General features: G+C 58.1%; 53 protein-coding genes and 1 pseudogene (2 of these 54 only partly in view). 22 read left to right on the top strand and 32 right to left on the bottom strand.

Going from position 1 to position 56,969, the window contains the following annotated elements; translation table 11 throughout:
• Nucleotides 1-284 carry the start of a GT-B fold glycosyltransferase domain-containing protein gene (locus ABWV79_RS15895; protein ID WP_353393129.1) on the bottom strand. 712 nt of this gene lie to the left of the window's left edge, so 284 of the gene's 996 nt are visible here — the first part of the coding sequence; it begins with the start codon at nt 282-284; its stop codon lies off the left edge, out of view.
• A gap of 152 nt (nt 285-436) precedes the next feature.
• Here ABWV79_RS15895 and ABWV79_RS15890 point away from each other — a divergent pair, with 152 nt between their 5' ends.
• The 3 genes from ABWV79_RS15890 to preA all read left to right on the top strand — a co-directional run bounded on the left by ABWV79_RS15890 (nt 437) and on the right by preA (nt 3,913).
• Nucleotides 437-1,069, top strand: a complete 633-nt coding sequence (locus ABWV79_RS15890; RefSeq protein WP_353393127.1) for a cupin domain-containing protein — start codon at nt 437-439, stop codon at nt 1,067-1,069.
• 160 nt (nt 1,070-1,229) lie between these two features.
• Nucleotides 1,230-2,564, top strand: a complete 1,335-nt coding sequence (locus ABWV79_RS15885) for an NAD(P)-dependent oxidoreductase (protein ID WP_353393125.1) — start codon at nt 1,230-1,232, stop codon at nt 2,562-2,564.
• Between the two features lie 44 nt (nt 2,565-2,608).
• The gene (preA, locus tag ABWV79_RS15880) at nt 2,609-3,913 is read left to right on the top strand and encodes an NAD-dependent dihydropyrimidine dehydrogenase subunit PreA (RefSeq protein ID WP_353393123.1); all 1,305 of its coding nucleotides are present in this window, start codon (nt 2,609-2,611) and stop codon (nt 3,911-3,913) included.
• Nucleotides 3,914-3,948: 35 nt separating this feature from the next.
• Here the strand turns inward: preA and ABWV79_RS15875 are convergent, their stop codons facing one another.
• Nucleotides 3,949-4,557, bottom strand: a complete 609-nt coding sequence (locus ABWV79_RS15875) for a TetR family transcriptional regulator C-terminal domain-containing protein (protein ID WP_353393121.1) — start codon at nt 4,555-4,557, stop codon at nt 3,949-3,951.
• 171 nt (nt 4,558-4,728) lie between these two features.
• Between ABWV79_RS15875 and ABWV79_RS15870 the strand changes: the two genes are divergently transcribed.
• From ABWV79_RS15870 to ABWV79_RS15830, 9 genes are all read left to right on the top strand, one after another.
• Nucleotides 4,729-5,979: a Zn-dependent hydrolase gene (locus ABWV79_RS15870; RefSeq protein WP_353393119.1), complete on the top strand. Its 1,251-nt coding sequence runs from the start codon at nt 4,729-4,731 to the stop codon at nt 5,977-5,979.
• A gap of 93 nt (nt 5,980-6,072) precedes the next feature.
• Nucleotides 6,073-7,527, top strand: coding sequence for a dihydropyrimidinase (gene hydA / locus ABWV79_RS15865; protein ID WP_170352863.1), 1,455 nt, complete (start codon nt 6,073-6,075; stop codon nt 7,525-7,527).
• Nucleotides 7,528-7,989: 462 nt separating this feature from the next.
• Nucleotides 7,990-8,787 (top strand): ABC transporter ATP-binding protein, encoded by a 798-nt coding sequence (locus tag ABWV79_RS15860; protein ID WP_353393117.1) that lies wholly within the window; start codon nt 7,990-7,992, stop codon nt 8,785-8,787.
• A gap of 4 nt (nt 8,788-8,791) precedes the next feature.
• Nucleotides 8,792-9,709 (top strand): ABC transporter permease, encoded by a 918-nt coding sequence (locus ABWV79_RS15855; RefSeq protein WP_170353150.1) that lies wholly within the window; start codon nt 8,792-8,794, stop codon nt 9,707-9,709.
• On the top strand, nt 9,706-10,551 hold the full coding sequence (locus ABWV79_RS15850; RefSeq protein ID WP_353393116.1) for an ABC transporter permease: 846 nt from the start codon (nt 9,706-9,708) through the stop codon (nt 10,549-10,551). The genes ABWV79_RS15855 and ABWV79_RS15850 overlap by 4 nt, the downstream gene beginning before the upstream one ends.
• A 53-nt stretch (nt 10,552-10,604) precedes the next feature.
• Complete coding sequence (locus tag ABWV79_RS15845) at nt 10,605-11,594, top strand: ABC transporter substrate-binding protein (protein ID WP_170724175.1); 990 nt, start codon at nt 10,605-10,607, stop codon at nt 11,592-11,594.
• Nucleotides 11,595-11,746: 152 nt separating this feature from the next.
• Nucleotides 11,747-12,460 (top strand): ABC transporter permease, encoded by a 714-nt coding sequence (locus tag ABWV79_RS15840; protein WP_170352871.1) that lies wholly within the window; start codon nt 11,747-11,749, stop codon nt 12,458-12,460.
• Nucleotides 12,453-13,187: an ATP-binding cassette domain-containing protein gene (locus ABWV79_RS15835; protein WP_353393113.1), complete on the top strand. Its 735-nt coding sequence runs from the start codon at nt 12,453-12,455 to the stop codon at nt 13,185-13,187. Before ABWV79_RS15840 ends, ABWV79_RS15835 begins: the two co-directional genes overlap by 8 nt.
• Nucleotides 13,188-13,207: 20 nt before the next feature.
• Nucleotides 13,208-14,026 carry an ABC transporter substrate-binding protein gene (locus tag ABWV79_RS15830; protein ID WP_353393111.1) on the top strand — a complete coding sequence of 273 codons (819 nt, stop codon included), beginning with the start codon at nt 13,208-13,210 and terminating at the stop codon, nt 14,024-14,026.
• Here ABWV79_RS15830 and ABWV79_RS15825 read toward each other — a convergent pair.
• The 11 genes and pseudogenes from ABWV79_RS15825 to ABWV79_RS15775 form a co-directional block, all read right to left on the bottom strand.
• Nucleotides 14,023-14,895 carry a substrate-binding domain-containing protein gene (locus tag ABWV79_RS15825; protein ID WP_353393109.1) on the bottom strand — a complete coding sequence of 291 codons (873 nt, stop codon included), beginning with the start codon at nt 14,893-14,895 and terminating at the stop codon, nt 14,023-14,025. The genes ABWV79_RS15830 and ABWV79_RS15825 overlap by 4 nt on opposite strands.
• Nucleotides 14,896-15,021 carry a hypothetical protein gene (locus tag ABWV79_RS15820; protein ID WP_269149587.1) on the bottom strand — a complete coding sequence of 42 codons (126 nt, stop codon included), beginning with the start codon at nt 15,019-15,021 and terminating at the stop codon, nt 14,896-14,898.
• Between the two features lie 17 nt (nt 15,022-15,038).
• Nucleotides 15,039-16,298: a c-type cytochrome gene (locus ABWV79_RS15815; protein WP_353393107.1), complete on the bottom strand. Its 1,260-nt coding sequence runs from the start codon at nt 16,296-16,298 to the stop codon at nt 15,039-15,041.
• Complete coding sequence (locus ABWV79_RS15810; protein ID WP_353393105.1) at nt 16,299-17,495, bottom strand: formate dehydrogenase subunit gamma; 1,197 nt, start codon at nt 17,493-17,495, stop codon at nt 16,299-16,301.
• Between the two features lie 26 nt (nt 17,496-17,521).
• Complete coding sequence (locus tag ABWV79_RS15805) at nt 17,522-17,872, bottom strand: putative quinol monooxygenase (protein WP_353393103.1); 351 nt, start codon at nt 17,870-17,872, stop codon at nt 17,522-17,524.
• A gap of 106 nt (nt 17,873-17,978) precedes the next feature.
• Nucleotides 17,979-18,572, bottom strand: a complete 594-nt coding sequence (fdh3B, locus tag ABWV79_RS15800; protein WP_037307340.1) for a formate dehydrogenase FDH3 subunit beta — start codon at nt 18,570-18,572, stop codon at nt 17,979-17,981.
• A gap of 12 nt (nt 18,573-18,584) precedes the next feature.
• Nucleotides 18,585-21,479: a formate dehydrogenase subunit alpha gene (locus ABWV79_RS15795; RefSeq protein WP_353393101.1), complete on the bottom strand. Its 2,895-nt coding sequence runs from the start codon at nt 21,477-21,479 to the stop codon at nt 18,585-18,587.
• Between the two features lie 106 nt (nt 21,480-21,585).
• The gene (locus tag ABWV79_RS15790) at nt 21,586-21,774 is read right to left on the bottom strand and encodes a ubiquinol-cytochrome c reductase iron-sulfur subunit N-terminal domain-containing protein (RefSeq protein ID WP_353393099.1); all 189 of its coding nucleotides are present in this window, start codon (nt 21,772-21,774) and stop codon (nt 21,586-21,588) included.
• 63 nt (nt 21,775-21,837) lie between these two features.
• Nucleotides 21,838-22,449, bottom strand: a complete 612-nt coding sequence (locus ABWV79_RS15785) for a TorD/DmsD family molecular chaperone (RefSeq protein ID WP_353393097.1) — start codon at nt 22,447-22,449, stop codon at nt 21,838-21,840.
• Nucleotides 22,450-22,453: 4 nt separating this feature from the next.
• Nucleotides 22,454-23,047 (bottom strand): annotated as a pseudogene (locus tag ABWV79_RS15780) (DUF3306 domain-containing protein); the annotation flags it as partial.
• Complete coding sequence (locus tag ABWV79_RS15775; protein WP_170352885.1) at nt 23,035-23,589, bottom strand: DUF3305 domain-containing protein; 555 nt, start codon at nt 23,587-23,589, stop codon at nt 23,035-23,037. The gene ABWV79_RS15775 and the pseudogene ABWV79_RS15780, both read right to left, overlap by 13 nt.
• Nucleotides 23,590-23,852: 263 nt before the next feature.
• On the opposite strand from ABWV79_RS15775, the gene ABWV79_RS15770 reads away from it, so the two are divergent.
• Nucleotides 23,853-25,805, top strand: coding sequence for a 4Fe-4S binding protein (locus ABWV79_RS15770; RefSeq protein WP_353393093.1), 1,953 nt, complete (start codon nt 23,853-23,855; stop codon nt 25,803-25,805).
• Here the strand turns inward: ABWV79_RS15770 and ABWV79_RS15765 are convergent.
• Nucleotides 25,799-26,527 (bottom strand): hypothetical protein, encoded by a 729-nt coding sequence (locus tag ABWV79_RS15765; RefSeq protein WP_170352887.1) that lies wholly within the window; start codon nt 26,525-26,527, stop codon nt 25,799-25,801. The genes ABWV79_RS15770 and ABWV79_RS15765 overlap by 7 nt on opposite strands.
• 109 nt (nt 26,528-26,636) lie before the next feature.
• Between ABWV79_RS15765 and ABWV79_RS15760 the strand changes: the two genes are divergently transcribed.
• Genes ABWV79_RS15760 through ABWV79_RS15750 form a run of 3 tightly spaced genes read left to right on the top strand, consistent with a single transcriptional unit; the run spans nt 26,637 to nt 28,866 of the window.
• Nucleotides 26,637-27,698, top strand: coding sequence for an Mrp/NBP35 family ATP-binding protein (locus tag ABWV79_RS15760; protein ID WP_353393091.1), 1,062 nt, complete (start codon nt 26,637-26,639; stop codon nt 27,696-27,698).
• Nucleotides 27,695-28,384 carry a biotin/lipoate--protein ligase family protein gene (locus tag ABWV79_RS15755; protein ID WP_170352889.1) on the top strand — a complete coding sequence of 230 codons (690 nt, stop codon included), beginning with the start codon at nt 27,695-27,697 and terminating at the stop codon, nt 28,382-28,384. Before ABWV79_RS15760 ends, ABWV79_RS15755 begins: the two co-directional genes overlap by 4 nt.
• A 2-nt stretch (nt 28,385-28,386) precedes the next feature.
• On the top strand, nt 28,387-28,866 hold the full coding sequence (locus ABWV79_RS15750) for a DUF6505 family protein (protein ID WP_170750768.1): 480 nt from the start codon (nt 28,387-28,389) through the stop codon (nt 28,864-28,866).
• Here the strand turns inward: ABWV79_RS15750 and ABWV79_RS15745 are convergent, their stop codons facing one another.
• The 9 genes from ABWV79_RS15745 to acs form a co-directional block, all read right to left on the bottom strand.
• Nucleotides 28,867-29,568, bottom strand: coding sequence for a sulfotransferase family 2 domain-containing protein (locus ABWV79_RS15745; protein ID WP_353393088.1), 702 nt, complete (start codon nt 29,566-29,568; stop codon nt 28,867-28,869).
• A gap of 54 nt (nt 29,569-29,622) precedes the next feature.
• Nucleotides 29,623-30,123: a flavin reductase family protein gene (locus ABWV79_RS15740; protein WP_209196525.1), complete on the bottom strand. Its 501-nt coding sequence runs from the start codon at nt 30,121-30,123 to the stop codon at nt 29,623-29,625.
• An 89-nt stretch (nt 30,124-30,212) separates the two neighbouring features.
• Nucleotides 30,213-31,625, bottom strand: a complete 1,413-nt coding sequence (locus ABWV79_RS15735) for a 3'-5' exonuclease (protein WP_353393086.1) — start codon at nt 31,623-31,625, stop codon at nt 30,213-30,215.
• A gap of 1 nt (nt 31,626) precedes the next feature.
• Entirely contained in the window at nt 31,627-32,145 is a 519-nt protein-coding gene (locus ABWV79_RS15730) for a hypothetical protein (RefSeq protein ID WP_170352898.1), read from the bottom strand.
• Between the two features lie 25 nt (nt 32,146-32,170).
• A complete protein-coding gene (locus ABWV79_RS15725) occupies nt 32,171-33,994 on the bottom strand; it encodes a DUF294 nucleotidyltransferase-like domain-containing protein (protein WP_353393084.1) in 1,824 nt (607 codons plus the stop codon).
• 110 nt (nt 33,995-34,104) lie between these two features.
• A complete protein-coding gene (locus ABWV79_RS15720) occupies nt 34,105-35,889 on the bottom strand; it encodes a sodium:solute symporter family protein (protein ID WP_170352907.1) in 1,785 nt (594 codons plus the stop codon).
• A gap of 4 nt (nt 35,890-35,893) precedes the next feature.
• Nucleotides 35,894-36,178 carry a DUF4212 domain-containing protein gene (locus tag ABWV79_RS15715; protein ID WP_170352909.1) on the bottom strand — a complete coding sequence of 95 codons (285 nt, stop codon included), beginning with the start codon at nt 36,176-36,178 and terminating at the stop codon, nt 35,894-35,896.
• Nucleotides 36,179-36,359: 181 nt separating this feature from the next.
• Entirely contained in the window at nt 36,360-37,043 is a 684-nt protein-coding gene (locus ABWV79_RS15710; protein WP_170750782.1) for an adenylate kinase, read from the bottom strand.
• A gap of 7 nt (nt 37,044-37,050) precedes the next feature.
• Nucleotides 37,051-39,015 (bottom strand): acetate--CoA ligase, encoded by a 1,965-nt coding sequence (gene acs, locus ABWV79_RS15705; protein ID WP_353393081.1) that lies wholly within the window; start codon nt 39,013-39,015, stop codon nt 37,051-37,053.
• A 428-nt stretch (nt 39,016-39,443) separates the two neighbouring features.
• On the opposite strand from acs, the gene dctP reads away from it, so the two are divergent.
• The 3 genes from dctP (at nt 39,444) to ABWV79_RS15690 (ending at nt 42,557) form a co-directional block, all read left to right on the top strand.
• On the top strand, nt 39,444-40,460 hold the full coding sequence (gene dctP, locus ABWV79_RS15700) for a TRAP transporter substrate-binding protein DctP (protein ID WP_353393079.1): 1,017 nt from the start codon (nt 39,444-39,446) through the stop codon (nt 40,458-40,460).
• Between the two features lie 63 nt (nt 40,461-40,523).
• Nucleotides 40,524-41,153, top strand: coding sequence for a TRAP transporter small permease (locus tag ABWV79_RS15695; RefSeq protein ID WP_170352917.1), 630 nt, complete (start codon nt 40,524-40,526; stop codon nt 41,151-41,153).
• Nucleotides 41,154-42,557 (top strand): TRAP transporter large permease, encoded by a 1,404-nt coding sequence (locus ABWV79_RS15690; RefSeq protein WP_353393077.1) that lies wholly within the window; start codon nt 41,154-41,156, stop codon nt 42,555-42,557.
• Nucleotides 42,558-42,689: 132 nt separating this feature from the next.
• On the opposite strand, the gene ocd is transcribed toward ABWV79_RS15690, so the two are convergent.
• Both ocd and rocF read right to left on the bottom strand, forming a co-directional pair.
• Entirely contained in the window at nt 42,690-43,733 is a 1,044-nt protein-coding gene (ocd, locus tag ABWV79_RS15685) for an ornithine cyclodeaminase (RefSeq protein ID WP_170352920.1), read from the bottom strand.
• Nucleotides 43,733-44,653, bottom strand: a complete 921-nt coding sequence (rocF, locus tag ABWV79_RS15680; RefSeq protein WP_170750790.1) for an arginase — start codon at nt 44,651-44,653, stop codon at nt 43,733-43,735. Before rocF ends, ocd begins: the two co-directional genes overlap by 1 nt.
• A gap of 86 nt (nt 44,654-44,739) precedes the next feature.
• Between rocF and ABWV79_RS15675 the strand changes: the two genes are divergently transcribed.
• The gene (locus ABWV79_RS15675) at nt 44,740-45,168 is read left to right on the top strand and encodes an Lrp/AsnC family transcriptional regulator (protein WP_170353151.1); all 429 of its coding nucleotides are present in this window, start codon (nt 44,740-44,742) and stop codon (nt 45,166-45,168) included.
• Between the two features lie 86 nt (nt 45,169-45,254).
• A complete protein-coding gene (gene mprF, locus ABWV79_RS15670) occupies nt 45,255-47,864 on the top strand; it encodes a bifunctional lysylphosphatidylglycerol flippase/synthetase MprF (RefSeq protein WP_353393075.1) in 2,610 nt (869 codons plus the stop codon).
• A 3-nt stretch (nt 47,865-47,867) separates the two neighbouring features.
• On the opposite strand, the gene ABWV79_RS15665 is transcribed toward mprF, so the two are convergent.
• The 6 genes from ABWV79_RS15665 to ABWV79_RS15640 form a co-directional block, all read right to left on the bottom strand.
• Entirely contained in the window at nt 47,868-49,430 is a 1,563-nt protein-coding gene (locus ABWV79_RS15665) for an efflux transporter outer membrane subunit (RefSeq protein ID WP_353393073.1), read from the bottom strand.
• An 11-nt stretch (nt 49,431-49,441) separates the two neighbouring features.
• A complete protein-coding gene (locus tag ABWV79_RS15660) occupies nt 49,442-50,587 on the bottom strand; it encodes an HlyD family secretion protein (protein ID WP_353393071.1) in 1,146 nt (381 codons plus the stop codon).
• 21 nt (nt 50,588-50,608) lie between these two features.
• Nucleotides 50,609-50,971 carry a DUF3302 domain-containing protein gene (locus ABWV79_RS15655; RefSeq protein WP_170352930.1) on the bottom strand — a complete coding sequence of 121 codons (363 nt, stop codon included), beginning with the start codon at nt 50,969-50,971 and terminating at the stop codon, nt 50,609-50,611.
• Between the two features lie 34 nt (nt 50,972-51,005).
• A complete protein-coding gene (locus ABWV79_RS15650) occupies nt 51,006-51,575 on the bottom strand; it encodes a disulfide bond formation protein B (RefSeq protein WP_353393069.1) in 570 nt (189 codons plus the stop codon).
• Nucleotides 51,576-51,584: 9 nt separating this feature from the next.
• Nucleotides 51,585-51,740 (bottom strand): DUF5993 family protein, encoded by a 156-nt coding sequence (locus tag ABWV79_RS15645; protein WP_170352935.1) that lies wholly within the window; start codon nt 51,738-51,740, stop codon nt 51,585-51,587.
• Between the two features lie 104 nt (nt 51,741-51,844).
• Complete coding sequence (locus ABWV79_RS15640) at nt 51,845-52,606, bottom strand: DeoR/GlpR family DNA-binding transcription regulator (protein ID WP_353393067.1); 762 nt, start codon at nt 52,604-52,606, stop codon at nt 51,845-51,847.
• 202 nt (nt 52,607-52,808) lie between these two features.
• On the opposite strand from ABWV79_RS15640, the gene glpD reads away from it, so the two are divergent.
• Nucleotides 52,809-54,377: a glycerol-3-phosphate dehydrogenase gene (gene glpD / locus ABWV79_RS15635; protein WP_353393065.1), complete on the top strand. Its 1,569-nt coding sequence runs from the start codon at nt 52,809-52,811 to the stop codon at nt 54,375-54,377.
• 36 nt (nt 54,378-54,413) lie between these two features.
• Here glpD and ABWV79_RS15630 read toward each other — a convergent pair whose 3' ends face one another.
• Nucleotides 54,414-56,969 carry the 3' portion of an efflux RND transporter permease subunit gene (locus ABWV79_RS15630; RefSeq protein ID WP_170352941.1) on the bottom strand. The gene runs 582 nt beyond the window's last position, so 2,556 of the gene's 3,138 nt are visible here — the last part of the coding sequence; its start codon lies beyond the right edge, outside the window — the gene reads right to left on this strand; it ends in the stop codon at nt 54,414-54,416.

The raw sequence follows: 56,969 nt of genomic DNA, 5'->3' as shown, positions 1-56,969 counted from the left end.
AACGCCTCAATCTTGTTACCATGCGGGTAAGTCTGGCCAAAGACCTGATTTTCAAAAGGCAGCAGCTCGGCATCCAATTGGCGCAGAGCTTTAAGGATATCTTCGTCTTGGATGCTGGGATCTTGTGACCAATGTTGGCTGGGTTGTGGAACAGCGACAAACAGGCGGCCGGCGAAATCGGGGCTGCTGTGGCGCAAAGAGGCGGCAAACAGCAATGCCTCGTATTGCAGCCGGTTATTCTGGCCAATGATGACAATATTGAATTTCGAAGGGGTGGCCTGCATCGGTCGGTGGTCGTCGCTCGTATTATCTGTTGGCGGCACAGTACGCAGGGTATGCAGACAAAACCAGATGTGAAGACGATCGCATGATGCAAAAATTGAAAACCGGCATGATGCCCCCATCTTAGGCTGAGATGTCCAGAAGGAGATACCGCATGAGGGTCAACGCAGATTTCACAAAGCGCGTCGCCGTCCACTTTGATCAGAACGAATGGGTCGCGTCCCCCGCAGCCGGGGTCGAGCGAAAAATGCTGGACCGTATCGGTGAAGAAGTTGCCCGCGCCACTACAATCGTCCGGTTTGCGCCGGGCAGCGCGTTCGCTGCGCATACCCATGATGGCGGCGAGGAATATCTGGTTCTGGATGGAGTGTTTCAGGACGAAACAGGCGACTTTCAGGTTGGCAGCTATGTGCGCAACCCGCCGACGTCTTCTCATACGCCCTCGGCCAAGGACGGCGCGACCATTCTGGTCAAGCTGCATCAGTTCGACCCTGCAGACAGAACCGAAGTGCGCCGGTCCATCGAGGGAGCGGAAAAACTTCAGCTGTTCAAGGATGACCTTGAAGATGTGCGGGTTCTCAGTTTGGCGCCGAATGAAGCGCTGGATTTGAATGCCGAAAAGGGGCTTGAGCTGTTTGTCATCGAAGGCACTGTTCGGGAATCGGATGAGGTGTTTTCCGATTGGGATTGGCTTCGCTTGCCACCCGGCACCCACTCCGTCGCCACGGCAGGAGAGGCCGGCGCACGGGTCTGGATCAAGTCTGGGCATCTATCGCAGATGGTTTGAATTTCGCCGCTGCATCAAAAACAGGCATATTTTTTCGAAAACCGGGCCGGTGAGCCCGGTTTTTTGATTTTTTGACCATTTGACAAATTTTACCAATTGATAAAATTTCAGACTGTGGCAAGCTGATCCCATAACAACCATATCTACAGGGAGTAGAGCGATGGCACAGGGCCAGATGGCCCCCGGCATTGTCTCCGGGCGGCTTTCCAGCGATGAGCTGACCTCGAATTTCACGGATCTGCATCCACCACTGGCCCCTCACGAGGCTGCCGTGGCCGCAGACCGGTGTTATTTTTGCTATGATGCGCCGTGTGTGGCGGCTTGTCCGACCGAGATCGATATCCCGCTGTTCATGCGGCATATTCAGGCCGGGCAGCCCGAAGCGGCGGGCGAGACCATTCTGGCGCAAAACATTCTTGGCGGTATGTGCGCCCGCGTATGTCCGACCGAGACACTGTGTGAAGAAGCCTGTGTACGCGAGGCTGCCGAAGGGGCTCCGGTCGAGATTGGGCGCTTGCAGCGTTATGCGACCGATAGTGTAATGGCGGGCGGGGCGCATCCGTTTGACCGTGCCGCGCCGACCGGAAAGACCGTCGCGGTGATCGGAGCAGGGCCCGCTGGGCTGGCCTGCGCGCATCGGCTGGCGATGCTGGGGCATGACGTTGTCATTCACGAAAGCAAGCCCAAGCCCGGCGGCCTGAATGAATACGGGATTGCGGCCTATAAATCGACCAACAACTTCGCGCAGGCCGAGGTAGATTGGCTGATGCAGATCGGTGGTATCACGATTGAGACGGGATCGGTTCTGGGCGACACTATCTCGCTGGATGGGTTGTCCACGAATTACGACGCGGTGTTCCTGTCGATCGGTCTGGCAGGGGTGAATGCCCTGCGCGCCGGTGGCGTCGACAAAGACGGCGTGCGCCCGGCGGTCGAGTTCATCTCGGACGTGCGGCAGGCCAGTGATCTGGCGACACTGCCCGTGGGACGCAATGTCGTTGTCATCGGTGGTGGCATGACCGCTGTGGACGCGGCGGTGAAGTCCAAGCTGCTGGGAGCCGAGCATGTGACCATTGCCTATCGCCGCGGGCGCGACGCCATGGGCGCCAGCCGGTACGAGCAGGACTTGGCGGCTTCGCACGGGGTCAAGATCATGACCAACGTGCAGCCCGTGGCCGTGCATGGAAACGGCGCAGCGGCTGAGATTGAGCTGGAGTATACATCTAGCGAAGGTGGGCAATTGACCGGCACGGGCGAGGTAATCCGCCTGCCTGCAGATCAGGTGTTGAAAGCGATTGGCCAGACGCTGGAGGGCGCGCCCGAAGGGCTGAAACTCGAAGGTAACAAGATCGCTGTCGCGGGCGCGGGGCGTACCTCGATCACGGGTGTCTGGGCCGGAGGCGACTGCGCTGCCGGCGGCGAAGACCTGACCGTGACCGCTGTAGCCGAGGGCCGCGATGCGGCAATGGATATCCACGTAAATCTGACCGCGTGAAAACTGGATTTGGGATGCTGAGTGGCATCAGGAGGGCCGGATAAATGGCTGATTTAAAGACGAACTTTCTGGGAATCGAAAGCCCGAACCCGTACTGGCTGGCCTCGGCGCCGCCGACCGATAAGGAATACAATGTCCGCCGCGCGTTCGAGGCCGGATGGGGCGGTGTGGTCTGGAAAACGCTGGGGTCCGAGGGGCCTCCGGTGGTGAACGTAAACGGGCCCCGGTACGGCGCGATCTATGGCGCGGATCGGCGGTTGCTGGGTCTGAACAATATCGAGTTGATCACCGATCGTCCGCTTGAGGTGAACCTTGAGGAGATGGCGCGGGTCAAGGCCGATTACCCGGATCGCGCGCTGATCGCTTCGATCATGGTTCCGTGCGAGGAGGAGGCGTGGAAAGCTATTCTACCACGGGTTGCCGAAACCGGGGCAGATGGGATCGAGCTGAACTTCGGCTGTCCGCACGGCATGAGCGAGCGTGGCATGGGATCTGCTGTCGGGCAGGTGCCGGAATATATCGAGATGGTCACGCGGTGGTGCAAAAAATACTATGACTGCCCGGTGATCGTGAAGCTGACGCCAAACATAACGGATATTCGCAAACCTGCCGAAGCCGCGAAGAATGGCGGCGCTGATGCGGTGTCGCTGATCAACACGATTAACTCGATCACCAGCGTCAATCTGGACACGTTCAGCCCTGAACCCTCGATCGACGGCAAAGGCAGCCACGGAGGGTATTGCGGCCCGGCGGTGAAGCCGATTGCCCTGTCCATGGTGTCCGAGATTTCGCGGGCTCAAGCGACGCATGGCCTGCCGATTTCCGGCATCGGGGGCGTGACTACATGGCGTGATGCGGCCGAGTTTATGGCGTTGGGTTGTGGTACAGTTCAGGTCTGTACGGCTGCGATGACCTATGGTTTTAAAATCATCGACGAACTGACCGCCGGGCTGTCGAAATGGATGGATGAGAAGGGGTACAAAGACGTCTCTGAAATTGTCGGTCTGGCTGTGCCAAACGTGACGGATTGGCAATATTTGAACCTCAACTACGTCGCAAAAGCAAAGATCGATCAGGACCAGTGCATCAAATGCGGCCGTTGCTACGCTGCGTGCGAAGACACCAGCCATCAGGCTATTTCAATGTCTGAGGACCGTGTTTTTGAGGTGATGGACGACGAATGCGTTGCCTGCAACCTGTGTGTGGATGTGTGTCCTGTAGATGGGTGTATTTCCATGGAGCCGATGGCCGCGGGAGAGGTTGACCCACGCACGGGCCGCGAAGTGCAACCCAACTATGCGAACTGGACGACGCACCGGAACAACCCGATGGCCAAAGCGGCTGAGTAATCACAAAAAAAGGGGCCGGCGACCGGCCCCTTTTATCAGGGCGTCAAAAGTTTGCGATACAGTGTATCGATAAAGGGTTCAGCGCCTTCGAACGGGTCTTCATCAGCTAGTATCGCACGGACCTGAACATCAAAATCCGCATAATGCTGAGTCAGTGCCCAGATCGAAAAGATCAGGTGATAAGGATGCAGTTTTGCAATTTTACCCTGATCCATCCATCTGATCAGAATAGCGGTCTTTTCATCGACCAGCGACTTGAGGTCACTCGACAGAGCCGCATGAATTCTGGGGGCACCCTGAACCAGTTCGTTGGCAAACAAGCGGCTTTCTCGCGGCAGGTCACGGCTCATTTCCAGCTTTCGGTGGATGTACGAGAGAATCTCTTGCATCGGATCGCCCGCTTCGTCCAAATCGTGCAAAGGGGCCAGCCAGACGTCTAGCAGGCCGGACAGCAGGGCGGTATGAATCGCTTCTTTCGAAGGAAAGTAATATAGCAGGTTTGGCTTGCTCAGACCCGCTTCGGACGCGATTTGATCCACGGTTGCACCCCGGAATCCGTGCGCTGAGAACACGTTTAATGCGGCCTCGAGAATCGCGGCGCGGTTCTTTTTCTGAATACGGGTCGGGGCGCGGTCTTTGGGCATGTTTTCAGGCTGTCTCTTTTTCCGGCATTCGGGCGTGAAATAGGTCAAAAAATCTGGTGGTGTCCTGCAATTTCTTGACTGATCTCGAACCCGTGATAGCGTGAGTTTGACCAGATGGTCAAATCAAGACACCAAAAGCGAGCCAAATCGCAAGCGACAGGGAAGAACAAGATGGCAGCTCCGGCGCAGAACCTACGGATTAATGGCGACAGGTTGTGGGACAGCCTGATGGAGATGGCCAAAATCGGCCCCGGCGTAGCCGGTGGCAACAATCGTCAAACCTTGACGGATGAGGATGCCGAAGGCCGCGCCTTGTTTCAAAAATGGTGCGAGGATGCGGGCTGTTCGATGGGGCTCGATCAGATGGGCAACATGTTCGCCCGGCGCGAAGGGACAGACCCGGACGCGCTGCCGGTTTACGTAGGCTCGCACCTGGATACGCAGCCGACGGGCGGCAAGTATGACGGTGTGCTGGGGGTTCTGGGCGGGCTGGAGGTCCTCCGCACGCTGAATGATTTGGGGATCAAGACGAAACACCCCATTGTTGCAACCAACTGGACCAACGAAGAGGGTACCCGGTACGCTCCAGCCATGCTGTCATCGGGCGTGTTTGCCGGAGTGCATACGCAAGATTGGGCGTATGCGCGCGAAGATGCCGAAGGCAAGGCGTTTGGTGATGAGCTTCAACGGATTGGCTGGCGTGGAGACGAAGAGGTTGGCGCGCGCAAGATGCATGCGTTCTTTGAGCTGCATATCGAACAGGGCCCGATCCTTGAGGCCGAGGGCAAGGATATCGGTGTGGTCACTCATGGTCAGGGCCTCAGCTGGACGCAGATCACGGTGACAGGCAAGGATGCACATACCGGTTCGACTCCGATGCCCATGCGCAAGAATGCTGGGCTGGCGATGGCGCGCATACTTGAGAAAGTGGATGAGATCGCATGGTCCCATGCGCCTCATGCCGTTGGGGCGGCGGGGCATATCGATGTGTTCCCGAACTCGCGCAATGTGATTCCGGGCAAAGTGGTGTTCACGGTCGATTTCCGCTCGCCCGATCTGGAGGTGATCAAGGATATGGAGGCGCGTCTGCGGGTCGCAGCTGAGGATATCGTGGATGAAATGGGCCTGCAGATCGAGTTCGAGAAGGTGGGTGGGTTTGATCCGGTGCAATTCGACGAAGGGTGTGTGGCCGCAGTGCGCGATGCGGCTGAGCGGCTGGGCTATTCACATACGGATATCATCTCGGGCGCTGGGCATGATGCGTGTTGGATCAATCGTGTGGCACCGACGGCCATGGTGATGTGTCCGTGCGTGGATGGGTTGAGCCATAACGAGGCCGAAGAGATCAGCAAGGACTGGGCGGCAGCCGGAACGGATGTTCTGTTTCATGCGGTCGTTGAGACGGCGGAGATCGTGGAGTAGGGGGCGCTGCCCCCGTCGCCCGCTGGGCGACTCCCCCCGAGGTATTTTTAGCCAGATGAAGCAAGCGGCGCAGACCGCGTCAGGGAGATTAGAATGAGCACTGTTATCAAGAATGGGACCGTCGTAACCGCGGATCTTTCCTATAAAGCAGACGTCATGGTCGAGGACGGGGTGATCACCGAAATCGGCTTGGATCTGAAGGGCGACAAGGAGCTTGACGCGACTGGCTGCTATGTCATGCCGGGTGGGATTGATCCGCATACCCATCTTGAGATGCCGTTCATGGGCACTTATTCCAGCGATGATTTTGAAAGCGGGACGCGGGCGGCTTTGGCCGGGGGCACCACGATGGTGGTGGATTTCGCGCTGCCCAACCCGGGTGAGAGCCTGCTGGATGCGTTGAAGCGTTGGGACAACAAATCGACGCGTGCGAATTGCGATTATTCGTTTCACATGGCCGTCACCTGGTGGGGCGAGCAGGTGTTCGACGACATCAAGACCGTGATCGAGACGCGCGGGATCAACACGTTCAAGCATTTCATGGCCTATAAAGGCGCGTTGATGGTGAATGATGATGAGCTGTTTGCCTCGTTCAAACGTCTGGCTGAGCTGGGCGGGATCGCCATGGTTCATGCTGAAAATGGCGATGTGGTGGCTGAGCTCAGCGCCAAGCTGCTGGCCGAAGGCAATACAGGGCCCGAGGCGCATGCCTATTCCCGCCCGCCTCAAGTTGAGGGCGAGGCCACGAACAGGGCCATCATGATCGCCGACATGGCAGGTGTGCCTTTGTATGTAGTGCATACCTCGTGTGAAGAGGCGCATGAGGCCATTCGCCGGGCCAAGATGAACGGCAAACGGGTGTGGGGCGAACCTCTGATCCAGCACCTGACCTTGGATGAAAGCGAATATTTCCATCAGGATTGGGACCACGCGGCGCGTCGGGTCATGAGCCCTCCGTTCCGGAACAAGCAGCATCAGGACAGCCTGTGGAACGGGCTGCATTCAGGAACGTTGAGCGTGGTGGCCACCGACCATTGCGCCTTTACGACCGATCAGAAACGCTATGGCGTGGGCGATTTCACCAAGATCCCCAACGGGACAGGCGGGTTGGAGGACCGGATGCCGATGCTGTGGACCTATGGTGTGAATACCGGGCGTCTGACGATGAACGAATTCGTCGCGGTCACATCAACAAACATCGCTAAGATCATGAATTGTTACCCGAAAAAGGGTGCGATTCTGGTTGGGGCTGACGCGGATATCGTTGTTTGGGATCCCGAAAAAACCAAGACGATCAGCGCCGAGACGCAGCAGTCCTCGATCGACTACAACGTGTTCGAAGGCAAAGAGGTCAAGGGCTTGCCACGCTTTACCCTGACACGCGGTCAGGTGGCCGTACATGACGGGGAAATCCGTACGCAGGAAGGTCATGGCGACTTCGTAGCGCGCGAGCCGAACGGGCATGTGAACCGGGCGCTGAGCACTTGGAAAGAGTTGACCGCACCGCGTCCGGTCGAGCGGACGGGTATTCCGGCGACGGGGGTTTAAGAGTTGACGCAAAGCACAGAATACCCAACTGCGATTCAGTTTATTGCGTTTTCGGTTCTCGCCACGCTAATCGTTGTGCTCGCGTTTTGGGTAATTGGTGCAATGTTCGCACCGCCCGAAATTGGGCTAGCGAACTTGCTTCCCAGCCTGCCGTCCGTGTTAACTCTTACTTTGCTGCTCGGATGGCCAATATGGGGTCCGATGCTGCTTTGCGCGCTATTCCCGGGTTGCGTTGTTTTTGTGGCGATGCGTCGCGTCGCCACCAGACTTCCAATCGGTCGCCGCGGGCCTACACTGATCGCGGCAGCAGCTGTATCCGTGTTTTCCTGGACTGGCGCTGACATACTGTTTTGGGCTTTCAGTTCAGCTAGTCAGCCCTTTGGGAATGCCTTCCTGTTAATTTTCGGAGTCCCTGCCGCAATGATTGCGGCGTGTGTCACACTGCCTATTCCTGAGTAAGAAATGCCAACCGATCCAAACAACAATTCCGCAGTCGTAGAAGCTGCCAATCTCAACCTCACCTTCCAAACCAATGATGGCCCGGTTCACGCGTTGAAAGATGTGAACCTGACCATCGACAAGGGCGATTTCGTCAGTTTTATCGGCCCCTCGGGCTGTGGCAAGACCACTTTCCTGCGCTGTATTGCGGCGCTTGAGACGCCAACCGGGGGAACACTGACCGTCAACGGCATGACCCCGGATGAGGCGCGGCGGAAACGGGCCTATGGCTATGTGTTTCAGGCCGCTGGGCTGTATCCGTGGCGGACCATCGCCAAGAACATCAAACTGCCGCTTGAGATCATGGGCTATTCGGCGGCCGAACAGGAAGAACGGGTCAGCAAGGTTCTGGAACTGGTCGATCTGGCGGGCTTTGGTGGCAAATTCCCGTGGCAGCTTTCGGGCGGGATGCAGCAGCGGGCCAGTATCGCGCGGGCGCTGGCCTTTGACGCCGATATCCTGCTGATGGATGAACCCTTTGGCGCGCTGGACGAAATTGTGCGCGATCACTTGAATGAACAGCTTTTGGCGCTGTGGGCGCGGACGGGCAAGACCATCGGATTCGTGACGCATTCGATCCCCGAGGCGGTCTATCTCAGCACCAAGATCGTGGTGATGAGCCCTCGGCCCGGGCGGATTACGGATGTGATCGACAGCCCTCTGCCCAAGGAAAGGCCTTTGGATATCCGCGACACGCCCGAGTTTATTGAGGTCGCTCATCGCGTGCGTGAAGGGCTGCGGGCGGGGCATTCGGATGACTAGCGGCCTGAAAGCCTTTTGGGCGGTGCTGACCGTCCTGACCGTGATCGTTGCGTTCTGGTACGCGGCCTGTGTGCCGATGAACATCAAGGGCGTGCTGACCGAACAAGAGCGGGCAGGGGCCGAGGTGCAGCCGCCCTCGGCCAAGGATCGGCGCGACATGTCCGAGTTCGGCCTGGTGCTGAACAACAGCTTTGCCATCCCCGCCACGTGGGAGCAGGACCGCCCCCGTCTTCCTGCGCCACATCAGGTCGCCATTGAGATGTGGGAGACGACGGTGCAGAAAAAGATCACCTCGAAACGGTCGCTGATCTATCACGGTTGGGTCACGCTCAGCGCGACGATGCTGGGATTTGCCATCGGCACCGGATTGGGCATTTTGCTGGCGGTGGGGATTGTGCATAGCCGGGTGATGGACCTGTCGGTGATGCCATGGGCCATTGTCAGCCAGACCATCCCGATCATCGCGCTGGCGCCCATGATTATCGTGGTGCTTTATTCGGTGGGCATTCAGGGCATCATTCCCAAGGCGGTGATCTCGGCCTATCTCAGCTTTTTCCCGGTGGTCGTAGGCATGGTCAAAGGTCTGCGCAGCCCCGACGCGATGCAGCTGGACCTGCTCCGCACCTATGGTGCCAGCCGGTCGCAAGGATTCTGGAAACTGCGCCTGCCAGCCTCGATGCCGTATCTGTTCACCTCGCTGAAAATCGGCATCGCTGCGTCGTTGGTCGGGGCCATTGTCGGAGAGCTGCCAACCGGGGCCGTCGCTGGGCTGGGCGCGCGTCTGCTGGCGGGCAGTTATTATGGTCAGACGGTGCAAATCTGGTCGGCCCTTTTTGCGGCGGCCATTCTGGCGGCCGGTCTTGTGGCACTGCTGGGCTTGATCGAACGGACGGTGCTGAAGCGGATGGGGATGGCGCAATGATCCTTGTTTTTGGTGCAATCCTTCTGTGGCTGCTGGGCTGGTGGGTAAATGGCCGCCTGGCCAGCGGTCCGTATGCCGACACGCGTATTGTGGGCGTTCTGGCCCCGCTGATCTTTGGCCTGACGATCATCGGTATGTGGGAGCTGCTGGTGCGTGGGCTCGAAGTGCCGCTGGTCATCCTGCCCGCGCCCTCGGTGATTGCGGTGCGCTTTACGGACAGTCTGCCGATCCTGTGGGCAGACTTCGTGCAGACCATCGTCAAAGGGGCGCTTAGCGGCTACATCATCGGGTGTGGTGCCGCGTTTCTGATGGCGATCGCCGTGGATCGCTGGGATTTCCTGCGTCTGGGTCTGCTGCCCGTGGGAAATTTCGTCGCCGCTCTGCCCATCGTCGGCACGGCCCCCATTCTTGTGATGTGGTTTGGGTTCGACTGGCATTCCAAGGCCGCAGTCGTCGTTGTGATGGTGTTCTTTCCGATGCTGGTGAACACTGTGGCCGGCCTGCGCGAGGCGACGGCGATGCAGCGCGACCTGATGGAGACCTATGCCGCAACCTATTGGCAGAGCTTTCTGAAACTGCGCCTGCCTGCGGCGATGCCGTTTGTGTTCAACGGGTTGAAGATTTCCACCACATTGGCGCTGATAGGCGCTATCGTGGCCGAGTTCTTTGGCTCTCCGACCCTGGGTATGGGCTTTCGGATTTCCACCAGCGTCGGTCAGCTTTCGCTGGATATGGTCTGGGCCGAGATCGTAGTAGCCGCACTAGCCGGAACTGCATTCTATGGCGCGGTCGCGATGATCGAAAAGGCGGTGACCTTCTGGCACCCGTCACAAAGAGGATAACACTTCAACAGACCCCGAAAACGGGGCACCAACAGCAACTAGGAGACATGAAGATGAATAAGCTACTTAGCGGGGCGCTTGCTGCCTTTGGACTTACAGCCGGTGCGGCATGGTCGGCGGATGAGGTGACATTGCAGCTGAAATGGGTCACGCAGGCGCAGTTTGCGGGTTACTACGTGGCGGCAGACAAAGGGTTCTACGAGGAAGAGGGGCTGGACGTCACCATCCTGCCCGGCGGCCCCGATATCGCACCCACGCAGGTGATCGCAGGGGGCGGCGCGGATGTAACTGTCGAATGGATGCCCGCCGCGCTGGCCGCGCGCGAAAAGGGGCTTCCGCTGGTCAACATCGCCCAGCCCTTCAAAAGCTCGGGCATGATGCTGACCTGCTGGAAGGATGCGGGGATCACCTCGCCCGAGGATCTTAAGAACCGTACGCTAGGTGTCTGGTTCTTTGGCAACGAATTTCCGTTCATGAGCTGGATGAGCCAGCTGGGCATCGACACCAGTGGCAAGAGCGAAAGCGGAGTTGAGGTTCTGAAACAGGGCTTTAACGTGGACCCTCTGTTGCAGCGTCAGGCCGATTGCATCAGCACCATGACCTACAACGAGTATTGGCAGGTGATCGACGCAGGCGTTAGCCCTGATGAGCTGGTGACGTTCAAATACGAAGATCAGGGCGTCGCCACGTTGGAAGACGGTCTCTATGTGCTTGAGGAAAACCTCAGTGATGCGGCCTTTACGGACAAGATGGAACGCTTTGTGCGCGCCTCGATGAAAGGCTGGAAATACGCCGAGGAAAACCCGGATGAGGCGGCCGATATCGTGCTGGAAAACGACGCGACCGGTGCCCAGACCGAAGAGCACCAAAAGCGCATGATGGGTGAAATCGCCAAGCTGACCGCTGGTTCGAACGGTGCGCTGGACCCTGCGGATTTTGAACGCACGGTGGGCACTCTGCTGGCTGGCGGGTCGGACCCAGTGATCACCAAGCAGCCCGAGGGCGCTTGGACACATCAGATCACGGATGCAGCCCTGAATTAAGCCGTCTGTCAGACGCATTTGACGCGGTCCCTTCGGGGGCCGCGTTTTGCGTTTGAGATGCCGGAAAAGTGTGTGCCATTCGTTGAAAAATGCCTTAGTATTCCTTTGAAAATAAACGCATTTGGTTCCGATTGCGTTGATATGGGGAGAATATGCAGGGATTTGCATCAGAATTCACATCGGCTTTAGCTCTGATCCTGAACGGGGATGCCGAGTTGTGGGCGATTGTTCTGTTGTCCCTGAAAGTTTCGATTTTTGCCGTACTGATCGCTGCGTTGATCGGGATGCCTGTTGGGGCAGCACTGGCCGTTGCGCGCTTTCCGGGGCGGCGGGCGATGATCGTGTTGATGAATGCTTTGATGGGGTTCCCTCCGGTCGTTGTGGGGCTGTTGGTTTATCTGATGCTGTCGCGCTCAGGACCATTGGGTGTGCTGGAACTGCTGTATACGCCCACGGCCATGATCATCGCACAGGTCGTGCTGGTGACACCGATCGTAGCTGCTCTGACACGACAGGTGATTGAGATGCTGGCCGAGGAATATTCGGAACAGTTGCGATCGCTGGGCGTGTCGCGTCTGGCCTCGGTCCCGGTGCTGCTATGGGACGCGCGGCTGGCGTTGATCACGGCGCTCCTGGCCGGGTTTGGCCGCGCTATCGCCGAGGTGGGCGCGGTGATCATCGTGGGCGGCAACATCAATCACGTGACGCGGGTGATGACCACGACCATCGCGCTTGAGACCTCCAAGGGCAATCTGGCGCTGGCATTGGCGTTGGGCGCGATCCTGATCGGAATTGCAATCGCGGTAAACGCTATGGTCAGCGCAGTCAGCCTGCGCGCTGAACAGGAGGGGCTGCGTCATGCGTGATATGCTATGTGATACAGCCAGCAGCCTGTTGGTGCGAAATTTGCGCGTTGTTCGAAACGGCAAAGCGCTGCTTAATGTTTCGCGCCTTTCGCTGGACGGGCCGGGTCCGACACTGATCCTGGGGCCGAACGGGGCTGGTAAAAGCCTGCTTTTACGTTGTTTGCACGGCTTGATCGAGCCGGATCAGGGACGGGTTGAGCAGGACGGGATTCCGCTGACCGATAGGCACAAAGTGCAACAGGCGATGGTGTTTCAACAACCTGTGCTGCTGCGCCGCTCGGTTGCGGCCAATCTTGATTTCGTTCTGAAACGTCAGGGGCTGCCGCGCGGTGCCCGCAAGCTACGGATCGAAAGCCTGTTGGCTGAGGGCGGGCTGGAAGGCAAGGCGCGTCAGCCCGCGCGATCCTTGTCCGGGGGCGAGGCTCAACGGCTGGCCATCCTGCGCGCGCTGGCGCTGGACCCCGAGACGCTGTTTCTGGACGAACCTACCAGCGCACTGGACCCAAGCGCGACCCAGATGATCGAGCGGATGATCCTGCGAGCATCAAGTCGCGGCGTGCGGATTGTCATGGTGACCCATGACATTGGGCAGGCTCGCCGACTGGCTGCGGATATCGTCATGATGCAGGGTGGGCATGTGGTTGAACATGGGTTGGCTAAACAGGTCTTAAACGCGCCTCAAAGTGATGCCGCACGCCGCTATCTGGCGGGCGGGCTTGTGACTTAATCAATAAGACGGAGATCGAAATGATCCGGAATTTTCTTCGGGCAGCATTGCTTTCGCTTGGCCTGGCCGCACCTGCGTTCGCCGAAGAGCCCTTTATTGTCGTGCAATCGACCACGTCCACGCAGAACTCGGGGCTTCTGGACTATATCCTGCCGGGGTTCGAGGCCGAAACTGGGATAGACGTGCGTGTGGTGGCTGTTGGCACCGGGCAGGCGATCCGCAATGCGGTCAACGGGGACGGAGACGTTCTGCTGGTCCATGCCAAACAGGCCGAGGATCAGTTCGTCGCCGATGGTTGGGGCGTCGAACGCTTTGACGTCATGTATAACGATTTTGTTCTGGTCGGGCCGAGATTCGACCCGGCCAAGGTGAAAGGCGGCGCGGATATCGTGGCGGCTTTGACCGCTGTGGCCGAGGCCGAGGCCCCCTTCGCCTCGCGCGGGGATGACAGCGGCACGCATAAGGCCGAGATGCGCCATTGGACTGCGGCCGAGGTTGATCCCACGGCTGCATCAGGCGCATGGTATCGCGAGACGGGCTCGGGCATGGGGGCGACGCTGAATGTGGCCAGCGGGATGGATGCCTACGTGCTGACCGACCGCGCCACGTGGCAAACCTTTGGCAACAGGGGCAATCTTGAGGTGATGGTCGAGGGCGACCCGCGTCTGTTCAACCAATATGGCGTTATTCTGGTGAACCCGGACAAGCATCCACGTGTTCGGGCTGCAGCGGGTCAGAGGTTCATCGATTGGCTGACCGGGCCGGACGGGCAGGCGGCGATTGCGTCTTACAAGCTGGACGGCCAGCAGTTGTTCTTTCCCAACGCCAGCGGGTCTTAACCGCTGGCACCGTTGTGATGGATCGTGCCCAGATGAGTCAGGTCATAGCCGCCAAACTCTGCTGAGCGGGCGGCAAATCGTTCGGATTGCACAAAGGCCAGCAGTTTGAGCATCGGTTCGTCGAAATAGGCCCGCCGCCAGATGGCCAGATCCAACCGTTCAGCATGGGTCGGACAGAAGCCCAGATCATACAGCCCGGCCAGCGCGCCCAGACCAAACCCGGCCTCTGCTTTGCCGTCATGCAGCGCGATGGCCAGCTCTTCCTCGGTACGGGCGCAGGTGGGCAGGGCGTCCAGATCCGCGCGGGTGAGGCCATGTGCCTCCAGTTGCCCGTCAAACAGGCGCTGGCTGGCGGCCGACTCCTGCCGCAGGATCACGCGGCGGCCTTTCAGGTCGGCAAATCCTGAGATGTCACTCACACCCGGAGCCAACAGCAATCCACGCTGACGCTGCGCAACTTCATACAAAACCACCGGCGCCTCGCCCAAAGCATCGCGTAAGGCCCCGAGATTGAACCCGCCGTCTTCGTGAATATGCAGCGCGGCGGCCTGCGCAGTCCGGTCTTTCAACCGGTTCAGGCCATCGAACGAGCCGTCATAGTACGTCGCCAACCCCGAACCGCTTTCGCGCAGTGCCCAATCCAGAAGTGGATCATGGCTACCCGCGACAATCGGAGGCAAGGGCGGTTCTGCCACCTGCGGGCCACTGCGCGACGCGTTCAGCCAGGCGATGACCTCGGCGCGGGGAAACAGCAGCTTTCCCATGGCGCGTACGCAGGGCACCTCGCCCGACGAGGCCAGATCATAGGCTTTACGCTCGCCGATACGCAGCAGGTCGGCCAGTTCCTTTGTGGTCAGGAATTCAGGCATTCAGTCGAGGCGCACCGCTGAACCGGTTCCCGCATCGGCGGCACTGAATCCGATCTGATTCAGCACAAAAGGCGCAGCTATTGCAATGACGACCATGGCGGCCACGGCGGCAAGGAAGGCTTTCATCTGTCTCCTCCGGTCTTTCAGTTTTCCGGTGCCGTGGCGCGGCGCAGAAAGGCGATCAAATCGTCCCGGTCGCTGGGCTGCGTGATCCGCTGCATCGGCATCTTCGACCCCGGAATGTAGTGGTCTGGCCCCTCGTCGAAAAGGGCATTTATGGTCTCGTCATTCCAAATGATATCAGAGTCTTGCAGCGTATCCGAGTAGAAATATCCCGGCAGTGACCCGGCCTTGCGTCCGAACACCCCATGCAGCGTCGGCCCGGCGCGGCGCTGGCCGTCTGGTGTCAGGCTATGACAGATTGAGCATTTACGGGCAAACTGCCGTTCACCATTGCTCATCTGATCGGGGTTTTTCAGGAAACTGGGCTCCACTGCGGCCATTTGGTCCTGCTCGCGTAAGCTGGCGATGGGCCAGCTATACATGGCCTCGTCAATCCCGCCTGCATGGATGTTCTGGCCGTCCGGCGAAAAGGCCAGCGCCCAAACCGGCCCGCGCAACGTGGCGCGGAAATCCTGTGCGATGCGCCAATCGACCGTGTCGATGAGCATGATATAGCCTTCGCCATCCCCCACCGCCAACAAGCTACGATCCGGGCTGAGCGCCAGCGCCAGAATAGGGCGGCGGTCGAGGGTAAAATCTCGTTCCTCGCCCGTTGTCAGATCGCGAATGCGGGTCACGCCATCGACCGCGCCATAGGCGATCCAGTTGTCTTGCGCGTTCAGGACCAGCTCATTGATGCCAAAGCCATGCTCGACCACCCGCAGAGATTCTTGCCCGCTGGCGACATCCCAAAGGCGCAACGCCCCGTCGACCCCGGCGGAATAGAGCTGTGATCCGTCGGGCGTAAACACAACCGCATTGACGCCGCCGCCAGCAGACAGAACCGTTGGGTCCGACCCATCCGCCGGCCAAAGGCCAATTGTGCCGTCCCAACTGGCGGTCGCCACATGGGTTTTCGACGCTGCGATATGGACGATCTTGCCCCTGTGCTGGCCCACGACCTCTCCGCCCGGCCAGCGGCGCAGGGTGAAATCATCACCTGCGGAATAGATCGCGGTGCCGTTGAAGGCGACTGCGTTTACCGCCGCCTCGTGGCCTTCCAGCCATTCGGGCATCTGGTCGAACCAGAGGCCGACCGAGTTGTCGAAGCTTGCCGTGGCGATCCGCCCATCCGGGGCCGTCGCGATTCCCATGATCGGCCCGCCGTGGCCTTTTAGCGTAAAGAACTCGGACCACGCGGGCAGGGGGATCAGCGCAAGGATCAGCGCCAGTACGCGCATTTATTCGGCAGGCGAGGCTGCGCCCTTGGTAGCCTCTTTTTCCTGCACCTCTGCCAGCCACAGCGAATGGTGTTCACGCGCCCACTGTTCTTCGACCTCGCCGGTTCCCATGGCGTCGAACGCGCCCTCCATCCCCACTGAGCCCAGGTAGATATGCGCGATAATGATGGCGATAAAGACATAGGCAATCATCACGTGCCAGACTTGGGCGTATTGCATTTCCTCTTGCGGCGACATTTGCACTGGCAGATTCAGGCCCATTGCCTGAGGCAACCCGGTTGCATTGGCGATCTGGAATGTTTTGGCAAACAGGGGCATCTCGAACGGAAACAACAGGGACAAACCCGACAGGCTGATCGACACGCCAAGCAAAATGCAGGCCCAGAAAATGACCTTTTGCCCTGCATTGAATTTCTTGGCTGGAGGATGACTGTTTTTGGTGAAAAGCCCACCGCCAGCGGCCAACCACTTTAGGTCGGTACGGTTTGGGATGTTATGGGCGATCCAGTTTACAGTGACGATGACAAGGCCCAGCATGAAGGCCCATGCCAAGTTGTTATGAAGCCATTTGCAGGCTTGCGCGATCGTCGCAAAGCCTTCTTTTCCAAAGATTGGGATTAGAAAGTCTCGACCGTAAAGCGTCAGCAGGCCAGTGAGCCCGAGGATCAAAAACGATCCGGCGAAAAGCCAGTGGCCAAACCGTTCGAAACCGTTGAAACGCGTGACTGTGCGGCCTGTTTTTTCGCCATCAATGCGGATTTTTCCGCGGATCAGGAAAAACAACAGGATCACGGCGGCCATGCCGGCAATGATGTAGGTGCCGTATTCGCGCAACGGTCCGGTGCGGAAAGCCCACCACCACATGCCGCCATCCTGGATCAGAACACTGGCCGCGGGCCCCTGAGACGACACGGTGACATCCGCCGACCCATAGCGTAGCGCGCGATAGACATCACTGTCCGAAGCCACACCGGTAGTGCCAAACTGCCCCAGCAAACCTTCGACATTGCCTTGGCCAGTGTTTTCCGAGCGATAAGTGTTGTCCACTTTCTCGCCCCGTTGACGGGCCAGAATATCCTCAAGCGTCGTGGCCCCTCCGGTGGCCGAGCGATCCGGTGCCGGGGATTCCGGGGCGTCCTGCGCCCATGCGGCTCCGGTCAGGAAGAGTGAGAAGAGCAGAAATTGGATCAGGCGCATGGGTTCTCTCCCTATTCTTGGTCGTGTCAACGGTCAAAGCCGCCGATCTGCTTGTGAAAAACGGCTCCAACAGGGGACAGGGCCGTCTGAAGGTCGTTATTCGCGGGGCCGTAGACATCAAACTGAACCGGCGTAAGTAAGGACATAAACCGATCCGCGAAATTTACCCCAAAATTCTGCATATGAATCATCGCATCATCTGAACTCGCGTAACGTTCATAGATGTGAATGCCGCTGTCGCTTTGGTGCCACTCATAGGTTTTGGCACCTGTTTCCTCGAGGGTCGCGGCGACCATTTCGGCCATCAGGGCCTCGAACTCGGACTGTTTTTCTGGGTTCAGGTCCAGCCTCAACAGCCAGTAGATATCATTGGTCATGAGCGTCCCACCTTCGACAGGAAAGGCGGCGACCGACAGGCGGCCACCGGCAAGAGTAAGACAGCCCCCGAGCTAGCGCGGGGGGCTGTCGAGTTTCGGTTAGACCTTAGCCGTCTTTCTGGTCGTAGGCGGTGCCCCAACCCCACGCGCCCGAGCCAAATCCGCGCGCCACAACACGTTCGCGGTAGATGGCCGAGACCACGTCACCGTCACCGGCAAGCAGGGCCTTGGTGGAACACATCTCGGCGCAGATGGGCAGTTTGCCCTCGGCGATCCGGTTGCGACCATATTTGGCGAACTCTGCGGTCGAGTGCGTTTCTTCGGGACCACCGGCGCAGAAGGTACATTTGTCCATCTTGCCGCGCGATCCGAAGTTGCCCGCCTGCGGGTATTGCGGCGCACCGAACGGGCACGCGTAGAAGCAATAGCCGCAGCCAATGCACAGGTCTTTGGAGTGCAGGACGACACCTTCTTCGTTCTGATAGAAGCAGTCGACCGGGCACACCGCCATGCAAGGTGCATCCGAACAATGCATACAGGCCACCGAGATCGAGCGTTCGCCCGGGTTGCCGTCATTGATCGTCACCACCCTGCGGCGGTTGATGCCCCATGGTACCTCGTGCTCGTTTTTACACGCGGTGACACAGGCGTTGCACTCGATGCAGCGTTCAGCGTCGCAGAGAAACTTTGCTCTAGCCATTTTCGTCCTCCTTTACGCTGCCGAGATCTTGCAGAGAGTACACTTGGTCTCCTGCATCTGGGTTACTGAGTCGTAGCCATAGGTCTGGGCGGTGTTAGAACTTTCACCCAAGACATAGGGGTCTGCACCTGCGGGGTATTTGTGCCGCTGATCCTCGCCCTGGAAATGGCCGCCAAAGTGGAACGGCATAAAGGCCACGCCGGCGCCAACCCTGTTGGTCAGCATCGCCATCACCTTGACCTTTCCGCCCTCAGGACCTTCGACCCAGACCTGTGATCCGTCACGAATACCAAGGTTGTTGGCATCGCGGGGGTTGATCTCGACGAACATGTCCTGCTGAAGCTCGGCCAGCCACGGGTTGGACCGTGTCTCATCACCACCACCTTCATATTCGACCAGACGACCTGACGTCAGGATTATCGGATAATCCTTTGAAAAGTCGTTTTTTTGGATCGAAGCATAAAGGGTGGGTAGGCGATAGGCCTGACGGTCCTCGTAGGTCGGATAGTCCTCCACCAGATCGCGCCGGTTGGTATATAGCGGCTCGCGGTGCAGTGGGATCGGATCCGGGAAGGTCCAGACGACCGCGCGGGCTTTGGCGTTCCCGAAGGGCGCACAGCCATGCTTGATCGCAACCCGCTGGATACCGCCGGAGAGGTCGGTCTTCCAGTTGGTTTCAGGACCCGCAACAGCGTCAATCGCCGCGCGTTCCTCGGCGGTCAGATCGCCATCCCAGCCAAGATCCATCAGCATCTGCATCGTGAATTCCGGATAACCATCCTGAATTTCCGATCCTACGCTATAGACCCCTTCGGCCAGTAGGTTGTCGCCGTCGCGTTCCACACCGAAACGGGCGCGGAAGGTCAGGCCGCCTTCGGCCACCGGCTTGGACATGTCATAGAGGTTTGGTGTCCCCGTATGACCCATCTCCGGCGTGCCCCAGCAGGGCCACGGAAGGCCGTAGTATTCGCCGTCGTTGGGTCCACCGATGGCTTGCAGCGTGGTTCTGTCGAACGTGTGCTGGTTGGCCATGTGGCTTTTCAGACGTTCCGGCGACTGACCGGTATAGCCGATGGTCCAGAGGCCCGAGTTGAACTCACGCGTGATGCTTTCAACATTCGGGGTCTCGGCATCTTCCATCTCGATATTGCGGAAGAAGCGGTCTGCCCAGCCGAACTTGTTGGCGAACTTGGCCATGATGACCTCGTCCGGCAAGCTTTCGAACAGCGGATCAACCACCTTGTCGCGCCACTGCAGCGACCGGTTCGATGCCGTGGCCGAACCACGTGTCTCGAACTGCGTACAGGCAGGCAACAGGTAGACACCATCCGTGCGGTCATGCAGAACGGCCGAGACGGTGGGATACGGGTCGATCACGACCAGCATGTCCAGCTTCTCCATCGCCGTCTTCATTTCCGTCATCCGGGTCTGCGAGTTGGGCGCGTGGCCCCACAGAACCATGGCACGGACATTATTGTCCTGATCCATGTTGGCTGGGTCTTCCAGAACACCATCGATCCAACGGGAGACCGGGATGCCGCGCTCGTTCTGTAGCGGCTTGTCCTTGCCTTCCTTGTCCTTGATCGTGGCGAACTGTCCCGCGAGCCATTCAGGGTCTTCACCCCAGACACGCGCCCAGTGGCCCCAAGCACCCTTGGACAGGCCATAGTAGCCGGGCAGGGTGTGGGACAGAACACCAAGGTCTGTTGCGCCCTGCACGTTGTCGTGGCCACGGAAGATGTTGGTGCCACCACCCGATGTGCCCATGTTGCCAAGCGCAAGCTGAAGCACGCAGTACGCACGGGTGTTGTTGTTGCCGTTGGTGTGCTGTGTACCACCCATGCACCATACGACGGTTCCAGGGCGGTTGTTCACCATGGTCCGGGCGACGCGGCGCAGCTGCGAGCCGGGCGTACCGGTGACGCGCTCAACCTCGTCGGGGTTCCACTTGGCAACCTCTTCGCGGATCTGGTCCATACCCCAGACACGGGTGCGGATGAACTCTTTGTCCTCCCAGCCGTTGTCGAAGATGTGCCACAGGATGCCCCAGACCAGTGCAACGTCGGTGCCGGGGCGGAAACGGACATATTCATCCGCGTGGGCCGCGGTGCGCGTAAAGCGCGGGTCGCAGACGATCAGAGGGGCGTTGTTTTGCTCTTTCGCCCGCAGGATATGCAGCAACGAGACGGGGTGCGCCTCGGCCGGGTTACCACCGATGATAAAGATGGCCCGGCTGTTGTGCATGTCGTTGTACGAGTTGGTCATGGCGCCATAGCCCCATGTGTTCGCAACGCCCGCAACAGTGGTCGAGTGGCAGATACGGGCCTGATGGTCCACGTTGTTCGTGCCCCAGTAGGCGGCGAACTTGCGGAACAGATAGGCCTGTTCGTTATTGTGTTTCGCAGAACCCAGCCAGTACACGCTGTCCGGCCCGGATTCCTGGCGGATGTTCATCATGCCGTCGCCGATCTCGTCGATCGCCTGTTCCCAGCTGATGCGCTTCCACTCTCCGCCTTCCTTTTTCATCGGGTACTTCAGGCGGCGCTCACCATGGGCGTGCTCGCGGACCGAGGCCCCCTTGGCGCAGTGTGCACCCAAGTTGAATGGGCTGTCCCAGCCGGGTTCCTGCCCGACCCAGACGCCGTTTTGCACTTCGGCGACGACAGTACAGCCGACCGAGCAGTGGGTGCACACGGATTTGATATTTTCAACGGCGGTGTTTGCCGCTGACTGGGCGCTGGCTGGCGTCACGGTTCCACCCGTGGCGCTGATCGCGGCAAGGCCGCCGATCGTCAGGCCCGAGCCACGCAGAAATGCGCGGCGATCGACGGTTTTCTCGCCAACCTGGGACAGGATACTTGTCCGCTGGGGGCGTCTCGCAACCCCGTTGGTCTTTTTCCTAAGCATTACTTTCCTCCCTTGCGTGCCGCGTAAGCCACGGCTGCTTGGTACTTCGCAAAACCGACGTCAGGGCCAATCGCAACCGTCTGTCGGGTGGTGAAAACGTCCGATCCTAGAACCGGGTGCTTTCCAGATATGCGCGTGTATGCGCGGTGTCCTGCATCCGGGTTTCGTCCGTGGGCAGCTCAGCTGCCTCGGCCTTTCCGGTCAGGCTGGCGGCGGCGACAGCAGCAGGCGCTGCGGTTCCGGCCAGTTTGAGGAAGTCGCGGCGCGTTGCACCTTCTTCCTTGGTCTTGCTCATGGGGTTCTCCTTTCCCATTTGCAGTTTAACGCCCCGCTAGGGACGCTGGCGAATGACAACGTCTCACGCTGCCGACATTCGGAAAGCTTCACGCTCGATCTCCATGAAGACCCGACCGGCAGTGCCGACCGAGGCATAGAGGACCGAGTTCTCGGCGCCTTCCAAATCCGAATAGAAATGCGTGGCCCAAGGGCCGATATGTTTGTTCCAGAACGCTTTCTGGTCGTCCAAAGACGCGGGCGTGCCGAACCGGCCGACGATCATCCCCGCCATCATCTCCATCAACGAGGCGATGTTGTCTTCGGGTTCATAGACGTTTTGCGCCCGGGTAATACCGCGCACGGCCATGTCATTGCGCAGCTGTGCCAATGGTTTCTCGTTCAGGAATCCGGTCAGGTAAAAGCTGGCATAGGGTAGAAGCTCTCCGCGTCCCAACCCAATGAACAGTGCGTTGAACTCACGTTCAGCAGCCGCAGGTTTGGTGACTTTGGCCACCCGAGCCATCGCCTGAATAGCCTGACCCAGATCGCTGTCATCGCCGCTGAGGCCCACCATCTGGTCCAGAAGCATCTGATCTGGCGGACCGGCCAGCAGCAGGCCCAGAAAGTTGTAGAAATCCGCGCGCAGGCGATCCTCGGCCGAGACATCCATCTGTTGCGCTTCATTTGCGGTCATTCGGTTATCCTTCGAATTCAAATTTCATGCGGCGCGGGGCAGGGGCGACTTCCGCCTCCTCCGGCGCGTCTGATTCTATTTCAGCCACGAGAACGGGCTCTGGGTCGGGGGTGTCGATCTCTTCGGGTTCAGGCTGAGGTTCCTCGGCCTCGACCTCAATCTCGATTTCTTCCGCCTCGACTTCGGCCTTGGCCGCCAGCGCTTCGACATGAGCAAGCATACCCTTGCCGACCTGATAGGCGGTCTGCAGGTTTTCGATCACACAGGCCGCGTCGGTATAGTCTTCGCCATAATCGACCAGCCCATCGACATTGGCCAACACCGGGTTCAGCCGCCACAACCTGCGCAGGGCGCGGCGGCGAAGACGGTCGGGAACGGCTTTGGCCATAAAGCCCGAGACGTCATCGCCCGCTTGCAACTGATCGGGATCGGGCAAGTTGAACTCGGCCAGAATCTCGGCGTCGGTCTTTTCTTCCAGCTCAGCGCGTTGGTCTGCGATTACCTGTTCTTCGGCTGCGATTACTTCGGCCTCAGCCTCGGCCTGAACGGCGGCTTTGCGGCGGGACCAGAAATCGCGGGCTTCGGTCATTGGATGATCCTCCGCGGGGCGCGGTAAACATCGGACTCTTGCCGTATGCGCGCATCGCCTTTGCCATCTTCTACCAGATCAGTGCGTTTCTTGTCGCGCTTACGTTTAACGAAGACTTCATCGCGGTGATGTTCCAAAGCGAAATCCCGCACCCAAGCGATCAGCCCGTCCGTCATTGGGATCTTTTCGACAATCTCTTCACCGGTATCCGCGTAATCCTGCCCTTCATAGGGTGAGGCAGTAACCAGCACAGCATCCATCGGGCGCTGCCCGTCCAGCGCATCGCGCAGCACAAGGTATATCGAGGGCGTGCCGTCGGACAGGTTGACCATATACGCCTCGGTCTCATCCGCCCACAATGTGAGGGGGAGGGTTGCAGCGTGGTATTCCACAGCTTCGCCTTCCCGGCGCATTTCGTGCCAATCGGCAGGGCCTGCACCGGGCAACACCGCAATCGCACGCCAGTTCCATTTCGCCCAGCGAGTGACACCGGGTGTTTTGCGCACAACAACGCCTATCGGCATTTCAATCTGAGTAGCGGCCTTCGCCACGTAAATCCTCCCCGGAAGGCTCTCCCCTGCCTTCCCCGTGTCCACTATGGTACACAAAATGATCTTCTGCCAAGTCCAAGCACTACGACTTTAGTCGCATACGTCGATAGCGAGTTCGTGAGGGGCCTTGTTCCCGGGTAGAAAAACAGGGTTGTGTAGCGCGTCCGGGGTTGGATTTGGCGTGTTTGCGATGGGGTTTACATTGCCGTTCCCGGAATACAGCTTACTGTGCTGTAAAATGGCGCGACATCCGGGGAGGGGATATGAGCACCAAGATATTACTATGCGACTGCGCGGGCACTCAGCGCGTGGACGCAGACAAGATCGCATCCGCCTGTGATGCGACCTGTTCCAAAGTCCACACGGCCCTGTGCACGCGCGAGTTGGAGGCAGCTGCCAAGTTTATGCAGGACGGTGACGTGATCGTCGCCTGTGGGCAAGAGCAGGAAGTCTTTCGCGACCTGGCCGATGAACTTGGGGTCGAAGCCCCGGGTTTCGTCGATCTGCGTGACCGCGCGGGATGGTCGGATGAGGGCGCGGATGCCGCCCCCAAGATGGCCGCTCTGGCCGCTGAGGCAGTGTTGCCGCAGCCGATCACGCCCAGTGTGGATGTCGTCAGCGAAGGCACGTGCTTTATTATCGGCCCCGGCGCGGTGGCGTTTGATCTGGCCGAGCGTCTGTCGTCGACCTTGGCCGTCACTGTCCTGAGCACTGACGATAGCGAGCCGATGTCGCGCGCCTACGATGTGGTGCGCGGGCGCGTTCGGTCGCTGACCGGTGCTTTGGGCGGGTTTTCCCTGCGGCTGGATGCGCTACAACAGTTAGAACCCGGCGGGCGCGGGGCGTTTGCATGGTCTGAACCGCGCGACGGGGCGGGCTCCTCCTGCGATATCGTGCTGGATCTGACCGGGGATACGCCTTTCGTGCAGGCCCCTGCCAAGCGCGAGGGGTATCTGAGGGCCGATCCCAAGGATACGGTCGCTGTTGAACGCCTGGCCTTTGAGGCCGCGCAACTGGTCGGCACCTTTGAAAAACCTCTTTATGTGCGGATGGAGGAAACCCTCTGCGCCCATTCCCGCGCCGAACAGGTAGGGTGTTCGAACTGTCTGGACATCTGCCCGACTGGTGCGATCACCTCTGCGGGCGAACATGTGGCTATCGATCCTATGATCTGCGCCGGATGCGGAGAATGCGCGGCGGTTTGCCCCTCGACGGCGATCACCTACGAAGATCCGCCGGTTGCAGCACTTTTGTCCCGGATGCACATTCTGGCGCGCACCTATCGACGGGCCGAGGGGGCAGCGCCCCGTTTGCTGGTTCATGATGCCCACGGGGCTGAGATGATCCGACTGTCCGCCCGCTTTGGTCGCGGATTGCCTGCCGACGTGATCCCGTTGGAACTGAACGTCATCTCGGGGTTTGGCCATTCCGAAATGCTGGCCGCACTGGCCCATGGATTTGCTCGGGTGGATGTGTTGCTGGCGCCAACGACCGAGCGGGACGCGTTGGATCGTGAACTGGCACTGGCCGAGGCCATCGCAGGCGCGGGGAAGTTGGGCCTGATTGATCAGACCGATCCGGATACGATGTCTGACGAACTATACGCACAGGACGTACCAGAGCCTTTGGCCGATCCGGTGCTGCCCTTGGGAAACCGGCGTCAAATCGCACGCTTGGCCGCGCAGGCGCTCAACCCTCAGGCCGAAGCTCCGTTGCCATTGCCCGAAGATGCGCCTTACGGAGCGGTGGCGGTGAACACAGACAGTTGCACGCTGTGTCTGAGTTGCGTGTCGCTCTGCCCGTCGGGGGCGTTGATCGACAACCCCGACATGCCGCAGTTGAACTTCCAGCAGGATGCCTGCCTGCAATGCGGTATGTGCCGAACAATCTGCCCCGAGGACGCGATCACGCTGGTCCCGCAACTGGACCTGAGCGATGCGGCCCTGTCTCAGCAGGTGTTGAACGAGGAAGAACCCTTTGCATGCGTCGAATGTGGCGCGCTGTTCGGTGTGAAATCCACAGTTGAAAGGATCATGGAGAAGCTGTCGGGTACGCATCCGATGTTTGCCACCTCGAACAAGGCGCGGATGATCCAGATGTGTGACAACTGCCGTGTGAACGCGCAGTTCCAGCAACAGGACAACCCGTTCCAGTCTGCGCCGCGTCCCAAGGTTGTTACGACCGAGGATTATTTCTCAAAGCGCAAGGATCATTGAAGCTGCAACGGTGCGCCCAGATCCGCGGCTTTGATGACCGATACAAAGGCCAGTATCGCCTCCAACTCGTCCAGCGTCATCTGGACGGGGTGGATGGGCGAGGGGCGTTCGGGGTCAAAGGGCAATGTCAGCCCGTCGATCTGGGTAAAGGCGGGGTGTGGGTTCAGGGCAAAGAACGCCTCGAACCGTTCCGACCAGTCGGGCATGGCGCGCAGGACTGCAAAGGATGGCGTCGAGCCCAGCCCATTCATGCGGTTTTGCGGGCCGATCACGTGGCACCGCCCGCAATGAGTCATCGACAGTTCTTCGCCCCATGCGGCGTCGCCATCAACAACCACCTCTTCCTGCACCGCGGCAACTTCGAATTCGGCCGAGAAGGGCGCGCCGGTTTCCGGAGCAAACCCTTCAACCGTGCGCTTGCCGATATCGGACAGCAGCCAGTCGCGGAAACGTTCGTGTTTGGCATCCTCGCCGATCCTGAGGTGATAGATCACACCGTCGCGGGCAAAGACCGGATCGCCCGGCGGGCCGCTTTCCAAAACCAAAACGCCGGTATCATCCGCAATAACGCGTATCCCGGTCTTGAGCGAGAAGCGCGGAAGAATATGTTGCAACAGACCAGAGTCGGCAACCTCGGGCGGGGCAGCCAGTCCCAGCGCCTCTTGCGACCAAGAGGGGGTGGCGGAGAGCGTCAGGCTCAGGCACAAAAGGATAACGCGCATGGGGTCAGCCTAACGGCAGCGCCCCGATTGCGTCAAATAAACTGAATGAGACGGAGACACATGCAATGAAAATCAACCACTTGGTTGGATCGACACACGGAGAAAAGGCATGAGTGTTCGTGACGCAGTTCTGGCGAACCTGAAGAAAATCACCGATCCCATGTCCGGACAAGACATTGTCAGCGCCGGGATCGTGCGTGCCCTGAATGTCGAAGGTGACACCGTACGCTTCGTGATGGAGATCGACCCTAAGAACGCCGAAAAGATGGAACCCGTGCGCGCGGCGGCCGAGCAGGCTGCTCAGATGGTTGATGGTGTGTCCAAGGTCTCGGCCATGCTGACGGCGCATTCCGACAAGGCGCCGCCGGATCTGAAGCCGAAACCCAAACCCTCGCAAACCGGCCCGCAACCGGTGGCGGGCGTGGATCGCATCATCGCCGTGGCCTCGGGTAAGGGGGGTGTCGGTAAATCGACCGTGTCCGCGAACCTCGCCTGTGCGCTGGCCGCCGAGGGGCGGCGCGTGGGTCTGTTGGATTCGGATGTGTACGGCCCTTCGCAGCCCCGGATGCTGGGTGTCTCGGGGCGTCCGGCCAGCCCGGATGGCAAGACCATTCTGCCGTTGCGCAATCACGGCGTCACCATGATGTCCATGGGGCTGATGACCAACGAAGGGCAGGCGGTTGTCTGGCGAGGTCCGATGCTGATGGGCGCGTTGCAGCAGATGATGAACCAGGTGCAATGGGGCGCGCTGGATGTGCTGATCGTCGACCTGCCGCCCGGCACCGGTGACGTGCAACTGACGCTGAGCCAAAAGTTCCAGGTGGATGGCGCGATTGTTGTGTCGACCCCGCAGGACGTAGCCCTGATCGATGCCCGCAAGGGGATCGACATGTTCAACCAGTTGAAAACGCCCATCGTCGGCATGATCGAGAACATGTCCACCCATATCTGTTCGAATTGCGGGCATGAGGAACATGTGTTCGGCCATGGTGGCGTGAAATCCGAGGCTGAATCTCTGGGTGTGCCGCTGCTGGGGGAAATCCCTCTGCATCTGGACATTCGCGTGGCCGCTGATGGGGGTGCGCCCATCGTGGTCAGCAAACCCGACAGCCCGCAGGCCGACGCGTTCCGCAAAATCGCCCGCGACTTAATCGCCAAGGGCAACGCATGAGCGAGCCGGTATTTCCCCCTCTGTTGGTCGGTCACCCGGTCCAGGGGGGACAAGATCCGTTTCAGCGCGCGCAGGCCATGGCCGCGCTGGGATGTGATGCGGGCACCGTGGTTTACAACATTCAGGCTGACCGCTTACGCGTGGCTATCGTCTTTGCACCCGAAGTTCCGCTGCAGGACGCGATGGCGATGTTGCCGCTCTGCGCCGTGGGGTTTCAGAACGCGCTGGGCGCGCTGGCCCCGCCCGAGGTGGCGGTCCATCTGGACTGGGACGGTCCGATCTGTGTCAACGGGGCTAAATGCGGGATGTTTCAGGTCGCGGCCTCAAGCACTGCGCCCGAGGAAGAACCCGATTGGCTGATCGTCGGCTGGGAACTGGCACTGCTGCAAACCAGCGACGCGCCCGGCGAAAACCCAGATATTACAGCGCTTTATGATGAAGGCTGCGCTGAGGTGTCGCCGACTCAAATGGTTGAAAGCTGGTCGAGGCATATGCTGACATGGCTCAACCGCTGGCAAGAGGACGGAAATGCGCCGCTTCATGCCGAATGGATGGGGCTGCTACGCGGGGTGGGCGAACCCTTTGACACAGGTGTCTTTCTGGGCGCCGACGAGCGGTTCGGAATGCTGATCCGCGACGGTGCCGAAACAACCCTGCGCCCCTTGACGGATCTACTGGAGAACTAAAGATGAAACTGGCCCGCGCGATCCATTTCGACGAAAGCGACATGAACGTATTTCATTCCCCGGCCCGCACGGGCGAGTGGTGCATCTCGGGCGGGTTCGAGTTTTCGAACTGGGGCGAGGGCGATCTTGAGGGCAAGGCCCGGCAGGCTTTCGCGAACGGATGGCTGGGTGTCGAGACCTTTGGCCGGGTGACATTCGTGGCAGTGACGCAAGTGGAACCAGCCGAGATCGACCAGATTGCGCAGAACCTGGCCGAGCATTTCGTACAAATCTACGGCGCGCCTTCGGTTGAGGCGGCGATGGGCGTCGCGCAAGCCGAAATCACTCATATGTCCGAGCTATGCGAAGAACATGCTCCCAACACCCTGCTGACCGTCGCGCGTGAACTATCCGAGACGGGTGTGCATGAGGCTTTCCGCATCATCACCCCGCAGGAAACCCAGCTTGAGGCACTGGCAGTGCATGGGTCGCTGGACGAGTAACTAAATTGGTTTCAGCTTAGGGTGCTTCAGCAACTCCATCTGGTCTATGGATTGGATATTCGGATCAGTGCTGTAGCCTAGTAAGTTGAAATCCGCGCGGAACGTTTCGACGACAATATCTATCATCTCGGAGTTGTAGTGATCCGCAACTACCCTTGATCTATTGGACTTGTTTTGGTGGCTTAAACTGGCTTGGATGTCGACTTTCGCGCAAAAACTCTGGAAGTTGGTGCCTAGGTTTTCCATTCGGCCAACATAGCTGACTAGACATTGGTTCTGTTCGTCCAACAGGAAACTTGTTTGTCTGTAAGGTGAAAGCTCGCCTCCGCCGCGCGTCAATATAAACTCTTTAAAAGAAATACCTTTGACCGCCTGGTGGTCATGATGAATTTCGGTTTGTTGGATGTAGCTATAAAGTGAAATCAACAAGTCGAATGGATTACGAACGAAGGCAACCGAGCGCATTGTCCAATACACTGGGCCCAAGCGTTCCAGATAGTCTATCGCCTTGGCATGATCTGGAAGCGGCTGGAACCGCGACTTTTGGTAGATGCCCCTGTTTATCGTTCGACCGTCCAAGCTTTTTAACATCCGCTGCAACGGATTCGGTCGATCAAATTCCTTACGTAACGCCCATGCGACCGAGCTTCCGCCGGTTTTGGGTATGTGGACGAATACTATTTTATTCCTGGTGCCGATCATCGCACTACATTGCTAAATTATTCAGATATAGCAATGTAATTTGGGTTTATTGATCTATATTAGATCGGCAAAACCCCCAAATTGTCCACGCTTGAAAATCAACCCCTTGCCTGTGCGGTACATCACCTTTTCGACCTGGCCAATCAGGATAAGGTGATCTCCGGCATCGTGTTGGGCGTTTAGCGTGCAATCAAACCGAGCAAGGCAATCAGACAGGTGCGGACGCTTGGCATGGTCGGCTATCCAATCTGCGTGCGAGAAGTCTTCGCCATTTTCGGCAAACTTCAGTGCTTGATCCTGCTGATCTTCGGCCATGACATGGATCGAATAATGCTGGCAGTTATGGAACGCGCCGAACCGGTTTGAGTCCTTTGCAAGGCACCAAAGAACCAGAGGTGGATCCAGCGAGACCGACGAAAACGAATTCACCGTGATCGCCCGCGGCCCCATTTCGGTATGCGTTGTCACAACGGTGACCCCTGTTCCGAAACAGCCCAAGGCTTCGCGGAAAGCGATGCTTTGGTCGGGGGATGGGGTGAAAGTGGTCTCGGTCATCACGCGCTCATTCAGTGGCCGCGCCTCAGGTGCCACGGCCCAATGAAATTGTCCACGAAAAGCTGCGCTTGAAACTGTATTTTTCCAGCCTAGTTCAAATCTTCCAGTAAGCGTCCGTGCTGACGGGTCGCCTCGATCACCGCGCCAAAGGTGGTCATGCCGCGCGCCTCAAGCATCGGTAACATACGAACCAGCGCATCGGCCGTTGCGACCGCATCCCCCAGCGCCGTATGGCGCAACTCTGGCGGGATAGTGATGTCGAGCCTGTCACACACGGCGTCCAGTGTGTGTGTGTCACTGGCGCCGAACAGAACGGCGGACAGCAGGACAGTATCCAGAATGGGGTGGTTCCATTCAACGCCCATCCGGGTCGCATGACGGCGAAGAAAAGCCATGTCGAATGGCGCATTATGGGCCACGATCACCGCGTCCTGCGCAAATTGATGAAAGACCTTGCCAGCCTCGGCGATTCCAGGCGCGCCCGAGACCATATTGTCTGTGATCTTGTGAACCTTGGTCGAGGCAGCAGGGATTGGCATACCGGGGTTGACCAATATATCCAGCCGTTCGCCTTCAATGATCCGGCCATTTACGACACGCACTGCTCCGATCTGCACAATTTCGTCCTTGTGTGGCAGCAGCCCCGTGGTTTCGGTATCGAACACAACAAAGCAAAGCTCGCGCAGGTCAAGTGTACGCAGTTCCTTATTGGCAGCCGAGTTCAATAGGGCAAAGTCATAGACCAGCGGCCGCGCGGCCTCGGGCGCGATGTTTGTGGCACTGTCGTCAAAAATCAACATGTAACCTGGTGCGTCGCCCAAGGGTTTCATACGCGTCATATAGTTTTGTGTGCCGTCGATACTTGTAAGAGTGCAACCGACCTCAAGCCCTGTTTTGGTAAGTTTGGAAAAGGCTTGTTCCAAGGGACCCATCTGAAAATACTCGGACATCGACGCATTCAGGCGGGGATGTGAAATCTGCGCCAGAACTTCGGCCGCCTGACCATCATAGAGCACGATCTTATGCGTCGGGCTGGCTAGCAGCATGGCCACCGGAATGTCGGTCAGCAAGGCTGTCAGCTTCTGCTTTTCGGCAGCCAGATGGGCGGTTTCAGCAGCGACGGCTTCGGCTACGCTCATAGTCTTCTCTGACAGTTGGTCGGCCAGACCAGCCGCAGCAGGGGCCAGATCACCCAGGTAACGCGCGGCCTGAACATCCATTTCCCGGTTGACGCCTGCGTGCGCGCGCGCGCGCAGCTCAGCCGAAAGACGCTCGATCGGCTTGGCGACGTTGTCATCAAACAGCAACCAAACGGCGGCTATCAGCGCCACAAAGCCAAAAGCCATAAGGATTTCAGCAAAGATGAAGGCGTTGACCAATTCAGGATCTGCAACGCGCCGATAACTGATCCACAAGGCGAGAGAACTGACAGCTAACCCGCCAACAGCCAGCAGGCAAAAAAACAGGAAGATGCGTAAGCGCAGGCTTAACCGGGTCAGCATGTTACACTCCGCAGGTGGCCTCGATGATGGGGTCGTTGGTTTCTGCGTTGATCCAGTCGGCGTTCAGCAGCTGACCTTCGGATCCGAATTCGGCCCCGTCCGCCAGATTGGCGCGCTGGTTTTGTGCGCAATCCACAGCGACCGGCAGCTTGGAAACCGGGGACCAGCGCCCAAAAAAGTAAAGGTCTACCAACCGTTGCTCGGGCACCTGTTCGTTGGTCCGAACCGAGGCTGTGTCAATCGCGGCAAAACGTTCAACAAACGGCACCGCATAGGTCCAGGGGCGGTAAAACGCGCGACTTTCGATTTCTTGAATAATCGCCATGCCTTCAGGCAGCGTATCTTTGGTGCGGTCATACCAGGAATACTCACTGGAAATGGTCATTCCGATCATCCCCAAACCGGCTGCAACAGGGGCAGCCCACCTTGGCAAGCGACCGCCCGTCACCTTGTTCACCAGCATCACGACGCCTGCAAATGCGACGCCTGCGAAGAGTGTGGCGATCAGTTCCAGGAACATTGTGTTTCTCCCAATTTCGGCCGGTTCAACCCAGCATACCTTTTCCGTGGCCCACCGCCGATTGCATCGTCTTGACCACGACGAACGCGTCCCGAAGATGGCTGCGTTCGAAATCGGACAGGGCCGTGGGTGGCATGAAGTTGTCCGGCTTTTCGCCACTTTTTACAAGCCGCACCTGGTGTTCCAGACGGGTTTCAGCAATCAGATCATATGCATCCAGCAGGTCCCGCGCTCCGGACTCGCTAAGGATACCAGCCGCTCCGGCCGCCCGTAAACGCGCGCGCGTGTTCGCCTCGGGAAGCTCGCCCTGCAAACTGTAAATCCGGGCCAGATCGACGACGGGAACGACACCGTTGTGCTTTAAATCCAGTGTATTGCGGTGCTCACCTGACCGGATCGTCGCAAATCCCCGTAACAAGCCAAGCGGAGGCGTGTGTTTCAATGAGTTTGAAATCATGTGCGCCACAAAGATCGAATTCGCCCGGGCCGCAACCAGCGTATCGGCTTGCAGCTTGTCGAACAGCTCGAATGCGCCACCGATCGGGCGTAGGTCAAACATGACGGATGCCAGCATTTGTGCTTCGGGATTTGGCTTGGCGATCCAACTTTTGAAATAGTCGCGCCACACCTGTACCGGTTGGCACCAGCGCGAGTTTGTCGCCATCATTTCGCCGGGGCAATAGAAGTACCCGCATGTGTCCAGCCCGTCCGATACAAACTGTGCCATCGCATGGAAATAGGGCATGTCACCGTCGGTCACGCTGTCGTCCAGCATCAGGCAATTGTCCTGATCAGAGACACCAGTCTGTTCCTGCCGCCCTTGCGATCCGCAGGCCAGCCACAGATAGGGTACGGGGGGCGGGCCAAGCTTGGCTTCGGCCAAGGCTAACAGTCGACGGGTGGCTGTGTCAGCGATATCCGTGATCAGGCGCGTGACGATCTCGTGCCGGTTTCCAGCGGCAACAAGCTGTACCAAAAGCTGTGGAATTTCATCGGTCACAGTAGCCATTTGTTCCGCTGTCTGCGCGGCTGCAATCTGGCGCACAAGTTCGGCCGAATTGACGGCCTGATAATGGGTCAGGTCGGTTTGAGTAACGATACCGACTAACCGTCCACCTTCGGAGATTGGAACATGGCCAATCCCTCGTTCCATCATGATATGCAGAACATCCGAGCCGATATCGGAAGGTGACAGGGTAATCGGGTTAGCGGTCATGATCGAGGCAACGGGCGTGTCCGCTGGCATTTCGTCCGCGACAAACTTGCCAGACACGTCGCGCAGGGTCGCGATGCCAAGAAGAGTTTCCTGATCCGTCACGCACAGCGATGAGATATGCTTGTCACGCATCAGCTGCGCGGCTTCGCGGACCGGTGTATCAGGCGGGCAGGTGGCTGGGTTGCGCGCCATCAGAACGTCGATCGAACTGGTGGCCAGACTCTGTGGGCCTGCGCGTGTGGTACGGCTGCGGTTGAAGAACTTTGCGACGACTTGATGTCCGGCGATCAATTCGCGCACCAGATCCGGAGGCAAAAGCAACAGCACCGATGAGGCGTCGGCGCGTGCCTTGGTGATTGCCTTGCCATCCTTCAAAAGCCCGCGTTCACCGAATGAGTTTCGTAGACCAAGATGCGAAACGACGACATCGTTCCGGTCTTTGATCTCAATCTGTCCCTCATAGATCACAAAAACACCGGGTAAAGAATGACCCAATTTGTAGACCGTGAAGTCCTCTTCGACCTCCCACACCTCGATCTGGTGTGCGATGGCATCCAAGACATTAGCTGGCAGGGCGTCATAAGGGTGTACGGATTTCAGGAACCGGGTGATCTCATCATGGGACAGGGGCATGGAATACTCCTCGGTTTCCGGTTTAAAAATCCCGCCCGGTGGAGTGCCGGGCGGGAGTAGTCAGTCGAAAGACGCGGCCTTTGGCAAGTAGGCTTTGGGCCGCATCGTGCTCATTTATTCTGAGCTGCACCCGCGCCACGGGGAATGCGGACGCTTTCGACCAGATCTTTGATCTCCTGCGGAGTTTCCTTGGTCGCACCGGCCACGAAGTAGGCGACGGCAAAGTTGACCATGGCACCGATCGCCCCGAACGAGGTCGACTTGATCGGACCCAGCAGCGGATCAGCATCAGTGAAAGAGTTGGTGCCCGGAATGAACAGCCAGCCCTTGTGCAGGAAGATGTAGATCAGTGTTACAACCAGACCAGCCAGCATACCCGCGACCGCACCGGTGTTGTTGATGCGGGTCGAGAAGATACCCATCATCAGCGCCGGGAAGATCGAGGCTGCCGCCAGGCCGAAGGCCAAGGCCACCGTCTGCGCCGCGAAGCCCGGAGGATTCAGGCCCAGCCACGTTGCTACAGCGATGGCTACAGCCATTGCAATACGCGCTGACAGAAGCTCGCCTTTTTCCGAGATCTGCGGGTTGATCGCACCCTTGATCAGGTCGTGGGACACCGCCGACGAGATCGCCAGCAACAGACCTGCGGCGGTCGACAGCGCAGCCGCAAGGCCACCAGCCGCGACCAGACCGATCACCCAACCCGGCAGGTTGGCAATTTCGGGGTTGGCCAGAACCAGGATGTCACGGTTGAACTTGGTCAGCTCGTTTCCAACCCAGCCTTTTTCCTCGGCAATTGCCTGCAAGTCGGCGTTTGCGTCGTTATAGTACTGGATTTTACCGTCACCGTTCTTGTCTTCCCAATCCAGAAGACCGGTTTTCTGCCACGTGGCCATCCAGTCGTAGCGCGGGTCGGTGTCGATTGCTTCGACAGAAACAGCGCCGCCCTCGATACCACCATTAGGCCACATCATGTCGGTGATGTTCAGACGAGCCATTGCGCCAACCGCAGGGGCGGTCAGGTACAGCAGTGCGATGAACACCAGCGTCCAGCCAGCGGACCAGCGGGCGTCAGACACTTTGGGAACGGTGAAGAAGCGCATGATGACGTGCGGCAGACCCGCAGTACCGATCATCAGCGACAGGGTGAACAGAACCATGTTCAGCGTGTTCGAGTGGTGGGCTGTATATTCGTTAAAGCCCAGCTCGGTCACGATGGCATCCAGCTTGGTCAGCAGAGGCTCACCGCTTGCGGTGTCACCAAACAAACCCAGCGCCGGAACAGGGGTGCCGGTCAGCTGCAGCGAGATGAAGATGGCCGGGATGGTGTAGGCGGTGATCAGCACGCAGTACTGAGCGACCTGAGTGTAGGTCACGCCCTTCATCCCACCAAACACCGCGTAGGCAAACACCACACAGGCACCGATGAGCAGACCGGAAGTGTTCGACACCTCAAGGAAGCGGCCAAAGGCCACGCCGACACCGGTCATCTGACCGATCACGTAGGTTACCGAGGCAACGATAAGACAAATCACCGCAACGACACGGGCGGTCTGGCTGTAAAAACGGTCGCCAATGAATTCCGAGACGGTGTATTTGCCGAACTTACGCAAGTAAGGCGCAAGCAGCAGAGCCAGCAGCACGTAGCCACCGGTCCAACCCATCAGGAAGGTCGAGTTGTCATAGCCGGTAAAGGCAATCAGGCCCGCCATCGAAATGAACGAGGCCGCTGACATCCAGTCCGCTGCTGTCGCCATACCGTTGGTGACCGGGTGAACGCCGCGACCGGCGGCGTAGAATTCCGATGTAGACCCCGCGCGGGCCCAGATCGCGATGCCGATGTACAGCGCAAATGACGCGCCGACAAACAGCAGGTTGATGGTAAACTGGTCCATGCTGTTACTCCTCGTCCACGCCGTATTCAGCGTCCAGCTTGTTCATGCGCCAGGCGTAGTTGAAGATCAGCACCAGAAAGACCAGGATCGAACCCTGCTGTGCGAACCAAAAGCCCAGATCTGTACCACCCACGGAAATACCCGAAAGCAGCGGACGCAGCAGAATGCCGAATCCAAACGACACCAGCGCCCAGATCACAAGGCTGATGTAAATTAGGCGCAGGTTGGCCTGCCAATAGCCCTTGTCGGACTCGGCAGCCTGCGCGGAGTTTGATGATTGATCCGCCATTGCGGGTTCCTCCTTCGCTTTTTCGCCGTACGGCCTGGCACACAACTCCTCATGCGCGTCAGGTCGCTTTGCGATTGTGCCCAACGCCCCGTGACGTCAGGTAAAACTTCTCGGTTCTGCCAAGGCAGTTCCTTCGAAGTATTCTGATTTAGGATTAAAGCCCTGCGCTTTGATCCACCCTTTAAGTCATGACCTCTTGCACATACCCTTGCAGGTCGATTGAGATGTCATCTATCTGGCCCATTGCGTCGATACCCTTCAGCACTCCTTGGGCCTGATAGTAGTCAATCAGCGGTGCCGTCTGCGCGTGATAGGCCGTCAGCCGGGACGCAACAGTTTCAGCGTTATCATCTGCGCGCCGTTTGAACTCTGAGCTGCCGCATTTGTCGCATTTTCCTTCAACCGCGGGCAGCTTGAACGTGTCGTGGTAGCCTTCACCGCACATGCCGCAGGTGTAGCGACCCGAAATCCGGATCACCATTTCAGCGTCTTCTACCTCGAGGCTGATGGCCGAATTGATCTTTTGCCCAGATTCGGCCAACAAAGTGTCCAGCGCCTGTGCCTGAACCGTGGTGCGGGGAAAGCCGTCAAGGATGATTCCTTTCGCGCAGTCCGGCTCGGCCAGTCGATCGCGCAGGATCGCGATGACAATATCGTCGCTGACCAGATCTCCGGCCTCCATCACGGCTTTGGCGGCCAAACCTGCTTCAGTCCCCGCCGCGACGGCGGCACGCAGCAAGTCTCCGGTGCTGAGTTGAACCAACCCGAACTTCTGTTCAAGCATACGAGCCTGTGTACCCTTCCCGGCACCCGGAGGGCCGAGAAGGATCAGGACGACGGGTGTGGTGATCGTGGCAGCGTCCATCACATCCTCACTTGTTCGCGCGGTTTTCAATCAGGTCTTCGACCACCGACGGATCGGCAAGCGTCGAAGTGTCCCCTAGCGCGCCAAAGTCATCCTCGGCGATTTTGCGCAGGATGCGGCGCATGATCTTGCCCGAGCGCGTTTTCGGCAAGCCCGGTGCCCACTGGATCACATCCGGCGAGGCAATCGGTCCAATCTCGGTCCGCACCCAGGTGCGCAGTTCTTTCAGCAGCTCATCCGAGGGGGTGCGATCATTCATCAAGGTGACATAACAATAGATGCCTTGTCCTTTGATTTCATGCGGATATCCCACCACGGCGGCTTCGGCCACAGCGGCGTGGGCGACCAGCGCGCTTTCGACCTCGGCGGTGCCCATGCGGTGCCCGGATACGTTGATCACATCATCTACGCGGCCAGTAATCCAGTAGTCGCCATCCTCATCCCGACGGCACCCATCACCTGTGAAATAGTAGCCTTTGTAGTCCGAGAAATAGGTCTTTTCGAACCGCTCATGATCTCCCCAAACGGTACGCATCTGACCGGGCCAGCTATCCTTGATGCACAGCACGCCTTCGACCCCGTTACCGCTGATTTCCACACCCGATTGCGGGTCCAGAACCACTGGCTGAATGCCAAAGAACGGCTTCATTGCCGCGCCAGGCTTCATTGCGTGCGCACCGGGCAGGGGGGTCATCAGATGACCGCCGGTTTCGGTTTGCCACCAAGTGTCCACGATAGGGCATTTGCCCTTGCCGATCACCTCATTATACCAGTTCCAGGCTTCTGGGTTGATCGGTTCGCCGACAGTGCCCAGAAGGCGCAGGTCGCTTAGGTCGTGCTTCTCGACAAACTCGTTGCCCTGACCCATCAGCGCGCGGATCGCGGTGGGGGCTGTATAGAACTGGTTGACCTTGTGCTTCGCGCAAACCTCCCAGAAACGGCCTGCATCGGGGTATGTTGGGACACCTTCAAACATCAGCGTTGTAGCGCCATTGGCCAGCGGACCGTAAACGATGTAGCTGTGGCCTGTGACCCAGCCGACGTCCGCAGTACACCAGTAAACATCACCCTCGTGATAGTCGAATGTTACCTCATGGGTCAGCGCGGCGTAGACCAGATAACCGCCGGTCGTGTGAACGACGCCTTTGGGCTGGCCGGTCGAGCCAGAGGTGTAAAGAATGAACAGCGGGTCTTCGGCATTCATCTCGGTGGGGGCGCAATAGTCGTCGGCCTCCAGCGCCATTTCGTTATAGTCGTAGTCGCGACCGTTGATCCATGTGGTCTGACCGTTGGTCCGCTTGACGACGAGGCATTTCACCGTGTCCTTACAATGCAGCAGCGCCGCATCTGCGTTGGATTTCAGCGGGGTCTTGCGGCCGCCACGCGGGGCTTCGTCCGCTGTGATGATGACCTTGGCGTCACAGCCATTGACCCGTGCCGCCAGCGCATCGGGCGAGAAGCCGGCAAACACGATCGAATGAATTGCGCCGATACGGGCACAGGCCAGCATTGCGTAAGCAGCCTCGGGGATCATCGGGAGGTAGATGACAACTCGATCACCTTTGCGCACACCCATTGATTCCAGGATGTTGGCCATTCGGCAGGTGCGACGGTGCAGCTCGGCATATGTAATGTGCTGAGCGGGATCAGTTGGATCATCTGGCTCCCAGATGATCGCGGTTTGATCTCCACGGGTTTTCAGATGGCGATCCAGGCAGTTGGACGAAACATTCAGAGTGCCGTCGGCGTACCAGTTAATACCGACCGAGCCGAAATCGAAGCTGACGTCCTTGACTTGGGTGTAGGGTTTGATCCAGTCGATACGCTTGCCCTGTTCGTCCCAGAAGGCAACAGGATCGTTGACGGAGGCTGCAAACATCTCGTTGTATTTGTCGGCATCGACATGTGCACGGGCAACAGTGTCTGCTGATGGCGGATAGGTTTTGGCATCTGCCTGGGCAGCGGTTGTCATTCTGAGGCTCCTCCCTCTGGACTAAATTTCGTGGGGCCGAATTTTGCCTGCTAAACTGACAATGTCGACCCGCTTCCTCCCCATACCGAATAATACGGAGAACAGAAAACAAGGGAATAAATTACCGGAAACTATGGATTAGTTTGTAAAAAAATTTCTCTAAATGCCGTTGAGGTGAAAACATTTTTGGATAAAGGTAGTAATTATCTATTAATACCAATACGATAATTGTAACGGATTTTGATCCTCGTGTTTGCGTTGGTTGGGCCCAAAAATGGCATCGGAAATTCATCTTTAGCGTGTTAGCGGTCACTTGATCTGATGATCTTGGTTCCGTGAAATCTTCCGGGGGTTGGCACACTCAGATGTTGGCGCTAGCTTTGGCATCAAGCGCTTCGACAAGGGGCGCAGATAAGGGAGAGATCATAATGAAAAAGATGCTGAGCGGTGCCGCTGTCGCCGCCCTGACCGTTGCCTTCGTATCCGAAGCCGCGGCAACCGAATGGAGCGCCTCGGTCTGGGGTAAACGCCGCGCCTTTACCGAGCACGTTGAAAAGCTGGCCGAGCTGGTCAGTGAAAAAACCGGCGGTGAATTCACTATCAATGTAAGCTACGGGGGCTTGTCCAAGCCGCGAGAGAATCTGGACGGCATTGAAATCGGCGCGTTCGAGATGGCGCAGTTCTGCGCGGGCTATCACCGGGACAAAAACCGCGCCATCACTGTGCTCGAACTCCCATTTCTGGGTGTAAGCAACCTTGAAGAAGAGGTTGCTGTTAGCCACGCGGTTTACGATCACCCGGCGGTGAAAGATGAGATGGCACAGTGGAATGCGCGCATCATCATGACCTCACCCATGCCACAGTACAATCTTGTCGGCACAGGTGACCCGCGCGACGAGCTGGCCGATTTTGACGGTATGCGTGTGCGCGCGACAGGCGGTCTGGGGCAGGCGTTCGAAGCGGTTGGGGGTGTCCCGACCTCGGTTCCTGCGACTGAGGCGTTCAATGCGATGGAATCGGGTGTTGTGGATACTGTGGCTTTCGCCCAGCATGCGCATCTGTCCTTCGGCACCATCAACGAGGCGGATTGGTGGACCGCGAACCTCAATCCCGGCACGGTGAACTGCCCGGTCGTGGTGAATATCGACGCTTATGAAGCGCTGCCTGCCGAGCACCGCGAGGCGCTGAATAGCTCGATTGATGAGGCGATTGACCATTACCTCGCCAACTATGGCGGCCTGCTGGAGCAATGGGACAGCGTCCTGTCCGAAAAAGGCGTCGCGAAAGTTGAAGTCGACGATGCCGTAATCGAGGAGTTCCGCACAAAAGCCGCGGATCCGATCCGCGAGCAGTGGATTGCGGATATGTCAGCACAGGGTCTGCCTGCGCAAGACCTCTATGATCTGGTTCAGGCAACGTTGAAGCAACAGCGCGGCGGTAACTGATCACTAAGTCCGGGTGCCTGTTCGGCGCCCGGACACCTATAAGGACAACAGGGGAACACCGGCATGGCAGGACAGGCCACGGTGCTTGAAGACGGCAGCCGTCTCAGCCGTCTGGATCATCATCTATTGCGATTGGAGAAGCTCCTAGCGCTCATCAGCGGGATTGCTGTCTTTGGGCTGATGGTTCTGGCGGTGGTATCCGTCAGTGGGCGCAATGCGTTTAACGCGCCTTTGCCGGGCTATGTGGATTGGATCGAACAAGCCATGCCGCTGATCGCGTTCCTTGGCATTTCCTTTGTCCAACGGGATGGAGGTCACATCCGAATGGACATCGTCATCTCACGCCTGCACGGGCGTGCGCTGTGGCTGTTCGAGCTGATCTCGGTCGTGTTGATCCTTGTGCTTATGCTGGCGCTGGTCTGGGGCAGCTGGTCCCATTTCGACCGCTCATTCGATTTCGGCGCACCGTTGTGGAGCCGCGACAGCTCAATCGACATCGGTATCCCGCTGTGGCCTGCGAAACTGTTGGCTCCGGTTGCGTTTTCGGTCCTGTGTCTGCGGCTGATCCTACAAATCTGGGGCTATGGTCGCGCTTTTGTATTGGGGCTGGAAAACCCCGTAGCTGTACCTCTGATACAGGATGTCGCCGCCCAGGCGGCTGCCGAGGCCGAGCAATTCGAAGGGCAGGACTAGATGGACACGATTGATATCGGCCTGTGGGTCACAGGCGGCCTTCTGGTTCTGGTCGTCACTGGAATGCGCGTGGCCTTTGCAGCAGGTTTGGCAGGTCTGGTTGGGTTGGTTTGGATTTTCTGGGCCAAGTTCGGCTACGACCCCGACCGCTTTGGCAAAGCACTGACCGTGGCGGTCAAAACGGCAGGGCAGGTGCCGCATTCCAAGGTTGCAGCCCATACGCTCAGCCTGATTCCGACCTTTATCCTGATCGGATATCTAGCCTATTACGCAGGCCTGACCCGCGCGCTGTTCGAAGCTGCCAAGCGCTGGGTCGCGTGGGTGCCGGGCGGGTTGGCGGTGTCCACCGTCTTCGCCACGGCTGGCTTTGCGGCAGTGTCGGGCGCTTCGGTCGCCACTTCTGCCGTGTTTGCGCGCATCGCCATCCCCGAGATGCTGAAGGTCGGCTACAACAAGCAATTCGCGGCAGGCGTCGTCGCTGCTGGCGGAACGCTGGCCTCGCTGATCCCGCCCTCTGCGATTCTGGTGATCTACGCGATCATCGTCGAACAGGATGTGGGGAAACTGCTGTTGGCGGGTTTCATTCCGGGCGCATTCTCGGCAGTCATATACGGCCTGTTGATTGTGGGTATCGCGGTTATTTTCAAATCTGTCGGTCCGCCCGTAACCGGGTTCACCTGGAAACAGCGCTTTGCCGCTTTGCCCGGCGCGTTCCCCATCGTCGCCGTGATCCTCATCATCATCTGCTTCGTCTACAACCCATTTGGCGAAAAGGCTTGGGGCACGCCCACCGAAGGCGGCGCTATCGGAGCCTTCATCGTCTTCTGTTTTGCCCTGTTTCACGGAATGCGTTGGACCGAACTGAAATCCGCGCTGCTGGAAACAGCCAAACTGACGGCGATGATCTTCTCGATCATCTGGGGGGTTCTGATCTACGTACGGTTCCTCGGTTTCGCCGATCTGCCCGGCGCATTCTCGGATTGGATCACATCGCTTGAGATGTCGCCCATGCTGATCCTGATCTGCATCCTGTTGGCCTATGCGGTTCTGGGAATGTTCATGGACGCCATAGGGATGCTTCTGTTGACCTTGCCGGTGGTTTACCCTGCGGTGATGGCCTTGAACGGGGGCGAGGCAGTCAGTGCGGCTGACAGCGCTTTTGGTATGTCTGGTCCAATGTGCGCGATCTGGTTCGGGATACTGGTTGTAAAAATGGCAGAGTTCTGTCTGATTACACCGCCCATTGGTCTCAACTGTTTTGTTGTCGCCGGAGTACGTCCAGATTTAAGCGTTCAGGATGTATTCAAGGGCGTGACACCGTTTTTTATCGCGGACGCAGTCACTATCGCGCTTCTGGTCGCGTTTCCCGGTATCGTGCTCTACTTACCATCGTTGGCGGGATAGAGAGCTCTTTGCGAGGCTCTGCCTCGCGCTTCGGGATATTTGCTGCCAGATGAAAATAGGATCCCTAGCTTCATCTGGCGAAAAATATCTCGGGGGAGTCGCCCGCAGGGCGGCGGGGGCAGCGCCCCCGGTTTAGCCGGCACGCATCAACATGCCGAACAGATCTCTGGGGTCGTCCGGGTCCGCCAACATGTCCAACGGTTCATAGAAATTCGTGCCTTCGATGGCTGTTTTGATAAACCTTAGCGCCGAGAAATCCTCGATTGCGAAGCCGACACTGTCAAACAGGGTAATCTGCCGGTCGTCTTTACGGCCTGTGGCTTGACCGGTCATGACCTGCCACATCTCTGTCACGGGATGATCCGAGGCCAAGGCCTGAATTTCTCCTTCTATCCTTGTCTGCTCAGGATACTCGACAAAAATCTCCGAGCGGAGAAGGATATCCCGGTGGAGTTCGGTTTTTCCGGGGCAATCTCCTCCGATTGCGTTTATGTGAACGCCGGGCCCAACCATGTTATCTGTAAGTATGGTTGCGTATTTCTTGTCTGCTGTGCAGGTCGTAATAATCTGCGCGCCTTCGATGGCATCCTCGGGCGTTTTGCAGAGAACAACGGTCAGTCCTGAATTCTTGAGGTTCGCGGCGCATTTTTCGGTGGCGTTGGCGTCAGTGTCGTACAGGCGAACGGTGTTGATGTTGCACATCGCCTTGAAGGCGAGGCATTGGAACTCGGATTGCGCACCGTTTCCAATCATGGCCATCGTTGTGGCGGATTTGGGGGCAAGGTAACGACCCACAAGGGCCGACGTGGCCGCTGTTCGCAAGGCTGTCAGCAATGTCATTTCCGTCAGCAGGGTAGGGTACCCGGTGTAGACATCTGCCAGCAGTCCAAATGCTGTGACGGTCTGAAGGCCCTCAGATGTGTTTTTGGGATGGCCGTTGACGTATTTGAACCCATACGCCTCGCCGTCAGAGGTGGGCATCAACTCAATAACCCCATGCGGAGAATGGGCGGGAATGCGTGGGGTCTTGTCGAAGCTTTCCCACCTTTTGAAATCAGCTTCGATCTGCGCCGCGATCTGAGTGATCATGTGTTCCACGCCGATGTGGTGCACCAGTCGCATCATGTTGTCGACAGATACAAATGGAACGAGGGCTTTATCGGACGGTTGGGTCATCAGAAACTCCGGGTCGGTCGGTCGAAGATGCGCCGCCCCAGAAGGGACGCGGCCAGATCGACCATCAATTTTGCAGTGCGGCCGCGCTCATCAAGAAACGGGTTGAGCTCGACCAGATCAAGCGAACAGACAAGGCCGCTTTCGTGCAGCAGCTCCATGACCAGATGCGCTTCGCGTTCGGTCGCTCCGCCGGGTACGGTCGTTCCGACAGCCGGCGCGATGGAGGGGTCCAGAAAGTCGACGTCTAGTGACACGTGCAGCATCCCGTTTGCGGCGCGAACGCGTTCGAGAAAGGCCATAAGTGGTGCTTTGATGCCGTGTTCGTCGATGCTGCGCATGTCTGCCAACATGACGTGATCTTTTTCCAGCTGGGCCCGTTCGGCAGGGTCGACCGAGCGCAGCCCAATCATGCCAACTCGGTCCGTCGGGACTGGTGCAGTGATCGGTGGGAAAGCCTCAAAACCCGATTGGCCGGTGAAATAGGCAACAGGTGTTCCGTGCAGGTTGCCACTGTCGGTACTCTGCGGCGTGTGAAAATCGCTGTGTGCGTCAAGCCACAGCACGAATAGGGGGCGGCCAAGCTTCTGTGCGTGTTCGGCCATACCAGAAACGGTCCCCATCGACAGGGCGTGATCTCCGCCCATGAATATCGGCATGCCCTTTTGCGCCGCCGCCTGAGCGGCCCGGGTCAATGCACGGGTCCAACCGATACATTCAGGCAGCGCGAATAGGTGCGAGTGTTCAGCCACATCCAATTGGTCGGGGACGACGTCGCCAATATCCTGAACAGCATGCCCAAGACTGTTGAGAGCGGTCTGCAACCCTGCGACCCGATAGGCGTCGGGGCCCATCCGACAGCCCTGTCGGCGTTTACCCGAATCCATGGGGCTGCCAACCAGTATGATATTTGTGTTTTTCATGTGCTTATTTACGCAGTCATAGTGGGTTGCGAAAAGTCATCAAAATGCTCAAAAAGAACTTTGATATCTCGAAATGGGAAGTTGATATGGACGAACTGGACAATCGGTTGTTAAGCGCACTGCATCGCGATGCGCGCGCATCCCTGTCTGAACTTGCTGAAACGCTTAGCGTAACACGCACGACTGTTCGCAGTCGATTGCAGCGGCTCAAGCAATCGGGCGAGATCGTGGGTTTCACAGTCCTGACCCGACAGGATGTGGCCCAAAGTCCGGTTCGCGGGTTAATGATGCTTGAGATCGAGGGCCGCGGCACCGAACGTACGATGGCTCGTATATCAGCCATGCCCGAAGTGCGCGCCGTTCATTCAACCAACGGTAGCTGGGACCTCATAGCCGAGATCAGCACAGATACCTTGGCCGAGTTGGACGAAGTCCTGTTTCAAATCCGCCGGATGGAGGGGATCACCCGATCGGAAACCAATCTGCTTTTGTCCACACGTAAGGGCCGGATGTAAGAGCCGTAGTGCTTTGAGGTTCAACGAATTTGTGTAAAACTGCTACAGCACGCAAGCAACCAAAACCTCAAGAGCAGAGAACAAATATGACCGATCAGGATACCGGCCACGACCTCTGGGCTGTTCGTTTGGCTGAACGTGTGGCCGGGTTTCTGGAACGTCCCTGGATTAAAATCCTGGTCCCCGTTCTGGTTATGCTGGTAGCTTTGACTGTCCTGCACGAGTTGTCTTCGCACGTAAAATGGTCCGATGTGCAGTCGGATGTAGCTAACACTTCTTGGAAATTGATGTTTTTTGCGCTGTGCTGGACGATGGTCAGCTTCCTGTCGCTGTCGCTCTATGACGTGTTCGCTGTGCAAAGCGTGGCGGATGGCGAAGTGCCATTGCCAGTGGCGGGTATGGCCGGGGCTTGCGGATATGCTGTGTCGAACTGCCTCGGGTTCTCGTATATCACAGGGACCGCGATCCGGTATCGGATCTATGCATCTTTGGGTCTGGATCTGAGCAGGGTTGCGGGGGTCATCGCGACCTCGTGGATCGCCTTCTGGTCAGGCATGGTGCTTCTTTTGGGCATCCTTCTGACGCTGCATCCTGATGGGATATCCAAGGTTATTCCGATAAGTGACACAACCGAGACGGTGATCGGCCTGTGTATGCTTGCCGCATTGCTGGGTCTGTTCCTGTGGCTTGCCAATGGTGGGCGACGTCTGGCCTATGGGGGCGTGGGCTTCAACCTGCCAAACGGCAAGTTAGCCAGTCTTCTGACGCTTGCTGCACTGGGGGATTTGTTTGGCGCGTCGATGGTGCTTTATACGTTGATGCCCAGTGATCTGGGCGTCGGTTTTCCTTATTTTTTCACCATATTCATTGCGGCAATCGCTGTCGGGATTGTCAGCCACGCTCCCGGCGGTATCGGCGCGTTTGAGGCCACCATGATCGCAGGTTTGGGGGCCTCGGGTCGTTCGGATGTGATCGCCGCATTGCTGCTGTACCGTCTGGTTTACACGTTTCTGCCCTTCGTGATAGCCAGCCTCTCGATTGCGGTCGCCTCGGCCCTGAGCCACCGGCACCACATCACAGGTGCCGCCACGTGGGTGTATCGCGTTATCCGACCCATCGTTCCAATGGTCGCAGCCGGCGTTGCTGCGGTTGCAGGTGTCATTTTGCTGGTGTCGGGTGCTCTGCCAGCCAGCAGTGAAAACCTTGGGGTTTTGCGGGATGTTCTGCCGCTGTCATTTGTTGAGGCATCGCATCTGGTCGGTAGCGCGGTGGGCGTATTGCTTCTGCTGGTGTCGCGCGGCCTGTTTCGTAAGCTGTACCGCGCGTGGGTGGTTGCGATGTTGCTTATGGTGGCCGGCTTTGGGGCCTCGATTGCGAAAGGGTTGGATACGCATGAAGCGATCAGCATGTTGGCCACGATTGGGGTGCTGGCCATGTTCCGCGATGCCTTCTATCGGGTAAGCGGCGCGTCGATTTTTCGTTTGAATATTCCGTGGCTGGTCAGCGTCATGGCCCTGTTGGCCGTGATTTTCTGGATCGGTCTGTTTGCCTATTCCCATGTCGAATATCAGAATGCCCTATGGTGGGAATTCGCGTGGAACGGCGACGCCTCGCGGTTTTTGCGCTCTAGTCTAGTGGTGGCATTAATCCTTGGGGTCGTGGCCGTGACCTCTCTGTTCGGACGCGAAATTCCTGTGCCGGAACGCACCGAGATCCCTGCGGTGGTTGAACGGTTGGTGATGGAGAGCGAGGATACCGAATCCCAAATTTCCCTGACTGGGGATAAGCAGTTCCTGATCGCCCCCGATGACAGCGCGTTTCTGGCTTATGCCGATACCGGCAACGCACTGATCACCAAGGGCGAACCGGTGGGCGATGAAAAAGCCGGGCAGCAACTGATCTGGCAGTTGCGTGAGATGGCGGATCGCGAAGGCAAGCTGTGCGCGTTCTACAGCGTCTCGACGAAATACCTGCCGACCTTTCTGGATCTTGGCCTGTCGATCCTGAAAATCGGTGAGGTCGCCCGCGTGCCACTCAAGGATTTCTCGCTGGATGGTAAATCGCGCAAACGGTTCCGGCAGGCGAAAAACCGAGCTGAGCGTGAGGGCTATGTCTTTGAGATCATTCGCAGGGAAGACCTTGCGCCGATTCTGCCAGAGCTGCGGAAAATCTCGGATGACTGGCTGGCCCAGAAGGCCGGAGAGGAGAAGGGGTTCGCGCTTGGCGGGTTCGATGACGACTATCTGTCCTATTTTGACCACGCCGTGCTGCGTGAAAGCGAAGGCGGGCCGATCGTGGCCTTCGCCAACCTGTTTCAGGGCGGCCATAAATCGGAGCTGTCGCTGGACCTGATGCGATATGAACCTGACAGCGCCAGCTTCGTCATGGACGCGCTATTTGCCGAGATGATGGCATGGGGTGCCGAGCAGGGGTTCCAGTGGTTCTCATTGGGCGCTGCACCGTTTTCAGGGATCGAGAACCGGCAACTGGCGTCATTCTGGAATCGCGTCGGTGGGTTTGTCTATGAACATGGTGAGCAATTCTATCACTTCGAAGGGTTGCGCAGTTTCAAACAGAAATTTGACCCGGAATGGAGCCCGAATTATCTGGCCAGCCCCGGTGGGCTGGCGGCTCCGCGCATCTTGTACGAAGTGAACATCCTGATCTCGGGCGGGTTGCGAGGGCTGACGAAATAGCCCTTAGTTCAGGCTGGCGCGCGTCGGGTCTTGTTCCAGCAGGTCGCCCCAATCGGTGCGATAGGCCATTTCAGCTAGTACCGTTTCAGGCAGGAATTCCTGAGTTTGCCGGATCTGCCAGCCGCCGCCCAGACCTTTGTAAACGGCGACCAGATTGCTGGACACCTGCTGGCGCGCCTCGATCAGATTGGCTTGCGAATTCAGCAATGCCGTCTGCGTGTTCAGGATGCGGGAATAATCCACGATGCCGTCCCGGTATTGGTCGACCGCAATCTCGGCTGCGCGGCGCGAGGCGGCGACGCTGTTTTCATAAAACCCTACCTGCTTGCGCGATTGGGTATAAGCGACCATGGCGCTTTCAACCTCGGAATAGGCGGTCAGAACGGTGTTCTGATAATTCGCGATCAACGCTTGATAGGCGGCGTCCTGCGCGCGGACATTGTTCTTGATCCGCCCATAGTTCAGTACGTTCCACACCACGCCCGCATTGGCCAGACCGGTTGAACTGGCTGATGTGAACAGGTCACGCCCACCGGACGCCTGCACGCCGATCGAGCCTGACAGGATAAATTGCGGATACAGGTCCGCGATCGCGATCCCAACCTGCGCCGATTGTGTGGCTGCGGCCAGTTCCGCTGCGCGCACATCGGGACGGCGGCGTAGCAGTTCGGCCGGAACACCCACAGCGACGTTTGACCGGGCCGAGGGGATACGCCCGGAATTGCCCAACAGACTGGTCATACGCGACGGTGTCGTGCCCAGCAGAACCGCCAGCGCATTCTTGGTCTGTTGCAGATCGCTTTCCAGCGCGGGCACCAGCGCCTTGGTGTTGTTCAAAAGGGCAGTGGATTCCTGGACGTCCAATTCGGTCGTGACGCCATTGTTGAAGCGCAACTGGGTCAGGTCGGCCGATTCCTGTTGAAGCTGGATATTGTCCCGTGCGACCGCCAACGACTCCTGCAGGGCGCGAATATTGACATAGAGCGCGGCCACATCGCCCGTCAGCGTCACCAGCGCGTCATCGTAATTGGCCACCTGCAACGCAAGATTGGACCGCGCCGCCTGCACGCCGCGCCGTTGCTGGCCCCAGACGTCCAGTTCCCACTGTGCGTCAAACCCGGCTTGCGATGTCGAAAACTCGGTGTCCAGCGGGATGATCTCGCGAATATCGGCAATTGGGCCGAGGTTTTCGCTGACCTGACGCCGCTCGATCGAGGCGCCGATGGCTTGTGATTGCGGGTACAACTCGCCAAATGCGATGCCCAACTGCGCTCGGGCTTGCAAAACGCGAGCCCCGGCTACCTGCAGGTCGAGGTTCTGGGCATAGGCCTCGTTGATCAGCCTATTGAGAGTGGGGTCATTGAATGTCTCCCACCATTTGACCACGGGCGCGCTGCGCGAGGTCAATCCGCTGGGGCCGACACTGGGGCTGTTAACCTCGATCCATTCCTTCACGACCGGAGAGTTCGGGCGCACAAAATCCGGCCCCACCGGTGCGCATCCGACCAACAGGGCGGCGCATAGCGCGGTGCCCATCAGTTGGCGGGTCAGGCGGGTTCGTTTCATGCGCTATGTCCTCAGATATCCAGCGGGCGGATGAAGTTCGCAAATGAGTAGAGGCGAATGTTGATGCGCCGCAGGAACTCAAAGCTTTTGCCCTGACCGGTATAGATCGCGACCGCCGCGTGGCCGCCTGCGGGGAAGGTGTGACCATCAGGAATATCGACCGAGATTTGCACCGCAATGCGGCCCGGCAGCTTGGGTAGCTCAAAGCCGGGCAGGCGGCCCGAAGGTAGGTATTGCCCCTGACGGGTGGCCCACCAGATCGCCTCGACCTTGCCGGTGAGGATTTCACCGGGATAAAGGTCCAGTGCCACCTCAACTTCTTGCCCCGGTTCAACGAATTTCAGGTTCTGCTGGCGGTAAGTGGCCAAGATATAGGGATTATCCGTGGTGACGAAACTGGCAATGGCGCCCAGCCGGATTTCCCCCACAACCATGCCGGGACGTGCCTGTTGCGAGACGATCATGCCGTCTTCAGGAGCGTAAATCGTCGTGTTGTCCAGGAAATACTGCGCTTTATCCAGCTGCGCTTGCGCTTGCAGAATGCCGGTGTTGACCCCGTTAATTTGGGAATCCAGCGCCAGTTGGGCTTTTTCCAGATTGGCCTCGGCCTCTTTGATCTGGGCCTGATCCTCGGTCACCTGTTCATTCCAGCGGTCCAGCTCATCCTGCCGTGCGCCACCTGCGGGCACCAGGTTTTCATAGCGGGCCTGCTGCGTCAGAGCATAGGCCAGCTGCGCGTTTGCGCGCTCGACATTTTCGGCGGCGACGATCACGTCCTGTTCCAAAATTTTCGCGTTTTGCTGGGCAGCGACCAACTGCGCTTTGGCTTCATCGACCTCAAGCGAAAAGACAGTATCGTCAAAGCGATAGAGTGGATCGCCTTTTTTGACCTGCGTATTCGGCTCGACCAATACCTCGGTCAGGATGGTCGGTTGCGTCAGGCGGGGGACGATCTGAATGGTCGAGCGGATCACATGGCTGTCGATGGAAAACGGCTGAAAGAACCGCAGGGCCACCAGAAAGATCAACAGCAGATGCGCCCCTACCCAGAACGAGACGATGCCCCAGGCGATATTGAATTTGAGCCATTGCAGTTTGAAAAAGATCAGCCAAACAAAAATGAGGTAAAAAAGCGTAATGCCCAGGGCGACAAACATAGTGTGAGAGTTCCTTTGGCCTTAGCTTCTCTGACTGTCTTCAGGATCCAGCGGGTCGCGATATTCTTCGGTCAGAGTTCCGCCTAACCGTTTGATTTCCTTGCGCACCGCATCGCGTTCGTCGTCGGGCATACGGCGGATATCGACAGTGGTGCCATCGTGGAACGCCCAGATGAACGCGTGAACCCAAGGCACGATGGCCAGAAACCCCATCCACCCCATGATCTTAACGGCCTCGGCATGGGGGTGGTTGCGCTTGATAGCAATGCGCCCTGGCAGTCCCATGATGAACAAAAACAGTGCCATCACTGCAGCCAGCAGCAAAATGAGCGCGACAAATGTCAGGTAGTCATAGTAGCCCAGTGGCTGCCCCAATAATCCCATGCTCGTGCCTCCTTATGGGAAGGTTGACCCATCCTCATTTGTTAGCATCCACTTCGTCAATCAATTTATAGCTTGTCGGAGGGTCAGCGCAGATACCGGGACCACATTCCAGCAGGGCCGATACTGTGTTTAGAGCTCCGAGGCCCAATAGGGTGAAGAACGCGACTTTTGCCAGTAAATTGCCGCCAAATCGGGGTTGCTCATTTGAAACGTCGGTGTATTGGCGCGAAAACAACAGCATAATGGCGGTTCCCAGCAGGATCAGGAAGAAGCAGATCGCGGCCCAGGTGTAATAGTGATAGCCGAGAACGGGCGAGCCGTAGTGGCCGGTTCCCGGTACGATGTGCAGAAAGATCTGTCGGATCGAAACACTGATCCCAAACAGCGCCGAGATCAGCATTAGCGCATAGTGTTGCGGTTGCGCGCCGTATAACAGGTTTAGTGCCAATCCGATCCCGACCGCCATGAATCCCACGCGCTGCAACAGGCATAAAGGGCAGGGCAGTTCGTACAAGGCTAACTGATAAACGAAAGCCAGCAACAGTATCAGGCTAACCGCTAGGGCCCCAATCGCGTTTAGGCTGCGAGACAGTTCGGGTGTCACTGCCGTCTCCTAAAGCTGAATGGTCAGTTGACTGGTCGCGTGATAGCGGAACCAGTAAACGCTCAGCGCCAGGGTTACGAAAAAAACCGCGTTGGCAGCCTTTTTCATCCGATAGTAGATCAGCCCTATAGCTGTTGTAAGCAGCGCGAATAGTAGTGCGATCATGTCTCGCACCCCTCTAATCATAAGAATTGCAATATGTTTAAATATTGTCAGCTTAGCTCGCGTCTGGCAAGAACTTGAGGGTCAAAGTTCGCCTAAGGTGGAGGTCAGGTGCAGATTTCCAATCGCGTGCCCCAGTCAGCGCATTTCTGGACCAAGCTGCGTTGTAGCTGAGCATCGGTATAGAAGACATCCACATCAGACAGGGATGCGATGCGCGCTGGTGCTGAGCGCTGGAATTTCGAACTGTCTGCCGCAAGCATGACATGCCGCGCCTGTGCTATGATCGTTTGACTGACATGGACCTCTTGAAAGTCGAAATCCAGCAAGTCGCCCTCGGCGTCCAGCGCAGAGCAACTGATCACAGCGTAGTCAAATTTGAATTGCTCGATCGTCGAGGTCGTAAGGTTGCCAATCAGCCCTCCGTCCGACCGGCGCAGCACGCCACCTGCAACCACGATCTGACAGTGCGCGTTTTCGACAAGTATGTTTGCCACGTTCATGTTGTTCGTCACCACCATGAGGTCTTTGTGAGACAAAAGTTGGCGCGCGACCGCCTCGGTCGAGGTTCCGATGTTCATGAATACCGATGCACCGTCTGGAATGTCACGCGCGCAGGCCTGCGCGATCCGGGTCTTGATCTCGGCATTTAGGGCGCGTCGATCCTCGTAGCCGATGTTTGACACGCCGGACCGCAACACGGCGCCACCGTGAACGCGGTCCAATTTCCCCATGTCCGCAAGATCGGACAGGTCGCGTCGGATGGTCTGAACAGTGACCTCAAAACGCGCGGCAAGGTCTTCAACCGCGACACGGCCATCTTGCTTGGCGATTTCCAGAATATCGGATTGTCGAAACGAAAGGGACACGTGATCCTCCGGTTGGAATGCTTTTTCGGTTTTCTTCTCTTTTTGAAAAATATCAACCTTTGAAACAGGCCAGTGTGCAATTTGTACAGAAATGCGACAAATAAGAACGAGCCAAAACGAACATAAACGAAAAATATCGTTGACGACCCAAGGTCACACCGGGTTAATGGCGGCAGATTTTCAACATCGGGACTCACCGGGTATGACAGTGCAAACAGACGATGTGGCCGACCTTTTCATTATCGGCGGAGGGATCAATGGTTGTGGCATTGCCCGCGACGCGGCCGGGCGCGGATTGTCGGTTACCTTGGCCGAGATGAACGATCTGGCGTCTGCCACCTCGTCGGCCTCGACCAAGCTGTTTCATGGTGGTTTGCGATATTTGGAGTACTTCGAATTCCGCCTTGTACGCGAGGCACTGATTGAACGCGAAACACTGCTGCGCGCGATGCCGCATATCAGTTGGCCGATGCGCTTCGTCCTGCCGTATCACGAGGACATGCGGTTCGACTCGGATACGCCGACTTCGCGGCTGTTAAGCACTGTAATGCCATGGATGCGGGGGCGTCGTCCGGCCTGGCTGATCCGGCTAGGCTTGTTCATGTATGATCACCTTGGAGGGCGCAAGATTTTGCCCGGCACCTCCTCTTTGGATCTGCGATCTGCGCCTGAAGGTGCCCCGCTGAAAAGCAAGTTTGAAATGGCCTATGAATACTCGGACTGCTGGATCGAAGATTCCCGGCTGGTTGTATTGAACGCCCGCGACGCCGAAGCCCGAGGTGCAAATATCATGGTGCGGACCGAGGTTCTTTCGGCCGAACGTGTTGCGGACCTCTGGCACGTCACGATCCGCAATAAGGGAACCGATGAAACCCGCGTCGTCCGCGCGAAGATGTTGATCAATGCGGGCGGGCCGTGGGTCGGGGATATCATACAGACCAAGATACGTGTGAACTCTCGCGAGGGGGTTCGTCTGGTCCGAGGCAGTCATATTGTAACGCGCAGGCTGTTTGACCACGATAAGTGTTACTTTTTTCAGGGCGAAGATGGCCGCATCATCTTTGCCATACCGTATGAGAGAGATTTTACCCTGATTGGAACCACTGATCAGGACCACCCCAATCCATCAGAGCCGCCAGTCTGCACCGAGGTCGAGCAAGAATACCTCTGCACCTTTGCGACGAAGTATTTCGAGCAGCCGATCACGCGTGACGACATCGTCTGGACCTATTCCGGCGTGCGACCTTTGTATGACGATGGGGCCAGCAGCGCCACTGCTGCGACCCGTGATTATACGCTTAAGGTCGATGCGACAGGTGGTGCCCCGGTTTTGAACGTGTTCGGGGGAAAAATCACCACCTATCGACGGCTGGCTGAAAGCGCGATGGAGAAGGTGGCAGAGCATTTCTCTGATCTGCCGGGGCCATGGACGGCTGGTGTGTCCCTGCCAGGAGGTGACTTTCCCGTTGATGGTGTGCAGGATGTGATAGCAGGTTTGGAAGCTGATTATGCCTTTCTAGACAGGGCATGGGCAGAACGCTTGGTTCGCGCGTATGGCACTGAGGCTCGTACAATTCTGGGTGACGCGCAAATCGCCGAGGATTTGGGAGAAGATTTCGGCGCGAATCTGACCTCGAAAGAGTTGGAGTGGCTGGTCGAGAAGGAATACGCGCGCAGCGCCGAAGACATCGTCTGGCGGCGCAATAAACTGGGCCTAAGACTGACGCAGGATCAGATCGCCCATATCCAAGACTGGATCGAAAACCGCTAGAAAAAAAGCCCCGCTCAAATGGCGGGGCTTTTGGGTTCAGGCGGTTTCCTCAGCGGGGCCAGGATCATCCTTGGTGCCCTTTAACCATTCTCGCAAGCCTTGCAGCAGGGCGTAGAGAACTGGAACGAGGATCACGCCGATCAGGGTAGCGGCCAGCATTCCGCCGAACACAGCCACACCAATCGCTTTCTGGCTGGCTGCACCTGCTCCGTTAGCGGCCAAGAGTGGAACGACCCCCAAAAGGAAGGACAGCGCTGTCATCATCACCGCGCGGAAACGCTGATGGGCAGCTTCGGCGGCGGCTTCTTTGACTGATAGTCCTTTGGCGCGCTGTTCCATCGCGAATTCCACGATGAGGATGCCGTTCTTAGACGCCAGCCCCACAAGCATGATCATCCCGATCTGCGTATATAAGTTGATGTCGCTGCCAACGATAGCTACGGCAGCAACCGCTCCGAAAAGCGCGACAATCACAGACAGCAGAATGGAAACTGGAAGCGACCAGCTTTCGTATTGTCCGACAAGGAACAGGTATCCGAACAAGATCGCCAGTCCAAGGATCACGATCACCAGACCGCCCGAGGCCAGCTGCTGCTGGGCCGTGCCGGTCCATTCAAACGCGTATCCGGGGGGCAGGGCGCTCGCAGATTCTTCGGTCATGACAGAGATGGCGTCGCCGGTCGATAGCCCCTCGGCGGGGACAGCCGTGACCGTGGCCGAACGGAACAGGTTGTGACGTTTCAGCAAAACCGGGCCCAGAACGTTTTCAACGTCGATCAGAGTGCCCAGAGGAACCATTTCACCCTTTTGCGACCGCACATACAGGTTCGAGATATCGTCGACATTGTCCCGATACGTCCCGTCCGCCTGGATCATCACACGATACACCCGTCCGAACAGGTTGAAGTCATTGACGTAGTAGGATCCCAATTGCGCTTGCATGGTCTGGAACACTTCGGCGACTGACACTTGCAGTGTCTTGGCCTTTTCACGGTCCAGATCGACGAACAGCTGCGGCACGTTCGCCCGGAAGGTCGTGTAGGCTTGCCCAATCTCGGGGCGCTGGTTCGCGGCATAGACAAACGACCCAACGGCCGAGGCGAGGTCCTGTGGGGTACCCCCACCGGTTTGTTGGACTTCCATCTCGACCCCGGCCGAGTTGCCAAGGCCCTGAATGGGGGGTGGGTTAAAGGCCACGATGGATGCAGCGGTCTCGCCATATGCAATGGCCAGCACCTTCTCCAGAATGGCATTTGCGCTCAGGTCGTCTTCCTGACGTTCGTCCCAGTTGTCGAGGTTCACAAAGATCGCGGCACCGTTGGTCGACGTCCCGTTCAGGATCGAGAAGCCGTTAATCAGAACCGTGTTGGCCACACCCGGAATTTCCCGGATTTGGTCATCCACGCGCTTGGTGACAACTTCGGTACGTTCCAGAGTTGCCGCATCGGGCAATTGCACATCGACGAACAAGTAGCCGTTATCTTCAAGCGGCAGGAACCCGCTGGAGGTTTTGGACATGATTGTCCCGGTCCCCATCGCCAAAGCTACGATGATCCCCAGCGCAACGATCGGCAGGATCAGCAACCGGCGCACGATGGCGACATAGCCTGAACGCACCGAACCGATGAACCGCTCGAACACAGCCAGCAACCCTGTCGGTGGACCAGATCGTGCGCGCAGCACAAGACCACAAAGTGCGGGCGACAGCGTTAATGCGTTGATCGATGAGATCACAACCGCGGTCGAGATCGTCACGGCGAACTGCGAGTAGAGCCGACCCGAGATGCCGGGCATGAAGGTCACGGGGACGAAAACCGCCAAAAGAACCAGCGTTGTCGCGATGACGGGACCGGTTATCTGGCCCATCGCTTTGCGGGTCGCCTCGGCCGGAGGCAGGCCTTCTTCTGCGATGATACGCTCGACGTTTTCGACCACCACAATGGCGTCATCGACCACGATCCCAATGGCCAAAACCAAGGCGAACAGCGAAATCGTGTTCAGGGACATTCCAAATAGCAGTAAGAAGGCAAAGGTCCCGATCAAAGACACGGGGATTGCGACCGCTGGAATGATGGTTGCTCGCCAACTGCCAAGAAAGACAAACACCACCGAGATCACCAAAATGAATGTCAGGATCAGGGTGGAGACCACATCGTTCAGCGACTGTTCAACAAAGTCGGTGGTATTGAACGGCACAGCATATTCTACATCTGTCGGGAATGACCGAGACAGCCGGTCAAGTTCAGCCTGCACCCGTTCCGAAACAGCCAGCGCATTTGCGCCCGGCGCCTGATAGATGCCGATGACCGTCGCAGGTACGCTTTGGAAATAGCCCGAAGCGGCGTAGTACTGTGCCCCAAGCTCGACCCGGGCGATGTCTTTGACACGCACGATGGCGCCTGCATCTCCGGTGCGAATGACAATCTCACCGAATTCGTTGGCGGATGTCAGGCGTCCTTTGGTTTTGATGGTATATTGAAACGTTTGCCCTTCAGGCACCGGAGGTGCGCCGATTGAGCCTGCCGAAACCTCGACGTTTTGTTCACGAATGGCGCTGATCACATCGCCGGGTGTGATGGACAGGCCGGCCAT

This window comes from Ruegeria sp. HU-ET01832, from assembly GCF_040371315.1.
GTDB lineage: Bacteria > Pseudomonadota > Alphaproteobacteria > Rhodobacterales > Rhodobacteraceae > Ruegeria > Ruegeria lacuscaerulensis_A.
Note: the sequence above shows the minus strand (reverse complement) of the source record. Positions and strands in the feature narration are given on the sequence as shown.

What these genes read in the sequence shown, in the direction of transcription:
- ABWV79_RS15890 (WP_353393127.1), top strand. Translation starts at nt 437, where the DNA reads ATGAGGGTCAACGCAGATTTCACAAAGCGCGTCGCCGTCCACTTTGAT.
- ABWV79_RS15885 (WP_353393125.1), top strand. Translation starts at nt 1,230, where the DNA reads ATGGCACAGGGCCAGATGGCCCCCGGCATTGTCTCCGGGCGGCTTTCC.
- preA (WP_353393123.1), top strand. Translation starts at nt 2,609, where the DNA reads ATGGCTGATTTAAAGACGAACTTTCTGGGAATCGAAAGCCCGAACCCG.
- ABWV79_RS15875 (WP_353393121.1), bottom strand. Translation starts at nt 4,557, where the DNA reads ATGCCCAAAGACCGCGCCCCGACCCGTATTCAGAAAAAGAACCGCGCC.
- ABWV79_RS15870 (WP_353393119.1), top strand. Translation starts at nt 4,729, where the DNA reads ATGGCAGCTCCGGCGCAGAACCTACGGATTAATGGCGACAGGTTGTGG.
- hydA (WP_170352863.1), top strand. Translation starts at nt 6,073, where the DNA reads ATGAGCACTGTTATCAAGAATGGGACCGTCGTAACCGCGGATCTTTCC.
- ABWV79_RS15860 (WP_353393117.1), top strand. Translation starts at nt 7,990, where the DNA reads ATGCCAACCGATCCAAACAACAATTCCGCAGTCGTAGAAGCTGCCAAT.
- ABWV79_RS15850 (WP_353393116.1), top strand. Translation starts at nt 9,706, where the DNA reads ATGATCCTTGTTTTTGGTGCAATCCTTCTGTGGCTGCTGGGCTGGTGG.
- ABWV79_RS15845 (WP_170724175.1), top strand. Translation starts at nt 10,605, where the DNA reads ATGAATAAGCTACTTAGCGGGGCGCTTGCTGCCTTTGGACTTACAGCC.
- ABWV79_RS15840 (WP_170352871.1), top strand. Translation starts at nt 11,747, where the DNA reads ATGCAGGGATTTGCATCAGAATTCACATCGGCTTTAGCTCTGATCCTG.
- ABWV79_RS15835 (WP_353393113.1), top strand. Translation starts at nt 12,453, where the DNA reads ATGCGTGATATGCTATGTGATACAGCCAGCAGCCTGTTGGTGCGAAAT.
- ABWV79_RS15830 (WP_353393111.1), top strand. Translation starts at nt 13,208, where the DNA reads ATGATCCGGAATTTTCTTCGGGCAGCATTGCTTTCGCTTGGCCTGGCC.
- ABWV79_RS15825 (WP_353393109.1), bottom strand. Translation starts at nt 14,895, where the DNA reads ATGCCTGAATTCCTGACCACAAAGGAACTGGCCGACCTGCTGCGTATC.
- ABWV79_RS15820 (WP_269149587.1), bottom strand. Translation starts at nt 15,021, where the DNA reads ATGAAAGCCTTCCTTGCCGCCGTGGCCGCCATGGTCGTCATTGCAATA.
- ABWV79_RS15815 (WP_353393107.1), bottom strand. Translation starts at nt 16,298, where the DNA reads ATGCGCGTACTGGCGCTGATCCTTGCGCTGATCCCCCTGCCCGCGTGG.
- ABWV79_RS15810 (WP_353393105.1), bottom strand. Translation starts at nt 17,495, where the DNA reads ATGCGCCTGATCCAATTTCTGCTCTTCTCACTCTTCCTGACCGGAGCC.
- ABWV79_RS15805 (WP_353393103.1), bottom strand. Translation starts at nt 17,872, where the DNA reads ATGACCAATGATATCTACTGGCTGTTGAGGCTGGACCTGAACCCAGAA.
- fdh3B (WP_037307340.1), bottom strand. Translation starts at nt 18,572, where the DNA reads ATGGCTAGAGCAAAGTTTCTCTGCGACGCTGAACGCTGCATCGAGTGC.
- ABWV79_RS15795 (WP_353393101.1), bottom strand. Translation starts at nt 21,479, where the DNA reads ATGCTTAGGAAAAAGACCAACGGGGTTGCGAGACGCCCCCAGCGGACA.
- ABWV79_RS15790 (WP_353393099.1), bottom strand. Translation starts at nt 21,774, where the DNA reads ATGAGCAAGACCAAGGAAGAAGGTGCAACGCGCCGCGACTTCCTCAAA.
- ABWV79_RS15785 (WP_353393097.1), bottom strand. Translation starts at nt 22,449, where the DNA reads ATGACCGCAAATGAAGCGCAACAGATGGATGTCTCGGCCGAGGATCGC.
- ABWV79_RS15770 (WP_353393093.1), top strand. Translation starts at nt 23,853, where the DNA reads ATGAGCACCAAGATATTACTATGCGACTGCGCGGGCACTCAGCGCGTG.
- ABWV79_RS15765 (WP_170352887.1), bottom strand. Translation starts at nt 26,527, where the DNA reads ATGCGCGTTATCCTTTTGTGCCTGAGCCTGACGCTCTCCGCCACCCCC.
- ABWV79_RS15760 (WP_353393091.1), top strand. Translation starts at nt 26,637, where the DNA reads ATGAGTGTTCGTGACGCAGTTCTGGCGAACCTGAAGAAAATCACCGAT.
- ABWV79_RS15755 (WP_170352889.1), top strand. Translation starts at nt 27,695, where the DNA reads ATGAGCGAGCCGGTATTTCCCCCTCTGTTGGTCGGTCACCCGGTCCAG.
- ABWV79_RS15750 (WP_170750768.1), top strand. Translation starts at nt 28,387, where the DNA reads ATGAAACTGGCCCGCGCGATCCATTTCGACGAAAGCGACATGAACGTA.
- ABWV79_RS15745 (WP_353393088.1), bottom strand. Translation starts at nt 29,568, where the DNA reads ATGATCGGCACCAGGAATAAAATAGTATTCGTCCACATACCCAAAACC.
- ABWV79_RS15740 (WP_209196525.1), bottom strand. Translation starts at nt 30,123, where the DNA reads ATGACCGAGACCACTTTCACCCCATCCCCCGACCAAAGCATCGCTTTC.
- ABWV79_RS15735 (WP_353393086.1), bottom strand. Translation starts at nt 31,625, where the DNA reads ATGCTGACCCGGTTAAGCCTGCGCTTACGCATCTTCCTGTTTTTTTGC.
- ABWV79_RS15730 (WP_170352898.1), bottom strand. Translation starts at nt 32,145, where the DNA reads ATGTTCCTGGAACTGATCGCCACACTCTTCGCAGGCGTCGCATTTGCA.
- ABWV79_RS15725 (WP_353393084.1), bottom strand. Translation starts at nt 33,994, where the DNA reads ATGCCCCTGTCCCATGATGAGATCACCCGGTTCCTGAAATCCGTACAC.
- ABWV79_RS15720 (WP_170352907.1), bottom strand. Translation starts at nt 35,889, where the DNA reads ATGGACCAGTTTACCATCAACCTGCTGTTTGTCGGCGCGTCATTTGCG.
- ABWV79_RS15715 (WP_170352909.1), bottom strand. Translation starts at nt 36,178, where the DNA reads ATGGCGGATCAATCATCAAACTCCGCGCAGGCTGCCGAGTCCGACAAG.
- ABWV79_RS15710 (WP_170750782.1), bottom strand. Translation starts at nt 37,043, where the DNA reads ATGGACGCTGCCACGATCACCACACCCGTCGTCCTGATCCTTCTCGGC.
- acs (WP_353393081.1), bottom strand. Translation starts at nt 39,015, where the DNA reads ATGACAACCGCTGCCCAGGCAGATGCCAAAACCTATCCGCCATCAGCA.
- dctP (WP_353393079.1), top strand. Translation starts at nt 39,444, where the DNA reads ATGAAAAAGATGCTGAGCGGTGCCGCTGTCGCCGCCCTGACCGTTGCC.
- ABWV79_RS15695 (WP_170352917.1), top strand. Translation starts at nt 40,524, where the DNA reads ATGGCAGGACAGGCCACGGTGCTTGAAGACGGCAGCCGTCTCAGCCGT.
- ABWV79_RS15690 (WP_353393077.1), top strand. Translation starts at nt 41,154, where the DNA reads ATGGACACGATTGATATCGGCCTGTGGGTCACAGGCGGCCTTCTGGTT.
- ocd (WP_170352920.1), bottom strand. Translation starts at nt 43,733, where the DNA reads ATGACCCAACCGTCCGATAAAGCCCTCGTTCCATTTGTATCTGTCGAC.
- rocF (WP_170750790.1), bottom strand. Translation starts at nt 44,653, where the DNA reads ATGAAAAACACAAATATCATACTGGTTGGCAGCCCCATGGATTCGGGT.
- ABWV79_RS15675 (WP_170353151.1), top strand. Translation starts at nt 44,740, where the DNA reads ATGGACGAACTGGACAATCGGTTGTTAAGCGCACTGCATCGCGATGCG.
- mprF (WP_353393075.1), top strand. Translation starts at nt 45,255, where the DNA reads ATGACCGATCAGGATACCGGCCACGACCTCTGGGCTGTTCGTTTGGCT.
- ABWV79_RS15665 (WP_353393073.1), bottom strand. Translation starts at nt 49,430, where the DNA reads ATGAAACGAACCCGCCTGACCCGCCAACTGATGGGCACCGCGCTATGC.
- ABWV79_RS15660 (WP_353393071.1), bottom strand. Translation starts at nt 50,587, where the DNA reads ATGTTTGTCGCCCTGGGCATTACGCTTTTTTACCTCATTTTTGTTTGG.
- ABWV79_RS15655 (WP_170352930.1), bottom strand. Translation starts at nt 50,971, where the DNA reads ATGGGATTATTGGGGCAGCCACTGGGCTACTATGACTACCTGACATTT.
- ABWV79_RS15645 (WP_170352935.1), bottom strand. Translation starts at nt 51,740, where the DNA reads ATGATCGCACTACTATTCGCGCTGCTTACAACAGCTATAGGGCTGATC.
- glpD (WP_353393065.1), top strand. Translation starts at nt 52,809, where the DNA reads ATGACAGTGCAAACAGACGATGTGGCCGACCTTTTCATTATCGGCGGA.